The 56,592-nt window shown below is 71.7% G+C and carries 52 protein-coding genes (1 of these 52 only partly in view); 21 read left to right on the top strand and 31 right to left on the bottom strand.

Features of this window, described 5'->3' with window-relative positions; all coding sequences use genetic code 11:
- On the top strand, positions 1-761 hold the 3' end of the coding sequence (locus ACF07B_RS35835) for a cation:proton antiporter (protein WP_392181977.1). Its footprint begins 1,018 nt before the window's first position; 761 of the gene's 1,779 nt are visible here — the last part of the coding sequence; its start codon lies beyond the left edge, outside the window; its stop codon occupies positions 759-761.
- 111 nt (positions 762-872) lie between these two features.
- The gene (locus tag ACF07B_RS35830) at positions 873-1,307 is read left to right on the top strand and encodes a hypothetical protein (RefSeq protein ID WP_362399392.1); all 435 of its coding nucleotides are present in this window, start codon (positions 873-875) and stop codon (positions 1,305-1,307) included.
- A gap of 20 nt (positions 1,308-1,327) precedes the next feature.
- On the opposite strand, the gene ACF07B_RS35825 is transcribed toward ACF07B_RS35830, so the two are convergent.
- Positions 1,328-3,145 (bottom strand): glycoside hydrolase family 15 protein, encoded by a 1,818-nt coding sequence (locus ACF07B_RS35825; RefSeq protein ID WP_392181976.1) that lies wholly within the window; start codon positions 3,143-3,145, stop codon positions 1,328-1,330.
- Positions 3,146-3,329: 184 nt separating this feature from the next.
- On the opposite strand from ACF07B_RS35825, the gene ACF07B_RS35820 reads away from it, so the two are divergent.
- Entirely contained in the window at positions 3,330-4,313 is a 984-nt protein-coding gene (locus ACF07B_RS35820) for an aldo/keto reductase (protein ID WP_392181975.1), read from the top strand.
- Between the two features lie 188 nt (positions 4,314-4,501).
- Here ACF07B_RS35820 and ACF07B_RS35815 read toward each other — a convergent pair whose 3' ends face one another.
- Both ACF07B_RS35815 and ACF07B_RS35810 read right to left on the bottom strand, forming a co-directional pair.
- On the bottom strand, positions 4,502-5,185 hold the full coding sequence (locus ACF07B_RS35815) for a DUF2238 domain-containing protein (RefSeq protein ID WP_384240495.1): 684 nt from the start codon (positions 5,183-5,185) through the stop codon (positions 4,502-4,504).
- 308 nt (positions 5,186-5,493) lie between these two features.
- Positions 5,494-6,522 (bottom strand): hypothetical protein, encoded by a 1,029-nt coding sequence (locus ACF07B_RS35810; RefSeq protein WP_392181974.1) that lies wholly within the window; start codon positions 6,520-6,522, stop codon positions 5,494-5,496.
- A 252-nt stretch (positions 6,523-6,774) separates the two neighbouring features.
- Here ACF07B_RS35810 and tgmA point away from each other — a divergent pair, with 252 nt between their 5' ends.
- Positions 6,775-6,966 carry a putative ATP-grasp-modified RiPP gene (tgmA, locus tag ACF07B_RS35805; protein ID WP_103547447.1) on the top strand — a complete coding sequence of 64 codons (192 nt, stop codon included), beginning with the start codon at positions 6,775-6,777 and terminating at the stop codon, positions 6,964-6,966.
- Positions 6,967-6,980: 14 nt separating this feature from the next.
- A complete protein-coding gene (tgmB, locus tag ACF07B_RS35800) occupies positions 6,981-7,934 on the top strand; it encodes an ATP-grasp ribosomal peptide maturase (protein ID WP_392181973.1) in 954 nt (317 codons plus the stop codon).
- Positions 7,935-7,975: 41 nt separating this feature from the next.
- Here the strand turns inward: tgmB and ACF07B_RS35795 are convergent, their stop codons facing one another.
- On the bottom strand, positions 7,976-9,631 hold the full coding sequence (locus tag ACF07B_RS35795) for a serine/threonine protein kinase (protein WP_392181972.1): 1,656 nt from the start codon (positions 9,629-9,631) through the stop codon (positions 7,976-7,978).
- A 385-nt stretch (positions 9,632-10,016) separates the two neighbouring features.
- Between ACF07B_RS35795 and ACF07B_RS35790 the strand changes: the two genes are divergently transcribed.
- Together ACF07B_RS35790 and ACF07B_RS35785 are read left to right on the top strand one after the other, a co-directional pair.
- Positions 10,017-11,510, top strand: coding sequence for a serine hydrolase domain-containing protein (locus ACF07B_RS35790; RefSeq protein ID WP_392181971.1), 1,494 nt, complete (start codon positions 10,017-10,019; stop codon positions 11,508-11,510).
- 115 nt (positions 11,511-11,625) lie between these two features.
- Positions 11,626-12,093, top strand: coding sequence for a hypothetical protein (locus ACF07B_RS35785; RefSeq protein ID WP_392181970.1), 468 nt, complete (start codon positions 11,626-11,628; stop codon positions 12,091-12,093).
- A 26-nt stretch (positions 12,094-12,119) separates the two neighbouring features.
- Here the strand turns inward: ACF07B_RS35785 and ACF07B_RS35780 are convergent, their stop codons facing one another.
- On the bottom strand, positions 12,120-12,335 hold the full coding sequence (locus ACF07B_RS35780; protein ID WP_329303232.1) for a hypothetical protein: 216 nt from the start codon (positions 12,333-12,335) through the stop codon (positions 12,120-12,122).
- Between the two features lie 136 nt (positions 12,336-12,471).
- On the opposite strand from ACF07B_RS35780, the gene ACF07B_RS35775 reads away from it, so the two are divergent.
- Positions 12,472-12,957, top strand: a complete 486-nt coding sequence (locus tag ACF07B_RS35775) for a VOC family protein (protein WP_384241282.1) — start codon at positions 12,472-12,474, stop codon at positions 12,955-12,957.
- Between the two features lie 37 nt (positions 12,958-12,994).
- Here the strand turns inward: ACF07B_RS35775 and ACF07B_RS35770 are convergent, their stop codons facing one another.
- The 8 genes from ACF07B_RS35770 to ACF07B_RS35735 all read right to left on the bottom strand — a co-directional run bounded on the left by ACF07B_RS35770 (position 12,995) and on the right by ACF07B_RS35735 (position 20,819).
- On the bottom strand, positions 12,995-13,345 hold the full coding sequence (locus ACF07B_RS35770) for a UBP-type zinc finger domain-containing protein (RefSeq protein WP_392181969.1): 351 nt from the start codon (positions 13,343-13,345) through the stop codon (positions 12,995-12,997).
- Positions 13,342-14,796, bottom strand: a complete 1,455-nt coding sequence (locus ACF07B_RS35765) for an ATP-binding protein (RefSeq protein ID WP_392181968.1) — start codon at positions 14,794-14,796, stop codon at positions 13,342-13,344. Before ACF07B_RS35765 ends, ACF07B_RS35770 begins: the two co-directional genes overlap by 4 nt.
- Positions 14,793-16,469, bottom strand: a complete 1,677-nt coding sequence (locus tag ACF07B_RS35760; protein WP_369486213.1) for an FAD-dependent oxidoreductase — start codon at positions 16,467-16,469, stop codon at positions 14,793-14,795. Before ACF07B_RS35760 ends, ACF07B_RS35765 begins: the two co-directional genes overlap by 4 nt.
- 94 nt (positions 16,470-16,563) lie before the next feature.
- Positions 16,564-17,868, bottom strand: coding sequence for a DUF4032 domain-containing protein (locus ACF07B_RS35755; RefSeq protein ID WP_392181967.1), 1,305 nt, complete (start codon positions 17,866-17,868; stop codon positions 16,564-16,566).
- A gap of 191 nt (positions 17,869-18,059) precedes the next feature.
- Positions 18,060-18,905: an N-formylglutamate amidohydrolase gene (locus ACF07B_RS35750; RefSeq protein WP_392181966.1), complete on the bottom strand. Its 846-nt coding sequence runs from the start codon at positions 18,903-18,905 to the stop codon at positions 18,060-18,062.
- Between the two features lie 63 nt (positions 18,906-18,968).
- Positions 18,969-19,421, bottom strand: coding sequence for a cyclic nucleotide-binding domain-containing protein (locus ACF07B_RS35745; protein WP_392181965.1), 453 nt, complete (start codon positions 19,419-19,421; stop codon positions 18,969-18,971).
- A gap of 182 nt (positions 19,422-19,603) precedes the next feature.
- Positions 19,604-20,407 carry a VOC family protein gene (locus ACF07B_RS35740; RefSeq protein ID WP_369486208.1) on the bottom strand — a complete coding sequence of 268 codons (804 nt, stop codon included), beginning with the start codon at positions 20,405-20,407 and terminating at the stop codon, positions 19,604-19,606.
- Between the two features lie 196 nt (positions 20,408-20,603).
- A complete protein-coding gene (locus ACF07B_RS35735; protein WP_261706275.1) occupies positions 20,604-20,819 on the bottom strand; it encodes a DUF4177 domain-containing protein in 216 nt (71 codons plus the stop codon).
- Between the two features lie 229 nt (positions 20,820-21,048).
- Between ACF07B_RS35735 and ACF07B_RS35730 the strand changes: the two genes are divergently transcribed.
- The 4 genes from ACF07B_RS35730 (at position 21,049) to ACF07B_RS35715 (ending at position 25,295) form a co-directional block, all read left to right on the top strand.
- Entirely contained in the window at positions 21,049-21,690 is a 642-nt protein-coding gene (locus ACF07B_RS35730; RefSeq protein ID WP_392181964.1) for a DUF6629 family protein, read from the top strand.
- Between the two features lie 157 nt (positions 21,691-21,847).
- Entirely contained in the window at positions 21,848-22,606 is a 759-nt protein-coding gene (locus ACF07B_RS35725; protein WP_392181963.1) for a L,D-transpeptidase family protein, read from the top strand.
- A 152-nt stretch (positions 22,607-22,758) separates the two neighbouring features.
- Positions 22,759-23,457: a response regulator gene (locus ACF07B_RS35720; protein WP_392181962.1), complete on the top strand. Its 699-nt coding sequence runs from the start codon at positions 22,759-22,761 to the stop codon at positions 23,455-23,457.
- Positions 23,454-25,295 carry a sensor histidine kinase gene (locus ACF07B_RS35715; RefSeq protein WP_392181961.1) on the top strand — a complete coding sequence of 614 codons (1,842 nt, stop codon included), beginning with the start codon at positions 23,454-23,456 and terminating at the stop codon, positions 25,293-25,295. Before ACF07B_RS35720 ends, ACF07B_RS35715 begins: the two co-directional genes overlap by 4 nt.
- 172 nt (positions 25,296-25,467) lie before the next feature.
- On the opposite strand, the gene ACF07B_RS35710 is transcribed toward ACF07B_RS35715, so the two are convergent.
- A complete protein-coding gene (locus tag ACF07B_RS35710; RefSeq protein WP_392181960.1) occupies positions 25,468-27,369 on the bottom strand; it encodes an AMP-dependent synthetase/ligase in 1,902 nt (633 codons plus the stop codon).
- Between the two features lie 294 nt (positions 27,370-27,663).
- On the opposite strand from ACF07B_RS35710, the gene sthA reads away from it, so the two are divergent.
- The 4 genes from sthA (at position 27,664) to ACF07B_RS35690 (ending at position 32,733) form a co-directional block, all read left to right on the top strand.
- Positions 27,664-29,067 (top strand): Si-specific NAD(P)(+) transhydrogenase, encoded by a 1,404-nt coding sequence (gene sthA, locus ACF07B_RS35705; protein WP_369483288.1) that lies wholly within the window; start codon positions 27,664-27,666, stop codon positions 29,065-29,067.
- A gap of 318 nt (positions 29,068-29,385) precedes the next feature.
- Entirely contained in the window at positions 29,386-30,327 is a 942-nt protein-coding gene (locus ACF07B_RS35700; protein ID WP_392181959.1) for an NADP-dependent oxidoreductase, read from the top strand.
- A gap of 181 nt (positions 30,328-30,508) precedes the next feature.
- A complete protein-coding gene (locus ACF07B_RS35695) occupies positions 30,509-31,366 on the top strand; it encodes an AAA family ATPase (RefSeq protein ID WP_369483296.1) in 858 nt (285 codons plus the stop codon).
- Complete coding sequence (locus tag ACF07B_RS35690; protein WP_392181958.1) at positions 31,363-32,733, top strand: VWA domain-containing protein; 1,371 nt, start codon at positions 31,363-31,365, stop codon at positions 32,731-32,733. The genes ACF07B_RS35695 and ACF07B_RS35690 overlap by 4 nt, the downstream gene beginning before the upstream one ends.
- Before the next feature lie 41 nt (positions 32,734-32,774).
- Here the strand turns inward: ACF07B_RS35690 and ACF07B_RS35685 are convergent, their stop codons facing one another.
- The 9 genes from ACF07B_RS35685 to ACF07B_RS35645 all read right to left on the bottom strand — a co-directional run bounded on the left by ACF07B_RS35685 (position 32,775) and on the right by ACF07B_RS35645 (position 42,650).
- Positions 32,775-33,746 (bottom strand): alpha/beta hydrolase, encoded by a 972-nt coding sequence (locus tag ACF07B_RS35685; protein ID WP_392181957.1) that lies wholly within the window; start codon positions 33,744-33,746, stop codon positions 32,775-32,777.
- A 175-nt stretch (positions 33,747-33,921) separates the two neighbouring features.
- Entirely contained in the window at positions 33,922-35,784 is a 1,863-nt protein-coding gene (locus ACF07B_RS35680; protein ID WP_392181956.1) for a M1 family aminopeptidase, read from the bottom strand.
- Between the two features lie 241 nt (positions 35,785-36,025).
- A complete protein-coding gene (locus ACF07B_RS35675) occupies positions 36,026-36,688 on the bottom strand; it encodes a spherulation-specific family 4 protein (RefSeq protein ID WP_369483283.1) in 663 nt (220 codons plus the stop codon).
- Positions 36,685-37,614, bottom strand: coding sequence for an NAD-dependent epimerase/dehydratase family protein (locus ACF07B_RS35670; protein ID WP_392181955.1), 930 nt, complete (start codon positions 37,612-37,614; stop codon positions 36,685-36,687). Before ACF07B_RS35670 ends, ACF07B_RS35675 begins: the two co-directional genes overlap by 4 nt.
- Positions 37,615-37,621: 7 nt before the next feature.
- The gene (locus ACF07B_RS35665) at positions 37,622-38,335 is read right to left on the bottom strand and encodes a sugar phosphate nucleotidyltransferase (protein WP_328444953.1); all 714 of its coding nucleotides are present in this window, start codon (positions 38,333-38,335) and stop codon (positions 37,622-37,624) included.
- A gap of 34 nt (positions 38,336-38,369) precedes the next feature.
- Complete coding sequence (locus tag ACF07B_RS35660) at positions 38,370-39,371, bottom strand: SDR family NAD(P)-dependent oxidoreductase (RefSeq protein ID WP_392181954.1); 1,002 nt, start codon at positions 39,369-39,371, stop codon at positions 38,370-38,372.
- Positions 39,372-39,492: 121 nt separating this feature from the next.
- The gene (locus tag ACF07B_RS35655) at positions 39,493-40,869 is read right to left on the bottom strand and encodes a hypothetical protein (RefSeq protein WP_392181953.1); all 1,377 of its coding nucleotides are present in this window, start codon (positions 40,867-40,869) and stop codon (positions 39,493-39,495) included.
- Complete coding sequence (pelF, locus tag ACF07B_RS35650) at positions 40,866-42,404, bottom strand: GT4 family glycosyltransferase PelF (protein WP_392181952.1); 1,539 nt, start codon at positions 42,402-42,404, stop codon at positions 40,866-40,868. The genes ACF07B_RS35655 and pelF overlap by 4 nt, the downstream gene beginning before the upstream one ends.
- Positions 42,405-42,488: 84 nt before the next feature.
- A complete protein-coding gene (locus ACF07B_RS35645; protein ID WP_392181951.1) occupies positions 42,489-42,650 on the bottom strand; it encodes a hypothetical protein in 162 nt (53 codons plus the stop codon).
- A 605-nt stretch (positions 42,651-43,255) separates the two neighbouring features.
- Here ACF07B_RS35645 and ACF07B_RS35640 point away from each other — a divergent pair.
- Together ACF07B_RS35640 and ACF07B_RS35635 are read left to right on the top strand one after the other, a co-directional pair.
- Positions 43,256-43,603 (top strand): PRC-barrel domain containing protein, encoded by a 348-nt coding sequence (locus ACF07B_RS35640; RefSeq protein ID WP_369483278.1) that lies wholly within the window; start codon positions 43,256-43,258, stop codon positions 43,601-43,603.
- 536 nt (positions 43,604-44,139) lie between these two features.
- Entirely contained in the window at positions 44,140-45,381 is a 1,242-nt protein-coding gene (locus ACF07B_RS35635) for an NAD(P)/FAD-dependent oxidoreductase (protein WP_384239315.1), read from the top strand.
- Positions 45,382-45,503: 122 nt separating this feature from the next.
- On the opposite strand, the gene ACF07B_RS35630 is transcribed toward ACF07B_RS35635, so the two are convergent.
- Both ACF07B_RS35630 and ACF07B_RS35625 read right to left on the bottom strand, forming a co-directional pair.
- A complete protein-coding gene (locus tag ACF07B_RS35630; RefSeq protein ID WP_392181950.1) occupies positions 45,504-47,861 on the bottom strand; it encodes a SpoIIE family protein phosphatase in 2,358 nt (785 codons plus the stop codon).
- 286 nt (positions 47,862-48,147) lie between these two features.
- A complete protein-coding gene (locus ACF07B_RS35625; RefSeq protein ID WP_392181949.1) occupies positions 48,148-48,864 on the bottom strand; it encodes a TetR/AcrR family transcriptional regulator in 717 nt (238 codons plus the stop codon).
- Between the two features lie 91 nt (positions 48,865-48,955).
- On the opposite strand from ACF07B_RS35625, the gene ACF07B_RS35620 reads away from it, so the two are divergent.
- Positions 48,956-49,693 carry a class I SAM-dependent methyltransferase gene (locus ACF07B_RS35620; protein ID WP_392181948.1) on the top strand — a complete coding sequence of 246 codons (738 nt, stop codon included), beginning with the start codon at positions 48,956-48,958 and terminating at the stop codon, positions 49,691-49,693.
- 300 nt (positions 49,694-49,993) lie between these two features.
- Here ACF07B_RS35620 and ACF07B_RS35615 read toward each other — a convergent pair whose 3' ends face one another.
- From ACF07B_RS35615 to ACF07B_RS35605, 3 genes are read right to left on the bottom strand one after another with little or no spacing between them, the layout of a single operon-like run.
- Positions 49,994-50,188, bottom strand: coding sequence for a hypothetical protein (locus tag ACF07B_RS35615; RefSeq protein ID WP_392181947.1), 195 nt, complete (start codon positions 50,186-50,188; stop codon positions 49,994-49,996).
- Positions 50,188-50,613, bottom strand: a complete 426-nt coding sequence (locus ACF07B_RS35610; RefSeq protein ID WP_392181946.1) for a hypothetical protein — start codon at positions 50,611-50,613, stop codon at positions 50,188-50,190. The genes ACF07B_RS35615 and ACF07B_RS35610 overlap by 1 nt, the downstream gene beginning before the upstream one ends.
- A gap of 47 nt (positions 50,614-50,660) precedes the next feature.
- The gene (locus tag ACF07B_RS35605) at positions 50,661-51,671 is read right to left on the bottom strand and encodes a sensor histidine kinase (protein WP_392181945.1); all 1,011 of its coding nucleotides are present in this window, start codon (positions 51,669-51,671) and stop codon (positions 50,661-50,663) included.
- Between the two features lie 26 nt (positions 51,672-51,697).
- Between ACF07B_RS35605 and ACF07B_RS35600 the strand changes: the two genes are divergently transcribed.
- Complete coding sequence (locus tag ACF07B_RS35600) at positions 51,698-51,859, top strand: hypothetical protein (RefSeq protein WP_392181944.1); 162 nt, start codon at positions 51,698-51,700, stop codon at positions 51,857-51,859.
- Between the two features lie 289 nt (positions 51,860-52,148).
- Here the strand turns inward: ACF07B_RS35600 and ACF07B_RS35595 are convergent, their stop codons facing one another.
- From ACF07B_RS35595 to ACF07B_RS35585, 3 genes are all read right to left on the bottom strand, one after another.
- Positions 52,149-52,859: a response regulator transcription factor gene (locus ACF07B_RS35595; RefSeq protein WP_392182067.1), complete on the bottom strand. Its 711-nt coding sequence runs from the start codon at positions 52,857-52,859 to the stop codon at positions 52,149-52,151.
- A gap of 845 nt (positions 52,860-53,704) precedes the next feature.
- The gene (locus ACF07B_RS35590) at positions 53,705-54,553 is read right to left on the bottom strand and encodes a hypothetical protein (protein ID WP_392181943.1); all 849 of its coding nucleotides are present in this window, start codon (positions 54,551-54,553) and stop codon (positions 53,705-53,707) included.
- Positions 54,554-54,716: 163 nt separating this feature from the next.
- On the bottom strand, positions 54,717-55,544 hold the full coding sequence (locus ACF07B_RS35585; RefSeq protein WP_392181942.1) for a helix-turn-helix domain-containing protein: 828 nt from the start codon (positions 55,542-55,544) through the stop codon (positions 54,717-54,719).
- A gap of 128 nt (positions 55,545-55,672) precedes the next feature.
- Here ACF07B_RS35585 and ACF07B_RS35580 point away from each other — a divergent pair, with 128 nt between their 5' ends.
- Positions 55,673-56,254 carry an ATP-binding protein gene (locus tag ACF07B_RS35580; RefSeq protein ID WP_392181941.1) on the top strand — a complete coding sequence of 194 codons (582 nt, stop codon included), beginning with the start codon at positions 55,673-55,675 and terminating at the stop codon, positions 56,252-56,254.
- Positions 56,255-56,592 lie beyond the last annotated feature (338 nt).

Genomic DNA, 56,592 nt, shown 5'->3' with positions numbered 1-56,592 from the left:
CGCGCGGAATCGTCGCCGCGTCCACCGCCTCGACCTTCTCCGCCGCTCTCGTGGCCGACCACGTCGGCGGCGCCCAGAAGATCCTGCCCGCCACCTTCCTGGTGATCGTCGCCACGGTGACGCTGTACGCGCTGAGCGCGCACCCCGTCGCCCGGCGCCTCGGCGTGCTGCGCCCGGCCCGGGCCCGCCCCCTGCTCGTGGGCGGCGACCCCTGGGCGATCGACCTGGGCCGCGCACTGAGCTCCGCCGGACTGGACGTGCTGATGTGGGCCGGACGGGAGGAGCAGCGCGACCTGATCCGGGGCGCCGGACTGCGCCTCGCGCCGGGCGAGCTGCTGGCCGCGGCCACCGGCGAGGGAGCCGAGCTCGAAGGCATCACCGGCGTTCTTCTGCTCACCGAGGAGGACGACTTCAACGCGCTGGCCTCGGAGACCCTGCGCGGCTCCGTCGACGGGTTCGTCCACCGGCTGGGGCCGCCCGGCCGGAGCCATGGGGTGGTGGCCCCCTACACGACCGGTGAGACCTTGTTCGGGGCCGGTCTGAGCAGACCGGAACTGGCCCGCCGCTACGGGGACGGCGCCCGGATCGTCTCCCTTCCGGCCGGGAACGGCATCCCGGACGGACACGCGCTGCTGTTCCTCGTACGCCCCGACGGCCGGCTGGTTCCGGTCACCGACGCCCGTACCCCGCTGCCGGAGGTCCAGGACACCGCGATCCTGCTCGGTCCGGCCCGGACGCGGGGCCCGGTGCGGGTGGACTGAGGGCGCACGGCACGGGAGGGCGCGTCGGTTCGGGGACCCGCCCCGGCCCCCGCGACACCAACGGTCCAGTGCGGATTGCGGTCCGTCCCGCGGATGGATCTCATGGTTCCCATGCAGCGACAAGCTTCTGAGCCAGACGACCTCGTACCGCCGATGGAGCGTTCGCACTGGGTGGCCTTCGCCGGAATCCTGCTGATGGTCAGCGCCCTGTTCAACCTGCTCACCGGCTTCGTGGCGATCTTCAACCACGGCTACTACTCGAAGGTGTACTCCGGGGGCAACCGGTTGCTGATCCTCAACTACACGGCCTGGGGCTGGATCTTCGTCGCCGTCGGCATCGTCATGGCCGTGCTGAGTCTCGGTGTGCTCGTGGGATCCAGGGGAGCGCGGCTGGCGGGCATCTGCCTGGCCGTGTTCGGTCTGGTCGCGCAGATGATCTTCCTGCCGGTCTACCCGTGGTGGTCGCTGTTCACGATGCTCGTGTCCTTGCTGGTCATCTACGGCCTGCTGGCCGAGCCGAAGCATGTGCACGGGGCGCGGGTGTAGCGGGCCGGCCGGCCTCTCGTTCAGCCGCGTTGCCGGTCGAGTGCCTCGTCGAGCGTGGTGGCGGCCATGATCAGAGACAGATGGGTGAACGCCTGGGGGAAGTTGCCCAGTTGTTCGCCGCTGGGGCCCACCTCCTCCGCGAAGAGACCGACGTGGTTGGCGTACGTATGCATCTTCTCGAACGTGTAGCGCGCCTCGGCGAGCCTGCCGGCGCGGGCCAGCGCGTCGACGTACAGGAAGGTGCACAGACTGAAGGTGCCCTCCGAGCCGCGCAGGCCGTCCGGGGAGGCGGCGGGGTCGTAGCGGTGGACGAGGCTGTCGGAGACCAGCGTCCGGCCCATCGCGTCGAGCGTCGACAGCCAGGTCGGGTCCTTCGGGCCCAGGAAGCCGACCCGGGGGATGAGCAGGAGCGAGGCGTCCAGGACGTCGCCGTCGTAGGACTGGACGTACGCCTTCTCCCGCTCGTTCCAGCCGCGCTCCATCACCTGCTCCAGGACGGTGTCCCGCGCCCGGGTCCACCGCGCGGTGTCCGCCGGCCGGCTCCAGTCGCGGGCCAGCCGCAGACCGCGGTTGAACGCGGCCCAGCACATCACGCGGCTGTACGTGAAGTCCTTGCGCCCGCCGCGGGTCTCCCAGATGCCCTCGTCGGGGCGGTCCCAGTTGTCGGCGAGCCAGTCCAGGGCGCGGGAGACGGCCTTCCATCCCGCGTAGTCGGCCTGGACGACGAGCTCCCGCCCCTCCGAGATGCCGTAGAGGGCCTCGCCGTAGATGTCGAGCTGGAGCTGGTCGGCGGCGGCGTTGCCGACCCGTACGGGGAAGGAGCCGCGGTAGCCCTCGAAGTGCTCCAGGATCTCCTCGCCGAGCAGGGGCGTGCCGTCCACCCGGTACATGATCTGGAGGGCCTCGCCTTCCTGGTCCAGGCGTTCCACCAGCCGTTCGCGCAGCCAGTGGGTGAACGCCGTCGCCTCCTCGGTGAACCCGAGGTCGATCAGGGCGCGCAGCGACAGGGATCCGTCCCGTACCCAGGTGTAGCGGTAGTCCCAGTTGCGTTCGCCGCCGATCTGTTCCGGCAGTCCCATGGTGGCCGCCGCGACCGGGGCGCCGGTGGGCGCGTAGGTGAGGAGCTTGAGCGTGATGGCCGAGCGGTGCACCATGTCGGGCCAGCGGCCCCGGTACCGGGAGTTCCGTACCCAGTTCTGCCAGAAATCGAGGGTCCGCGCCAGGTTCTCCTCGGTCTTTGGCACCGTGGGCGGCGGTGGTGCCGTGGCGTCGGGACCGTCCACGGTGAACACGGCCGCCGCCGTCTCGCCGGCCTTCAGGGTGACCGTGCTGCGCACGTCCTGACCGTCCCGCTCCAGGGGGAAGGTGCTCTGGAGGAACGCGCTGATTCCCGGGCCGCGGAAGGCGGCGCCGCCGGGACCGACGGTGAGTTCGTGGCCGGCCCGCCCGTAGTCGAAGCGCGGACGGCACTCCAGGGCGAACTCCATCGTTCCCCGCACCGTCCGCACGGTGCGGAAGAGGCGGTGCCGGGCGGAAGCGGTCCCGGAGCGGTCGGGCGGCATCCAGTCGAGCACCTCGCCCACCCCGTCGGGTGACATGAACCGGGTCACGAGTACCGCCGTGTCCGGGTAGTAGAGCTGCTTCCAGGTGCCTTCCGCGCGGGAGGGCGCCAGCCGGAAGTAGCCGCCGCGGTCGTGGTCGAGCAGCGCGGCGAAGACGCTGGGGGAGTCGAAGCGCGGGGCGGCGAACCAGTCCACGACGCCCTTGGCGGAGACCAGGGCGCAGCACTGGAGATCCCCCACCAGGCCGTGGTCGGCGATGGGCGGATAGCGGTCCATGGTGATCCAATCTCGAGGATCCAGGCATCTTCACTATCCGACATACCGGTCAGGTGTGCTTGTTCGCCAGGGAAGAAGGGGGCGCGAGGCGCGATGCGCCCGCGGAGAACGGCCCTGCCGCCGTACGGGGACGCGCGGAGCGGGGACCTCCGGTCCGGTCCGGGGGAGGTGACAGACTGGCGCCATGGACGAGCGCGCATTCGACAGGTCTGGCCAGCATGCTTCCGTCATCGGTCTCGGCACCTGGCAACTGGGGGCCGACTGGGGCGAGGTGAGTGAGAAGGACGCCTCCGCGGTGCTGGAGACGGCGGCGGAGTCGGGGGTGACCTTCTTCGACACCGCCGATGTGTACGGCGACGGGCGGAGCGAGGAGACCATCGCCGGCTTCCTGCGCGGACGGCCGGATCTGCACGTCATGGTCGCCACCAAGATGGGCCGCCGGGTCGACCAGATCCCGGAGAACTACGTCCTCGACAACTTCCGTGCCTGGAACGACCGTTCCCGCCGCAACCTCGGGGTCGACCGCCTGGACCTGGTGCAGCTCCACTGCCCGCCGACGCCCGTGTACTCCTCGGACGCGGTGTACGACGCCCTCGACACGATGGTCGAGGAGGAGCGGATCGCGGCGTACGGCGTGAGCGTCGAGACGTGCGAGGAGGCGCTGGCCGCCATCGCCCGCCCGAACGTGGCGAGCGTCCAGATCATCCTCAACGCCTTCCGTATGAAGCCCCTGCGCCAGGTTCTGCCGGCGGCCCGGGAGGCGGGCGTCGGCATCATCGCGCGGGTCCCGCTGGCCTCCGGGCTGCTTTCCGGCAAGTACACGAAGGACACCGTCTTCGCCGCCGACGACCACCGGACGTACAACCGCCACGGTGAGGCCTTCGACCAGGGCGAGACCTTCTCCGGGGTCGACTTCGCGACGGGCGTGGAGGCGGCGGCCGAGTTCTCCGCCCTCGCCCCCGAGGGGTACACACCGGCCCAGCTGGCCCTGCGGTGGATCGTCGCGCAGCCGGGCGTGACCACCGTCATTCCTGGAGCCCGGTCACCCGAACAGGCCCGCGCCAACGCGGAGGCCGCGAGGCTGCCGGAGCTGTCCCGGGCGACGCTGGACGCCGTCGACGAGCTGTACGAGCGGCGGATCAAGGAGCAGGTGGAGAGCCGCTGGTGACACCGACGGGGGACCCGGTGCCGCACCAGCTCGCTCGAAGCACCGCGCCACCGGGTCCCGCACGGTCCCGCGCCACCGGGTCCCGCACGGTCCCGCGCCACCGGGTCCCGCACGGTCCCGCGCCACCGGGTCCCGCACGGTCCCGCGCCACCGGGGTCCCGCATCCGTTCCGTGGGCCCGGGGCCCGCTCAGCCCAGGGAGGGCCGCGCCGCCGCGAGCGCGTCGAGCTGGCGGTCGTGCACCCGGCTGAGCACCAGCACCGAGACGGTCGCGCCGATCAGGGCGCAGAACATGTCCCACTGGGTGTCCCACACATCACCCTGGGTCGCCAGGAAGGCGTCCGCGCCGTGCCCGCCGATCACCGCGGCCGCCCACTCGAACATCTCGAAGAGGGCGCTGAAGGCGAGACACGCGCACACGGTCAGGGGCGCCAGCCACCTGCTGCCGCGCAGCGGTGACGTCCTGCTGAGCAGCTCCCGCACCAGGACGGCCGGCACGAAGCCCTGCATGAGGTGTCCGAACCGGTCGTACGGATTGCGGGCGAGCCCGAACGTGTCGCGCACCCAGTCGCCCAACGGCACCTGGGCGTAGGTGTAATGGCCGCCCACCGCGAGCACCAGCGCGTGCGCCGCGAGGAGGCAGTACAGCAGGCTCGTCAGGGGGAACCGCCGCCTGCCGAGGATCACCAGCGGCAGCCCCACGAGCACCCACACGGTCTCCAGCAGCCAGGTCATCGGGTCGCGCGCATGCCACGCGGAGAGCGCCATGCCCGTCACGACCACCGCCAGCAGCGCGGCCGGCAGCGCCTTGCGCGGGGCGTGCTCGGGGCGGGCGGGGTGCGGGGCGGGCGGCGCGAGGGCTGATCCGGGCATGGCGGGCTCCTTCGTCCAGGTGGCCCCATGGTGGTGGAGCGGCGGGCAGGGTGGCATGAGTACGGGTACTCACCCGTGCTCATGTGCATGACGAACATGTCCGTGACGTGCGGATCACGCCGTCTGCTTCGGACCGGACGCGCAGCGGAGCCCGGTCGACCTGATGGACCACCACCGGGGTGAAGCCGACTGACGCAGGGATACGTCGACATGACAGCCCGTCAGGACGATCGCCGTACCCCGTGTCCTTCCGCGGTGACAGCGTGGCCGTGCGCGAACGCCCGTTCCCGCACGGCCACTTGGCCCGCTCAATCCCGCCCGGCCGCCCCGCGCAGTGCCGCGATGGCCGTACCGATCGCCTGCTGGAGTTCCTCCAGACGCTGCACCATGTCGTCCTCGTAGATGTCGTCGGCGTCGTCGAAGGTCAGTTCCTCGAACACCTTCGTGGCCTTCTGGAGGCTGCTGTAGAACTTCGTGCGGCGTTCCTGGACGCGCAGTTCGGGGTCTGCCTCCACCGTCTCGACGACGAGGCTCTTCATCGTGTCGTACGCCTCGGTGGCCCACTCGCCCGCGTCCTCGCCCTCGTCGAGCTCGTCGAGGAGGGACAGGTGCCGTTCGGCCTCGGAGCGCAGCTCCGCCGGAGCGTCCAGCGTCTGTCCGGCCGGCGTCCTGATCTGGCCCTTCTCCGCGATCTGGCGCACATAGCCGATGCGGTCGGCCGCCCTGTTCTCGGTGGCCACCGCCTTCTTCAGCTCGTCCGTGCGGGCGATGTCACGGGCCAACTCGGTCTGGAGCGCGGGGTCTTCCTTCACCCGGTCGAGGAGCGCGGCCCGTGCCGCCTTCGCCGTGGAGGGGTCGGCGAGGATCGCGGCCCGCAGCGCGGTCGGGTTCTCGGCCACCTCCAGGGCCTTGGTGGGACGGATGCCCTCGGCCTCGGCGGCCTCGGTGATGGCGGCGCCGCGCTCCGAGGCGGCACTGGAGCGGGCGGCGTAGTAGGCCGACCAGGCGTCCCCGTCCGGCAGTTCGACGTCCGCGCCGGGCGACAGGGCCTCGAACTGGGGGACCAGGCCGTCGTCGGCGGCCCTGTCCCAGGCCTTGTAGTAGCGCATCACCCGCTCGGGTGAGCAGCCGGCCAGGTCCGCGAACTCCTTCGCGGACACCTTCGGCGTGTCCTCGGCGGACTGACCGCCCGGACGGACGCTGCGTGCCACCTTCAGCGCGAAGGCCCAGCCGCCGTTTCGCGCGTAGGCGCCGAAGTCGTGCGCATCGCGCTCGATGAGGCCGGGAACCCGGGTCTGCGTGGCGTCGTCTTCGGACGAGGTGATGGCTGCGGTCACCGGGAACTCTCCTGGGGTGGTGGGGCGTTGATGTCACGGAGGATGAAGCTATGGCCTAAGGTCTGCGTGGAATCAAGGAGACACGCGGAGGCCGCGACCACAGTGGACACTCCAGTAAATCCGAAATGTGCAAGCCAGAAACGACGCGATGTGATGACCTTCACCCCGATGTGGCAGAAAGTGATGAATTCCTTACGGCCGTGTCACGTACGGGTGTGTATTGGCCATCGCGCGACCGCGGGAGGATTTTTCGTGCGACCGTTCACTCTCAACTACGCCCGGCCCTCAGGGCAGTCGGCCGCAGTACCCCCGTACCACTTCGACGTGTCCCTGCAACTGAACGTGCTGCCCGACGGCCGTCCGGCCGTCAGTGACCGCGCGCTGCTGATGGCGACCGGGACCACGACCTCGACGGCCGGTTCTCAGACGCACTTCGACGACTGACGGATGCCGCGCGCATGACGGTTCTCATACTCACGGCCGAACAGGACGTCACCGCCGACATGGTGGTGGCCAGACTGCATGAGCGGGGCGTGCCCATGGTGCGCCTCGACCCGGCCGACGTGCCCGGCAAAGCGGTGCTGTCAGCCGACTACGCCCATGGTGACTTCGACGGCTATCTGTCGGTCAACGGCCATGTGCTCAGCATGGGAGGCCTGCGTTCCGTGTGGGTGCGCAGGCCGGGCGAGCCCGCGGCCCACGCCGCGGAACCCTCCGCGTGGCTCACCGCCGAGACCAGGCAGGCCCTGTTCGGCATGCTCTACTCCGCCTCGACCCGCTGGATGAACCACCCGCGCCGTGCCGAACAGGCCCGGCACAAGCCCTGGCAGCTCAGGGTCGCGCACAGCAGCGGATTCGCCGTGCCCCCCACCGTCATCACGACCGCTCCCCGGGTGGCGCAGCAGTTCGTCGAGGAGCACGGGGACGTCGTGGTGAAATCAGCCTCGGGTCCGCCGCCGGGTGAGCCTCCGGCGGCCCTGCCCACCACGCTCGTCGGACCCGGCACGGACTTCTCCGGCGTGGCGGCCGGTCCCGCCCTGCTCCAGCGCTACATTCCCCGACGCGCCGACATCCGGCTCACCGGCATCGGCACCCGGCTGTTCGCCGCCCGCAAGGCCGCCGAGCCCGGCCAGGTCGACGGCCGGTTCGGCGAGGCGGACAACGGCTGGGAACCCACCCCGGTGCCCCACCGCATCGCCCGTGCGGTCCACGACTACCTCGCCTTCACCGGACTCGCCTACGCCGCCTTCGACTTCGCCGAGGACGCCGACGGCATCTGGTGGTTCCTGGAGTGCAACCAGGGAGGCCAGTTCGGCTTCATCGAGCTGGAGACCGGACAGCCCATCGCCGACGAGGTCGCCGTGTGGCTGGCGCAGCGAAGGCCAGGCCTCCGTATGCCCGAAGGACACTGACGTGAACGCTCGGTGACGAACCGTCACCAAGGACCGGTCCGTCACTGCGTCCCGGTCCGGAAGGAGTCGAAGAAGACCTTCAGCGCCTGCCGGTTGGCGGCGGTGTCCCAGTCGTCCGCCGGGGTCGTCCAGCGCAGCGAGAAGCCCCGGTTCCCGCCGATGAGGAAGCCGCGGCCGAGGGTGCGCACCCGTACGCCCTGGGACACGGAGTACCACTCCATGTCGGCGCCCTTCATGCCGCGATAGGTCACCGGCCGGATGGCGCCCACCCGTTCGTAGCCGGTGGACACGGCACGCAGGGACGGCTCCAGGTCGCTCCACACGGCGACCGGGTCCGGCCCGAGCCGGGTGCTGTAGGTGACGGCCAGGGTGCGCGGATCGCCGCTCGCCCCGAACGTCACCCGGTAGGCGAGATCGTCGGAGGACTGCGTCTCCACGGGCTTCCAGCCCGACGGCAGGGCGACGGCGAAGCCCTGGGGCGCCCGGTAGAGGGAGAAGCCGGACGGCAGGGTCGCACCGGCGGTCGCCGAGGGGGAGGGGGAGGGCGACGGCTTCGCGGACGCCGTGGGCGTCCCCCGGCCGGCGGGCGCGCCGGCGCCGCTGGGGGTCGCGGTCGCGGACGGAGTGCTCGTGGCGGCCCCTGACGCCGCCGGGCCGGACGCGGAGGTGTCGTCCCCGCCCGGCAGTCCGCCCATCGAGGCGAACACCAGGGCGCCGGCGACGGTGACGGCGAGGGCCGCGCCCAGCAGAACCGGCCGGCCCCCGGGCAGACCTCCCGGGGTGCGCCCCGGACGCCCCTCGTCCCCGGCCTTCGCGCGCCCATCGCGGTGGTCCCCGGGGGGATCGAGGAGATCGGGCAGCGGCTGGGGCGGCGTGACCTCCTCGAAGTTCTGCCGGAGGATGCGCGTCAGCGACTCCCGCACGACAGCCTCGGGCACCCGCTCCACGGGGTCCCAGCGCAGCAGGCCCAGGATGGCGGGAGCGAGCGGGCCCGCACTGCGCGGGGCCCTGACCGGCAGCCGGTCCACCGCCCGGAGCGTGGCCTCCGCCTCACCCCGGTCCCGCACGGCGGGCCGCCCCTCGACCAGCGCGTACATCATCGCGCCCAGTGCCCAGAGGTCGGCCGCGGGCGCGCCGCCCTCGCCGCGGGCCTGTTCGGGGGAGGCGTACGAGGGAGCGGTGACGCGGGGCGCGTCGGCGGACGCCGTCAGGCCGAACCCGGTCACGGTGACCGTGCCGTGCTCGTCGGACCACACCTGGCTCGGGCCGAGTTCGCGGTGCGTGACTCCCTCGCGGTGCGCGGCGGTGAGGACGTCGAGGACGCCGAGCCCGATTGCGGCCGCCCGCACGTGATCGACGGAACCGTGCAGGAGGAGCTCGGACAGCGGGGCACCCGGAGGCCGCTCCGTGACGGTCCACAGGAAGCCCGGCTCCTCCACCACGTCGAGGACCGCGGCCACCCCTCCGTGACAGGCCGGCCCGAGGAGCTTGGCCGTCCGCAGGATCCGGTCGGCGGCGGGCTCCGGCGTCTCCTCGCCGCCGGGTCCGGCGGCACGCGACCGGGTCAGGACGACGGGCCGCCCGAAGGCGGTGTCCTCGCCGTGCCACAGGTCCCGGCCCTCCTCGCGCAGGAAGACGTCGAGCAGCCGGTATCTCCCGGCGATCAACTCGCCCGCGGAGTCATGCGCCTTGGCCATCGTCATCCCTCGTCGTGTACCGGACACTCGTCTTGCCCAGAAGTACGGGGGATGTGACGAAGAGTGTTCAACGGGAGACGGCTGGAGATGAGTGTTTTTACCCGGACGCGCGGTCGTCGCGCGCCCGTACGAACAGTTCAGGCCCCTGTTTCCCTCCGTTCCACCGACCGGTCGCACGGTCGGGACAGCCCTCCGGAGTGCACAGCGAACGTCAACTCGGCTTTGGATATGGGTAGTTGCCGCGTGGCTTGGAACAGGAGGGTGCCGGTGCCGCCGGGACATGGACACCGGCGGGCCGCCCGGGAAAGATGCCAGATGCACACAATGCGTTTCGCTCGTCTGTCCCGTCGTCGCCCGCCGCCCGAGCCACCCGGAGGCCGTCCGTATGAGTGTCCGACCGCTGCCCCAGAGCCCGCCCGCCGAGCAGGGAGTCGACGCCTCGGGCATCACCGCGTTCCTCGACGCCGTCGAGGCCGCCCCGGACATCGAACTCCACAGCCTGATGATCATGCGGCACGGGCACCTCGTCGCCTCCGGCTGGTGGGCGCCGTACACGCCGGAACGTCTTCAGCTGCTGTACTCGCTCAGCAAGAGTTTCACCTCCACGGCCGCCGGATTCGCCGTGGCCGAGGGCCTGCTGGACCTCGACCGGCCCGTGATCTCGTACTTCCCCGAGTTCGCGGCCGACATCACCGATCCGCGCAGCCGCGCGATGCTCGTCCGGCACGTCGCGGCCATGGCCAGCGGCCATCTCGCCGAGACCTGGGCCGACGCGCTCAGGCTCGACCGGACGGAGACGGTACGCGGCTTCCTGCTGATCCCGCCGGACCGCGACCCCGGCACCGTCTTCGCGTACAACCAGTCCGCCACCTACACGCTCGCCACGATCCTCCAGCGCGTGACCGGACTGTCGCTGACCGACTATCTGCGGCCCCGCCTGTTCGACCCGCTGGGCATCGGGGAGACCGACTGGACCCGCGACCGGGCCGGCCGGGAGATCGGCTTCAGCGGACTGCACGCCGCGACCGACGCCGTCGCCCGGCTCGGCCAGCTCTGTCTGAACGAGGGCGTCTGGGAAGGGCGGCGGCTCCTGCCGGCCTCCTGGATCGCGGAGGCCACCCGCGCGCACGTCGCGACCGCGGACGGCACCCCCGAGGGCGCCCGGTCGGACTGGCAGCAGGGCTACGGACTCCAGTTCTGGCGGGGACGGCACGGATACCGCGGCGACGGGGCGTTCGGACAGTTCTGCGTCGTGCTGCCCGAACACGACGCCGTGATCGCGACGACCGCGGCGACCGACCGGATGCAGGAACTGCTGGACCTGATGTGGCGGCATCTGCTGCCCGCGTTCGGGACGGCACCGCTGCCGGTCGCGGGCGAGCGTGACGAGGCGCTGCGCCGACGGCTCGCCGGGCTCGCCCTGCCGCCGGTCGAGGCCGCGGCCGTGCCCACCGAGCCCCGGGGCGTCTGGTCGCGGGCGGGGTTCGTCCCCGCCGGCGGCGTCTGTGAGGCCCAGCGGACCCTGACGGGCGTGGCGGTCACCGAGGACGGCCGGGGCACCCGCGTCACCCTGGCCGAGGGGGACCGGCGACTCGAACTACGGCTCGACGGAACCGGCTGGAGCGTCGATCCCGGCCCGACGCCGATGGCGGTGAGCGGCGGCTGGACCGCGCCGGGCACCCTGCGCGTCGACGTGCTCTTCCTGGAGACCCCGCACCGGCTGACCGTGGAGTGCGTCCTCGCCGATCGCACCTTCACCGCCCGCTGGCACACGACCCCGCTCCACATCCGCTCCCTGGAGTCCCTCCGGGCACCGTCGCGGCAGCCGTCGACCGGACCCCGGAAAACGCCACACCTCGCCACCCCTTCCGCCACGTAGAAATATCCACCACCATGCATATGCCGAGGTCCTGACGGGCGGACGCGGGCCCTTGCGCCCGCGCCTCCCGCGGCCGGCCGAGCGGAGGGAACCGGAGCCGACTCCGGGGTGACGCATGACGAACCTGATGTGGACGCGGAGCGTGGAGTGGCTGGCGGCGGCCGCCACGAATCCGAGGGCGTGCAAACGCCAGTGGGACCAGGGGAGCGGTGGTGTGCTCCTGGAGGCCGGGCGCTACTGGGACGTGCTGAGCGTTCCCGAGCAGCTCGGCCTGCTCGCCCTCGACATCCTGTGGACCGACCCGGTCCAGGTGCCTGGACCCACGCTGGTCGACTGCGCGGCGCAGCGGGTGGGCTTCTTCCTGCCGCCGGACCCCGCGAGCCGGTGGGAGGGGTCGGGCCTCCGCCACCTCGGCAGGGGATCGTGGGTCGCCGTACCGCCGCCGTACCGTTCGGCGGGACCGCTGGAGTGGATCGTGCCACCGGACGGCACGGGCGCCCTGCACCCCGCACTCTCCCTGGAACTGGCGTTGCGCCAGGCCAACGGAACACTCGCCGTCCTGGCACCGCCGGCCGGCGAGTAGACCCGCCACCCGCGGAATCGGGAGCCCTATCCGGTCCCGTAGAAGTGCGCCTGGCCTCCGCGCCACTTCACCCACGCGGGATCGTCCAGCAGATCCTCCGCGTCCGGCAGTCCCGCCCGGCCGAGGAACTCCATGAGATCCTCGTCCGAGAACGCCACGCCGAGGTTCTCGCCCCGCGCGGTCACCTCCCGGCCACTGGTATCCAGGGCCGGATGCACAACCAAAGGAGCCCGTCCGGACATATATCCAGGATCGTCCTTCCGGCCGCGCCGCGCATCCCGGCGGACGGACACGGGCGGACACCGGTCGCCTTTGGGCGGAGAAGTGGTTGTATTCGGTACTGAGTGCGGTACCGGTTCTCTCGGTGAGGAGCTTTCGATGGGCGCGACGGACCCGATCGAAGCGGAGCGTCAGCGGATCAGGGACGCCCATCTGATGCCGGACAGGGCGCGGAGCACGGCCCGCGGCGTGCACCATGTCGCGCTGCTCTCCGCGGACGTGGAGCGGACCGTACGGTTCTACCAGGGCGTCCTGGGGTTCCCGCTCACCGAGATGATCGAGAACCGGGACTACAAGGGCTCGACCCACTTCTTCTTCGATCTCGGCAACGGCAACCTGCTCGCCTTCTTCGACTTCCCCGGCCTCGACCTCGGCCCCTACGCGGAGGTGCTCGGCGGACTGCACCACCTCGCCATCTCGGTCGACCCCGCCACCTGGCGCGAACTGCGCGACCGGCTCGACGCCGCCGGGGTGGAGTACATGGAGGAGAGCGGTACCTCGATCTACTTCCGCGACCCCGACGGCGCCCGGATCGAACTCCTCGCCGATCCGCTCGGCGAGATGTACGGCAACAAGGTCCTCTGAACCCCGGGCCAGGGACTGCGGCCCCGGGCTCAGCCGCTCAGCGCAGGGTCTCGGCCCAGTTGTCCGGAACCCGCCCGGCGGGGCCGGGCGTGGGCTGGTCGAGCGGGTGGCTCACCGGGGGAGCGAGCTCGGGACCGGACTCGTAGAGCTCCGAGGTGTCGTAGTCCCAGAACCAGTTCTCGCCCGGTTCGAAGCTCTGGATGACCGGATGCCCGGTGTCGCGCGCGTGCGCCGTGGCGTGCTTGGCCGGGGAGTCGTCGCAGCAGCCGACGTGACCGCACTGGGCGCAGCGCCGCAGATGGAGCCACCATCCCCCCGCGGCGTCGCACTCGGTGCAGCCGGTGCCGCTCGGCGGTACGGAGGGGTCGATTCCGTTCGGCGTGGTCATGACGGCTCCTCGGAGGATTCCGCGGCGGTTTCCGCGGCGGTCAGGGGCAGGCGTACCTGGAAGCGGGTGTCCCCGGGCACGGACTGCACCAGCAGACTGCCGTGGTGCTTGTTGACGACGATCCGCCAGGAGATGTCCAGACCGAGCCCGGTCCCCTCGCCCACCGGCTTGGTGGTGAAGAACGGGTCGAAGATCCGGTCACGGATCTCCTCGGGCACTCCGGGGCCCGTGTCACGGAACTCGACGAGCACATGGTCGCCGTCGAGAGCGGTGTGCACCGTCAGCGTCCCCTCGCCGGCCATCGCGGAGGCGGCGTTGTCGATGAGGTTCGTCCACACCTGGTTCAGCTCACCCGGATAGGCGGGGATCCGGGGCAGCGTCCGGTCGTACTCCTTGACGACCTTGATGCCGGAGCCCATCTTGCCGGCCAGCATCATCAGGGTGCTGTCGAGCAGATCGTGCACGTCGGCGACCTGGTAGGGCGCGCGGTCCATCTGCGAGTACTGCTTGGCCGCGTCCACGAGATGCGAGATACGGGTGGTGGAGTCCTCGATCTCGTTCATCAGCAGCTCGGTCTCGACCGTGTAGTTCAGCCACCGGACGGCGCCTTCGAGAGTCGGCCCGTCCACGGCGGCCGCGACCTGGTCCAGCCAGTCGGTGTCGAGACCCGCCTGCACGAACGTCGGTGCGAGCTGCCAGCCGCCCGCGATGTCGTGGTCGTCGAGCCAGTCGGCGAGCGCGTCCTCCCGGTCGGAGGCCTCCAGCGGGCTCAGCGGGGTGGCCTTGGCGACCTGTTCGGCGGTCCGCTCCTGGATCTCGACCAGCGTCTCCAGAGCGTCGCGCGCGTACGGCCCCGAGGCGATCATCCCCAGCTTCTGCCGCATGTGGGCCACCCGGTCACGCAGCGCCGAGGTGGCCCGTACGGCCGCCGCGGCCGGGTTGTTGAGCTCGTGCGTGAGCCCGGCCGACAGCGAGCCGAGGGCCAGCAGCCGCTCACGCTGCCCGACGGTGCGCTGGGCGTTCTGGCTGCCGAAGAACATGCCCTCCAGCAGATGGACGGCCATCGGGAACCAGTCCCGCAGGATGGCGGCGAACGTCGCCGCGGGCAGCACGAAGAACCGGGACGTCTCGGTGACCCGCATGGACCCCTTGTACTGAGCGTCGCCCGGGTCGCTGAGATAGGCCTGCATGGCCCCCGCGTACACCCCGCGCTTCGACGTGCGGCTGATCTCCACGTCGTCCGCGCCGACCCGGCGCGACATCACGACCGTGCCCTCCAGGAGCACGTAGAAGCAGGTGGCGGGATCACCCTCGGTGTACACGGGACCGGGGTCGAACTGCTCCGTCCGGCCCTCCCGGCACAGCCGGTCGAGTTGCTCGGAGTCGAGCTTCTCGAACAGGAACAGCGTGCCCAGTTCCGCCGCGTCGCACGGCACCGGCCGCCCGCTCACGACTGCTCCAGATAACGGTGGACGAGCATGACGGCCATGGCTCCCTCTCCGACCGCGGACGCGACCCGCTTCGCCGACTCGGCGCGCGCGTCCCCGGCCACGAACACGCCGGGCACATTGGTTTCCAGGTGGTACGGAGGCCGGTCGAGCTCCCAGCCGCGGGGCGGCTGCCCATCGGGTGTCATGTCCGGGCCCGCCACGATGAATCCGCGGGCGTCCCGCAGGACCGTGCCCTCCAGCCAGTCGGTGAGCGGGGCCGCGCCGATGAACACGAACATCCACTGCGCGTCGACGAGTTCGGTGTGGCCGCTCTCCACGTCGCGAAGGGTCAGCTGCTCCAGATGACCGTCGCCGTGCGCGGACTCCACGACCGTGCCGGTGCGCACCGAGATGTTCGGCGCGTCCGAGATCTGCTCGATCAGGTAGTGCGACATCGAGTTGGACAGCGAGGAGCCGCGCACCAGGATGGTGACGGACTTGGCGCCCCGGGCCAGATACATCGCCGCCTGGCCGGCCGAGTTCGCGCCGCCCACGATGTACACGTCGTGGCCCTGGCAGGCGGCGGCCTCGGTCAGCGCCGAGCCGTAGAAGACGCCGCAGCCCGTCAGCTCGGCCAGACCGGGCGCCTGGAGCTGCCGGTAGGACACACCGGTCGCGAGGATCACCGCGTGCGCGGAGATCGCGGAGCCGTCGGAGAAGCGGATGGTGCGCGAGGCCCCGGTGACCTCCAGCCCGGTCACCTCCCGCGCGGTGAGGATCTCGGCGCCGAACTTGGCCGCCTGCCGCCGCGCCCGGTCGGTGAGCTGTCCGCCGGAGACGCCGTCGGGGAAGCCTAGATAGTTCTCGATGCGTGAACTCTGGCCCGCCTGGCCGCCGGTCGCGGAGCGTTCCACGAGCACGGTACGCAGCCCCTCGGATGCCCCGTACACGGCGGCCCCGAGTCCGGCCGGGCCACCGCCGATCACGACGAGGTCGTAGAACTCCGAGGCGGGGGTCGTGGCCAGGCCCACGTGGGCCGCGATCTCGGGGTCCCCGGGCTCGACGAGCGGGGTGCCGTCCGGGGTGACCACGAGCGGCAGCCGCTCACCGTCCTGCCCGGCGGCGCTCAGCAGACGCTGTCCCTCGGGGGTGTCGGACGAGTACCACCGGTAGGGCACCTGGTTGCGGGCCAGGAACTCCCGGACGCCCGACGAGCGGGCCGACCACCGGTGCCCGACCACCTTGCAGGCACCCACGGGCCGGTAGTCGCTGACCCGCCACGCGTCCAGGAGGTCGTCGACGACCGGATAGAGCTTCTCCTCCGGCGGATCCCAGGGCTTGAGCAGGTAGTGGTCGAGGTCGATCACGTTGATCGCGTCGATGGCCGCGTTGGTGTCCGCGTACGCGGTCAGCAGCACCCGGCGCGCGCCCGGGTACACGTCGAGGGCCTGTTCCAGGAACTCGATGCCGTTCATCTGCGGCATCCGGTAGTCGGCGAGGATCACCGCCACCTGGTCACCGCGCAGCTTCAGCTCGCGCAGGGCCTCCAGCGCGGCGTCCCCGGACTCCGCGCGCACGATCCGGTACCGCTCGCCGTAGCGCCGCCGGAGGTCACGGGCGACGGCTCGCGAGACCCCGGGGTCGTCGTCGACGGTCAGAATGACGGTCCGCGCCGGACTGGCGGCCTGGGTCATACCTCTCCCACCCCGAGCAGGTCAGTTGCGTTCCGGCCGGCGGACGCCGGGGGCGCCTCGGGGCCGGTACAGAGCCAATCGTATGTACGATCGGTCACCTTTGCTCGGGAACCGGGTACGCGCCGGGCGCCTCCGGGTCGTCCGCGGGGGCGGGCAGGGGGTCACGGACCCTCGGCAGGATGTTCGTGACGTAGTCCTTCACGGCCGCGTCCAGGCCGATGTCGTGCTGGGCGCGCTCGGACAGGAACCAGCGGTGTTCGAGGAGCTCGTGGTACAGCTCGGCCGGGTCCATCGAGCCGCGCAGGTCCTGGGGCACGGCCCTGACCGCCGGCCGGAACACGTCCCGCACCCAGCGGTGGGCGAGCACCTCGGGGCGGGCGGGGTGCGGATGCCCTCCGGGCCGGGTGCCGGGGGCGGCGGAGCCCGGCGCGTAGTCGTCCTGGGTGGCCATCCAGCTCTCCAGGTCGTTCAGGAGTCTGCGGGCCTGGTTCTCCTCGGTGTCGAGTCCGGTCAGCCGCAGGAGCTGGCGCTGGTGGTGGCCCGCGTCGACGACCTTGGGCACGAAGGTGACGGTGTCGCCGTTGGAGGAGCTCGCGATCTGCATCTCGGCGACGTCGAAACCGAGGTCGTTCAGGCGCCGTATGCGGCGGTCGATGTAGTGGTACTTGCCCGCCGGGTAGACGGAGGTGCGGGTCAGCTCCTGCCACAGGCCCTGGTAGCGGGCGCAGATCTCCCGGCCGAACTCGATCGGGTCCACCGAGGGGTGCAGGGCGCCGGCCGCCTCCAGGTCGAGCAGTTCGCCGCTGATGTTCACCCGGGCGAGATCGAGGTCGTAGTCCCGCTGGCCGGTGCTGAGCTGCGGATGGAGGTCGCCGGTCTCCGCGTCCACCAGATACGCGGCGTAGGCTCCCGCGTCGCGCCGGAACAGCGTGTTGGACAGCGAGCAGTCGCCCCAGGCGAAGCCGGCCAGGTGCAGCCGCACCAGCAGGACGGCCAGCGCGTCCATCAGCCGGTGCATGGTGGCGGGGCGCATGGTCGTCTCGAACATCGACCGGTAGGGCAGCGATCCGCCCAGATGCCGGGTGATCAGCACCGGCTCCAGGGGCTCTCCGGCCGCGTCCGTGCGGCCGGTGACCACGGCGAGCGGGTCGACCGCGGGTATCCCGAGCCGGTCCAGGCCGAGCAGCAGTTCGTACTCGCGCACCGCGGGCCGTTCGGCGAGTTCCTTGACGGCCACCACCTCGTCGCCGGCGCGCGCGTAGCGCACGACGTGCCGGGAGATGCCGCGCGGCAGCGGCACGAGAACGTGCTCGGGCCACTCCTCCAGGGGGAGCTGCCACGGCAGTTCGAGCAGGAGCGCGGGATGCTCCGGGTTGGTCGCGCTGATCTGAAAAGCCATGGCCGGGCTGCCCTCACCTCACGGTCGAACGCTGTTCCGGCCCCAGCATCCACGAATGATCGGAAAGGCGGAAGACGCGCCTGGCGCCGCCCGGCAGGAACACCTCGGTGGTCTCCCCGCCCAGGCCCCGTTCGTCGGTCGGTGTCTGAGCGTTTGCTTGACGCGACCCTGGGGCGCCCGGTACCTCGTGGCTACCTGCCCGGGGTGTCGACGCTGCGGGTCCACTCGTCCACCGCGTCCACGAGCGCGGTCAGGGCCGCGGCGAGGCGCGCGAATCCCGCGCTCACCGGGCCTCCCGGCTCCTTCATGTAGGTGTCCCGCCGGATCTCCACCATCAGCGCCGTGACCCCCGGCTCGCGTTCGTAGTACCGCAGGGGGACGTACGCGCCGGAGAACGGACTGTCGATCCCGACACCGCCGAGCCCGGCGAACGCCTTCTCCGCGAGCGCGACCAGTTCCGGCGGTGTGTGGAAGGAGTCCGTCCCGAGGCACACCGCCGGCCGGGGTCCGTCACCGTGCAGTTCGTAGGGCAGCCGGGCCGTCGGATACGAGTGCACGTCGATGATCACGGCCCGCCCGGTGGCGGTCAGCCGGTCGGTCACCGCGGCCGTCATCGCCCGCGCGTAGGAGTGGAAGTAGCGGTCGACCAGCGGTCGCGGATCGACGTCCGCGGGCCGCAGCGGCGCCCGGTGCGTCGTCCGTGTGTAGACCGCGCCCATCCCGACCGTGAGCATCTCCTCCCGTTCGTCCGGGAAACGCTCGGGATCCACGACCAGCCGGGACAGCCGGTTGACGAACCGCCACGGCCTCATCCCGGCCGCCTCGGCCGCGGCCGAGGCCAGTTCGGCGGTGTGCGCGTCGGTGATGTGGTCCAACTCGCCGTCCAGCGCCGTGTCGTCCAGGAGGATGCCGGCACGGACCGGCGCGGGGATCTCCCGGGAGGAGTGCGGCACGTGCAGGATCACGGGCGAGTGGACCGCTCCGGGCAGGAGCGCGAAGGAGTCCGAGGTGTCCGCGGAAACGGGGATGTCGTTCATAAGAGATCACTGTGGCAGCCGGGTCTGACAATGGGCAGGACCCCATGACCTCGCCGTGTGTGCTCAGCCACCGGCCCCACGGCGCGCGTAGTGCTCGATGAGCGCCGTCCGGGTCGTTTCGAGACGGTGGGCCAGGATCGCGCCGATCGTCCGCGTCAGCGACAGCTCCAGCGTCGGATCCTGGTCGCACAGCGTGCGTACCTCGGAGGCGTCGAACTCGTAGGCGCGCACCGGGCTGAAGGCCTCGGCACCGAAATCCCAGGTGTGCGGGCGGAACAGCCACGACCAGCCGAGCAGGTCGCCGGGTCCGAGCTGGGCGACGGTGATCCGCCGGTCGGCGATGACGCGCTGGTACAGCGAGACCGTTCCGGAGCGGACCACCCAGAAGCGGTCGGCTGTGCCCCCTTCCTCGAAGATCGGCCCGTCCGCGGGGAAGGACACCTCGCGGGCCACGCTCATCAGCCGATCGCGGTGTTCGGGGGAGAGCGCGTGCAGGAGCCGGAGAGCAGTGGGCATCGCGGACCTCCATCGGGTCGCCGCACGACCGAGGGGGTCGGCGGCGCCTGTCGTACCGGTGGTATCCCGTCATCCTCTATTGGAGCCCGAACGGAGTAATCCGTCGCGTCGTGGGTCGGACGGGTTGGCCGGGGGACGGTCGCGTCCGCCGTGGAGCGGTCGCGAGCGCGTCGTCCGGGGCGTCATCCGGCGGTCCGGGAGGTCACCGAGAAACGGGCCCCGTCGGGGTCGATGATCAGCGCCTCCACCGAGCCGATGCCCTGCTGGTGCGCGGCACCGCCATGGGCGCGCGCCGCGCGGACACAGGCCTCCACGTCGTCGACCGCGAAGTGGATCTGCCAGTGCGGCCGCAGGCTCGGGTCGGGGGCGGCACCGAGCGCGCCGGAGTGGATCCGGGCCACCACGTCACCGAAGCTGCGCAGGACGACCTCGTTCTCCTCGTAGTCGACCTCGCAGCAGCCCGGGACGGAGGAGGCCCAGCCCAGCACCTCGCCGTAGAAGATCGCGGCGTCGAAGGCGTCACGGGTGTGCAGGCGGATGAAGGAGGGGGCCGCGTTGCGCCAGCGTTCCCAGCCGGACACCAGGTCGCCCTCCCAGATCCCGAAGACCGCGCCGTCACGGTCGGCCAGCAGCGCGGCCCTGCCCGGGGGCAGCGAGATGGGGCCCACCGCGGTCGTGCCGCCGCGCTCCTGGCTGCGCGCGACGGTCTCGTCGGCGGAGGCCACGGCGAAGAACGCGGTCCAGGCGACCGCGGTGGTCGCCACGGCGCCGATCTCGGAGATCCCCGCGACGGGAACCCCGGCGACACTGGCGATGCGGTACTGCTCGCCCAGCCTGGTGCCCGGGGCCCACCTCCAGCCCAGGACCGCGCTGTAGAAGTTCTGGGCGGCCCTCAGGTCGCGACTGGTGAGACTGACCCAGCACGGCGCGCCGAAGACCGCCTTGCTGGTGACGATACCGGTGTCGAGAGTTCCGTCGCTCTTCATCGCCGCCCGTCCTGACGCGATCGGCCGACAGCGGTCTCGCGGGGTGCGGGGCCCTCATGGGGTTCCCCGACGTGAGTTCAGCCGTGAGAGGCCCTCCGTGCCGGAAGGCCTCCGACGGCGTCAGTGGCACCTGCGGATCCGCTGTCCCATCACCCACAGCATCTCCCGCTTCGGCGCCGCGCGCACCACGCGAGGGTCAGCCGCGCGGCCGCTCCAGGGTGAGCAGCAGGCCCTCCACGGCGCCGGGGCCTATGCGGCCCTTGACGTCCGCGGCCGTGATCGCCTTGAGCGCCCACCCGTCCTCGGCATGCTTGTTCAGGACCTTTTCCAGCTTGTCGCTGTCCAGGGCGTCGCCGATCAGCGACTCACGGAACGTGACGACCTTGTATTCGAAGGTGTACGGGGTGCTCATGGTTGCGGAGCTCTCCTGCGTGTTGGACGGCATGGCCTGGCCCACCCAATCACTCTTCGCGGCCGTGGCACAGGGGCGAACCGGACCGTAGGGATACCTTTGTTGAAACTTCATGAAGTGCCGTGCCCGGGAGGCGTCCTGACGGTCGGCCGGAAGAGGAGCCGGGCCGGGGCGTCGTAGCGTTGACGCGGGTCGACGGAAACGGTGCCGGCGGGATTCAGGGGGTTCGATGTGCTGGAGTGCGACGGCCGATCTGGCGGCCGGTACCGCGGTGGCCGCGATCGGCGTCGCCTGTGTGGTCCGGGCCCGGCGCAGGACCGACCTCCCGCTGGCCGCGCTGCCGTTGCTGCTCGGCGCCCACCAGATCGTCGAGGCCCGGGTCTGGGACGCCGGTGGCGGCACGGGGCCCGCCACCGTGGCCTGGGCCGTGATCGCCCTCCCGCTGCTGGCGGTGTGGGTGCCGGCGGGCGTCCTGTGCGCGGCGCCGCGCCACGCCCGGCGGCGGCTGCTGATCCCGCTCGCCGCGGGCGTCGCGACCGCGGCCGCGCTCGCGCACTCCCTGGCCGTCCGTCCCGTCCGGGCGGAGATCCGCGGCCACACCATGGGGTATGTCGTCGACCTGCCCGGGCCCGGACTGCTCATCGCGGGCTACCTCGTCGCCACCGTCGGCGCGCTGCTGGTCTCCGGCGACCGCGGGCTGGTGCTGCTGGGCGTCCTGACCGGGGCGGGCGCGGTGATCTGCTGGTCGCTGTGGGAGCTGGAGTTCGTCTCCACCTGGTGCGCGTGCGCCGCGGTCGTCTCCGTGACCCTGCTGGGCTGGGTGAACGCGCGTGATCCCGTTGCCCCGCCGGAGCGGGTGGATCACGCGTGACGGAACAGGGCCCGCCCGGGGGCGAACTCGGTCCCGGCCGGCGCCGCGTGGACTCAGGATGATCCGGCGGAGCACCGGTGATCCGCCGCATCCTGGGTACGCGGCGAACCGTGGATGACCTGACGAGTTCCTCATATGTGTCGGCCAGGGTCGACGCATGATCAACTCCGCACACCGTGTCCGGGCGGCGCTCCTCGCCGCTTCCCTTCTGCTCGCCGGCTGCGGCGGAGCCCCGGCCGAGAGGCTCGGCCCCGGGGCCGGCGGCTCGCCGGAGCGTCACGGCGAGGCGACACCGGCGCCCGCGCCCGCCGCCTCGCGCACGGCGGCACCGGGGCGACTGCCGGGACTCGGCCCCAGGACCCTGGCCGCGATCCCGTCGCGGACCCGTCAGGCCGTCGTGGTGACCGGCCGGGGCAAGGACTCCTCGCGGTCCACCGTGGTGCTGTACGAGCGCACGGAGGCGGGCTGGGAGGCCGGCCCGAGCCGGCCCGCGCACAACGCCCTCAAGGGCTGGGCCGACCACCATCGCGCCGGTGACCTGCGTTCCCCCATAGGCGTCTTCACCCTGACGGACGCGGGCGGGCTGCTGCCCGATCCCGGGACCCGGCTCCCGTACGACCGCTCGGGCGCCTTCACCTCACCCGGCACCGGCTTCGAGGGCGAGCCGCTGGCCGGCTCCTTCGACTACGTGGTCGCCGTCAACTACAACCGCAGACCCGGCACCACACCCCTGGACTGGACCCGGCCGCTGGGCGCGGGCCGCGGCGGGGGCATCTGGCTGCACGTGGACCACGGAGGCCCCACACACGGATGCGTCGGTCTGCGCGAGGACGACCTGGTGGAGCTGATGCGGGCTCTGGACCCCGCCCGGCACCCCGTGGTCGTCATGGGGGACGCCGCCTCCCTGGCACACTGACGCCCCCGGGAGCGCCGAGGGCTGTCCCGCGGCCCCTCGCCCCGCCCCGGACCCCGGCCGCAGTGTCCTTCGCGGATGTCAGGAAGGTGTCAGGGTGTGGGAAGCCCCTCTCACCGCCCGCCGCCCGGCCGCCAGGACCTAGCATCGGCCGCGTGTGCGCATATGTGCTGGTCGCGGAGGACGACGAGAAGCAGGCGGAGCTGATACGCCGTTCGCTGCTGAGTGAAGGGCATACGGCGGCCGTGGTCCACGACGGCGCGGCCGCCCTCGACGAGGTGCGGCGCAACCGGCCCGACCTCGTCGTCCTGGACCTGATGCTCCCGGTGGTCGACGGCTTCGGCGTGTGCCGGGCGCTGCGGGAGAACGACGACATCCCCGTCCTGATGCTGACCGCCCGCTCCACCGAGGACGACGTGCTCCTCGGCCTGGAGCTCGGCGCGGACGACTACATGACCAAGCCGTACAGTCCGCGCGAGCTCATGGCCCGTATCCGTACGGTGCTCAGACGCGGCGGACGGCCCGCGGGCGAGGCGCAGGCCGATCCGGTCGTCCGGGTCGGGGGCATCGCGGTGGACCCGCGGCGGCACACGGTCCTGTGCGACGGCTCGCCGGTGGACTGCACCCCGGGCGAGTACGAGATCCTGCTCGCGATGGCCGCAGAACCCGAACGGGTCTTCTCCCGGCGGCAGTTGCTGCATCACACCCGGGGCATCGACCGGGCCTCGACCGAGCGGGCCATCGACGTGCACATCATGAACCTGCGCAAGAAGATCGAGGCGGACCCGCGCAGACCGGCCCGTCTGGTCACCGTGTTCGGCGTCGGGTACAAGCTCAGGGGCGAGAGGGCGTGAGCCGTGCCGTGCCCCTGCGCAAGAGCCTGCTGGTCAGACTGCTGATCACGTCCGTGCTCATCGCCGTGTGCTCGGTGGCCGCGACCGCCTGGCTCGCGGTGCAGACCACCACCCGGGCCATCCAGGAGGAGCAGGGTCAGGTGCTCGCCGAGGACATGGACATCCTCCGGCAGCTCAGCGGATACGCGGCCACCCACCACGACTGGTCCGGTGTCGCCGGCACGCTGCGTACGATCTCGCAGCGGACGGGCCGGCGCATCGCGCTGACCGCGGGAGACCGCGTCCCGTTCGCCGACTCCGCTGCCCGCGGGACCTCCCTCCCGCCCCGGGCCGCCGCCACCGTCGACCCGCTGCGCACCGACACCTACACGGAACCCGGGGCACAGCTCACCGGTGTCGACCCACGTGTCGTCGGGCCGTACCGGCTGACCACGACCGAGCGTCTGGCGGTGGACAAGCTGGCCATGGTGCGTCAACTCTGCTTCTCCCGCAACGGCATACGGACCCGCGCGGAGCGGATGCCCAGTGGCCGGACCGTGCTGAAGGGCGTGGACGGGACCGTCGACCCCGGCTATGTGCCGGCCGAATGCGCCGACGGCAGGCTCAACACCCCCACCCCGACCGAGCGGAAGGCCCTGGACGCCCTGTCGGGGCTCACCCGGACGTGTCTGGACCGGCACAAGGTGCACCTCGACCCCTACGTGTCGCTGCCGCTGGAGGCCGCGAGCGGCGTGACCCCGGTCCCCTACCTGATGGGCAAGCGAATCGTCGACCAGGACGGGCCACTGGCCCGGACGGCGAACGCCTGCGTGGCCGAGGCCCGGCTCCGTCAGCTCGACCCCTACGTCGCCCCGGCCGCCGAACTCTTCCTCGGCACCGGGGACAGGCCCGTCCCCCGCTTCGACATGTCGGCCGCCAACAAGGCCAAGGTGTTCGGCGTCGCCGGACTCGTCCTCGCCCTCACCGTGGCCGTGACCGCGCTGGTCGCCACCCGGCTCGTACGCCCCCTGCGCGCGCTGACCCAGGCCGCGCGGCAGTCCCCGGAGCGGCACGTGCGCGTGCCCGTCACCACCCGGGACGAGACCGGCATCCTCGCCCTCGCCTTCAACGAACTGACCGAGCGCCGCGAGCGGATGGAGGCCCAGCGCAAGGCGATGGTCAGCGACATCGCGCACGAACTGCGCACACCTCTCACCAACATCCGCGGCTGGCTGGAGGTGGCCCGCGACGGCCTCGTGGACCCCGACCCGGAACTGCTCTCCTCCCTGCACGAGGAGGCCGTGGTGCTCCAGCGTGTCATCGACGACCTCCAGGACCTCGCGGCCGCCGACGCGGGCACGCTGCGGCTGCGCCGCGAGGAGGTGCGCGCCGACGAACTCCTCGAGCAGGTCGCCGCGGCACATCAGGTCGGTGCGCGGGCCGCCGGCATCCGGCTGGTGACCGAGGTGGCCGGGACGCCCTGGCTGGACGCGGACCCCGTACGGATGCGGCAGGCGCTCGGCAATCTGGTGTCCAACGCGACCCGGCACACCCCGGCCGGCGGCACGGTCACGCTCTTCGCGCGCCGCGAGGAGGACGAGGTCGTGTTCGAGGTGGCCGACACCGGCGGCGGTATCGCTCCCGAAGATCTGGCCAGCGTCTTCGACCGGTTCTGGCGGGCGGAGAAGTCCCGCAGCCGGCGTACCGGCGGCAGCGGTCTGGGCCTCGCCATCGTCCGTCAACTGGTCGTCGCCCACGCCGGAACCGTCTTTGTCACCAGTGAGGTGGGCGCCGGCTCGGTCTTCACCCTGCGGCTGCCCAGCCCCCGGCCACCGGACTCGGCCACCGGCTCGGACTGAGGAACCGGGGACGCCTCAACCGGTCGCCCGGACTTCGTTCACCCGGGAACTCGGGTGCCTGGATTCCGGTCACCCGGCTCCGCGCGCCCGGATTCCGGTCACGGGAGTTCCGGTCGCCCCGATTCCGGTCACCTTGATCGGCGCGTCTCGACTCCGGTCGCGGGGGTTCCGGTCACCGGAACACGTTGTCGGAGTCGTCCAGGATCGACGGGTCGCCGATCATCGCCTCCCGCGGAACCCGCGACGAGGTCTGGTACATCGCCTCGATCTCGGCCGCGTACCGCTGGGCGATCGCGTCCCGGCGCAGTTTCAGCGAAGGCGTCAGCAGCCCGTTGGACAGGTCGAAGGGTTCCGGGAGGACACGGAAGACCCGGATGGACTCGGAGCGGGAGACGGTGCTGTTGGCCGCCGCGACCGCGCGCCTGACCTCCTCACGCAGCTCGTTCTCCTCCCGCGCGTCCCGGGCGGGTGTCTCCCCCTTGGCCCGGGCGGCCCGCCAGTGCGTCACGAACTCCGGGTCCAGGGTGATCAGAGCGCCCACACAGGGCCTGTTGTCGCCCACGACGGCCGCCTGATGGATGAGCGGATGGACCCGCAGGCGCTCCTCCAGAGCCGCGGGGGCCACGCTCTTGCCCCCGCTGGTGATGATGATGTCCTTCTTGCGCCCGGTGATGGTCAGATAGCCGTCGGAGTCCACCCGGCCGAGGTCCCCGGTCGCCAGCCAGCCGTTGCGGAACGAGGCCGCCGTCGCCGCGGAGTCGTTGATGTAGCCCTGGAACACGGAGGGCCCCCACACGAGGATCTCCCCGTCGTCGGACACCTGGATCTCCGTGCCCGGCAGGGGGCGTCCGACCGTGCCGAACTTCTCCCGGCCGACCGGCTGGGCGGTGATCCCTCCGCTGGTCTCGGTGAGCCCGTAGCCGTCGTGGATGAAGATCCCGATTCCCGCGAAGAACAGGGCGAGTTCACGGTTCAGCGGGGAGCCGCCCGAGACCGCGCCGCACACCCGCCCGCCGAGCGCGGCGCGCAGCCTCTTGTACACCGTCTTCTCGTAGAGGGAGTGCTGGAGCCGCAGATCGAAACCCGGACCCGGCCCCGTGCCCAGCCGCTGCTGCTCCTCGGCCAGGGCGTAGTCCCGTGCCGTGCGCACCGCCCGCTCGAACAGCACACCGCGACCGGCTCGTTGGGACGCCCGCACGAAGTTCTTGTAGATCCTCTCGAACACGGACGGGACCGCGTACAGATAGGTCGGCCGGAACGAGAGCATCGCCTCGGAGAGGGTCTCCTCCCGCAGATCCGGTTCGTGGCCCATCAGAAGGCCGCCGCGCAGACAGATCCCCTGGATCATCAGCCCGTAGGCGTGGGAGAAGGGCAGGAAGGCGAGCACGGCCGGCTGCGTGTCCGGCGGAGCCGCCGTCTGCCGCCAGCCTTCGAGCAGCGTGTCGCAGGGGCTCGCCAGGCTGCGGTGCGACAGAGCGCAGCCCTTGGGCTGTCCCGTCGTGCCGGATGTGTACGCGATGACCGCGGTGGAGTCGGCCAGCACGATCCGGCGCAGCGAGTCGACCGCGGTCGCGGGTATCGCCCGGCCGCGCTCCACCAGCTGGGCCACCGCTCCGGCGTCCAACTGCCAGACGTGGCGCAGGAACGGGAGCGTGGCGCACGCCGAGCCGACCGTCATGATGCCCTGCTCGTCCTCGACCACCACGCCCACGCAGTGCGCGTCCTGAAGGATCCACGCGACCTGTTCGTGTGACGACGTCGGGTAGACCGGCACGATCTCGGCGCCCACCGACCACAGGGCGTAGCTGAGCACCGTCCACTCGTACCGGGTACGGGCCATGATGGCCACACGGTCGCCCGGCCGGATGCCGGACCGGACGAACCCCCTTGCCACGTCGACCACTTCGTCCCACAGCTCGGCCGCCGTCACCTGGATCCAGCCACCCGAGCGGTCTTCGGCGCGGCGCGCGACCTGCGGCAGATCAGGGGTGTTGAGCGCGGTTTGCCGGAGGCTGTCGGCGAGTCCCCCCTTGGTGGGCGCGGCCGGCGGTGCGGAAAGGTGGGACTGATGCATTCGCCGCTCCGGGATTCTCCTCGACGCGACCTCACCCCCGGAGGCGCCGATGCCAAGGATTCCCGAATGTAGCCCACCCGGACGCGGCCCGTGCCCCTATTCCGGCATGCGTTCGCCCGCCGCTGAGTCCCCGTTCCCCGGCGTGCCCGTTCGTCCGGCCGAAACCCGTCGGTCGTCGCCCGGACACCGCCCCGGCGGTGGTGGCACCGCGAGCCGGCGCTTCATCCGTCACTCGGGCGACGGATCCCCCGTCCGCCCTATCGGGAAGCGGTCCCGGGCTGACAGACTCCGCTGGTGCGCGACTTCGACATGCTCGTCATCGGATCCGGCCCGGGTGGACAGAAAGCCGCCATCGCTGCGGCGAAGCTCGGCCGTCGGGTCGCCGTCATCGACCGCCCCGACATGGTCGGCGGGGTCTCCATCCATACCGGAACCATCCCCTCCAAGACGCTGCGTGAGGCGGTCCTGTATCTCAGCGGCCTCAGCCAGCGGGATCTGTACGGCCAGAGCTACCGGTTGAAGGAGGACATCACCGTCGCCGATCTGACCGCTCGCACCGAGCACGTGGTCAATCGCGAGGTGGACGTCATCCGCAGCCAGCTCTCGCGCAACCATGTGTCCCTGTTCGCCGGCGTCGGCCGCTTCGTGGACGACCACACGGTCGCCCTGACCGAAGCGAACGGCAACGAGAAGCGGTTGAGCGCCGACCACATCGTCATCGCCACCGGCACGCGTCCCGCGCGGCCCGGCACCGTCGAGTTCGACGGGCGGACGATCATGGACTCGGACAACGTCCTGAACCTGGAGCAGGTGCCGCGCTCCATGGTCATCGTCGGCGCCGGGGTGATCGGCATGGAGTACGCCTCCATGTTCGCCGCCCTCGGCTCCAAGATCACGGTGGTCGAGAAGCGGCCCGCGATGCTCGACTTCTGTGACGTCGAGGTGATCGAGTCGCTGAAGTACCACCTGCGCGACCTCGCCGTCACCTTCCGGTTCGGGGAGACCGTCGCCGCCGTGGAGCGCCACGCCCGGGGCACGCTCACGGTCCTGGAGAGCGGCAAGAAGATACCCGCCGACGCGGTCATGTACTCGGCGGGGCGGCAGGGCCTCACCGACGAACTCGACCTCGGCAAAGCGGGGTTGTCCGCCGATCCGCGCGGCCGGATCACCGTCGACGAGCACTACCGCACCGAGGTGCCGCACATCTACGCCGTGGGTGATGTCATCGGCTTCCCGGCACTCGCGGCCACCTCGATGGAACAGGGCCGTACGGCGGCTTACCACGCCTGCGGTGAACCGGTGAACCGGATGCACGACCTTCAGCCCATCGGCATCTACACCATCCCGGAGATCAGTTTCATCGGCCGGACCGAGGACCAACTCACCGAGGACTGCGTGCCGTTCGAGGTGGGCATCTCCCGCTACCGTGAACTGGCCCGGGGGCAGATCATCGGCGACTCGCACGGCATGCTCAAGCTGCTGGTCTCGCCCGAGGACCGTACGCTCCTCGGCGTCCACTGCTTCGGCACCGGCGCGACCGAGCTCATCCACATCGGCCAGTCCGTGATGGGCTGCGGCGGAACGGTCGACTACCTGGTCGACGCCGTCTTCAACTACCCGACGCTCGCCGAGTCCTACAAGGTCGCCGCGCTGGACGCGACCAACAAGATCCGCCAGATCGACCGCCTCCGGGACTGACCGCCGTACGGGACTTCGCGAAGGTTCGCGAAGGTACTGCGCGACACGGTCCGGGCATGGCACCGTGGACCCAGGGTCTGGCCCGTCGCTCCCCCCGTGGTGACGGGCCAGACCTCTTTGCCTTCCGCCGGCCGCCGTATGCCCGCGGTCGGCCGCCCTCGGCCGAAGGCCGTCCGCGGCAACCCGGGGCGCGAGCCCGGCAGGAAAGCCGCCGGTCCCGGAACTATCGTGAGGAACGGCCGGTCCGTGCCGGAGCGCGAGGACCCGATGGGGACCGACTCGACGGAGGCCTGTGCCGTCCCGACGAGGAGGAACCGGATGAACGCCACGATGCGCGCGGTACGCGGACATCGGCGCGGAGGGCCGGAGGAGCTGGTCCACGAGGTCGCGCCGAAGCCGGTCCCCGGTCCCGGGGACGTGCTGGTCGAGGTGCGGGCGGCGTCGGTCACCCCGGGCGAGCTCGACTGGGACGCGACCTGGACCGACAGCTTCGACGGCGGCAGCCCGCGCCTGCCGGTCGTACCGTCCAAGGAGGTCTCCGGGGTGGTGGCCGAGCTCGGCCACGGCGTCACGGAGTTCAGGCCGGGCGAGGCGGTCTACGGCCTGATTCCCTTCACCCGGGACGGAGCGGCGGCCGAGTACGTGACCGTTCCCGCGGCGGCGCTCGCCGCGAAGCCCGGCTCGCTCGACCACGAGCGGACGGCGGCGCTGCCGCTCGCGGGCCTGACCGCGTGGCAGGGCCTGGTCACCCATGCCGGCATCACGCCGGGACAGCGTGTGCTGGTGCACGGCGGCGCGGGCGGGGTGGGTTCGTTCGCCGTCCAGGTCGCGGCCGCGCTGGGGGCCGAGGTGACGGCCACCGCCTCGGCCGGGGACGCGGACTTCGTGCGCGGCCTGGGCGCCGGGACCGTGATCGACTACGCCGGGCAGCGCTTCGAGACCGAGGTGAAGGACGCGGACATCGTCTTCGACACCGTCGGAGGGGACACACAGGCCCGGTCCTGGGAGGTGCTGCGTCCGGGCGGAGTCCTGGTCAGTGTCGTCGAGCCGCCGGTGCCGCCGAAGGGCGCGGACGCCCGCGCGGTGTTCTTCGTGGTCGAGCCGGACCGCGCCGGTCTGGAGGAGCTGACGGCCCTCGTCGAGGCGGGACGGCTGATCCCGCAGGTCGACCGGATCCTGCCCCTGGAGAGCGCCCCGGGGGCCTACGCGGCCCTCGAACGCGAGCACCGGCGGGGCAAGATCGTCCTGCGGGTGTCCTAGGCCCTGTCGGGATCGTACGGAGGTCGTCCCGGCCCCGGCCTGCTCCCGGAGCCCTGGGGCCAGGGGTCCCACCCCAGCCGCGTACCACCGCCTCGTGGGGGCCGTCACACGTGACAGCGGGGGTGAACAAGCGCTTAGATAGTGGGCCCGACCTCGTTCGCGCGTGCTGGAGGCCCCGTTGCTGTTCACATCCGTCGACGACGTCGGCGCACGCCTCGCCGAAGCGGGCTATCTGGCGTCGCCCGCCGTCGCGACCACGGTCTTCCTGGCCGACCGGCTCGGCAAACCCCTCCTGGTGGAGGGGCCCGCCGGTGTCGGCAAGACCGAACTCGCCAAGGCCGTCGCCCAGGTCGCCGGAGCCCGGCTCGTCCGCCTCCAGTGCTACGAAGGCGTCGACGAGTCAAGGGCGTTGTACGAGTGGAACCACGCCAAGCAACTGCTGCGCATCACCGCCGGCCGGGACGAGACGTGGGACGAGACCCGCACGGACATCTTCTCCGAGGAGTTCCTGCTGCCGCGCCCGCTGCTGACCGCCATCCGCGGCGACGACCCGAAGGTCCTGCTGATCGACGAGACCGACAAGGCCGACATCGAGGTCGAGGGCCTGCTGCTCGAAGTGCTCAGCGACTTCCAGGTCACCGTCCCCGAGCTGGGCACGATCAAGGCGACCAGCCGCCCCTTCGTGGTGCTCACCTCGAACGCCAGCCGTGAGCTGTCCGAGGCCCTGCGCCGCCGCTGCCTCTTCCTCCACATCGGCTTCCCCGACGAGGAGCTGGAGCGCCGGATCGTACGGCTGAAGGTGCCCGGACTCGACGAGGCGCTCACCGAGTCCGTCGTGCGCGTCGTCGGGGCGCTGCGCGAGATGGACCTGCGGAAGGTCCCCTCCGTCGCCGAGACCATCGACTGGGCCCGCACCCTGCTCGCACTGGGCGCCGACACCCTCGACGAGAACGTCGTACGCGACAGCCTCGGCGTGATCCTCAAGCACCAGGACGACGTACTGAAGGCGGCGGCCAAGCTCGACCTGGGCGCCGTGTGAACGCCGCCGCCCCGGCCGACGGTGCCGCGGACCGGCTGACCGGACTCGTCGGCGCACTGCGCTCGCACGGCGTGCGGATCGGCACCGGCGAGACCGTGGACGCCGCGCTGGCGGTGGCGGCGCTGGGCTTCGACGACCGTGACCGGCTGCGCGAGGGGCTGGCCGCCACCCTCCTCCACAACCCCGGACAGCGCCGCGTGTTCGACCCCGTCTTCGACGTGTACTTCCCGCGGGGCGTCGGCGGGCCGGAGGGCGCCGGGCCCGCGGACCGGGACGAACTGCGGGAGCGTCTGGCGGCCGCTCTGGCCGCCGACGACCAGGCACTCACGGGGCAGTTGGCGATCGAGGCCGTCGACGGATTCGGCGGCTACGGCCGTACGACGGCGAGCGACGGCTGGTCGTCGTACCAGACGCTCGACCGGTTGCGGCCGCAGACGCTGCTGGCCCGCGTGCGGGACACCGTCCGCGCCCGGGGAGGCGCGCAGGGATTCACCGACCGGCTGCTGGAGGACGAGATCCGCCGGCGTATCGAGGTGTTCCGCGCACAGGTCGCGACGGAGGCACGGCGCCGGGTCGCCGAGCGGCGCGACCGCGACGAGATCGCCCGGCGAGCGGTGGCCCCTACCGCCGACCGCGTCGACTTCCTGTTCGCCGGACGCGACCGGCTCGCCGAACTGCGCAAGGCCGTCCAGCCGCTCGCGCGCAAACTGGCCACCCGCCTCGCCGCGCGCCGCCGCCGGGCCCGGCGCGGCACCATCGACCTGCGGCGGACCCTGCGAGGATCGCTGTCCACGGGCGGGGTGCCGATGCGTCCCGTGCTGCGCAGACGCCGTCCCGTGCGACCCGAACTGGTGCTGCTGTGCGATGTGTCGGGGTCGGTGTCGGGGTTCTCGGACTTCACGATGCTGCTCGTGCAGGCGCTGCACGACCAGTTCAGCAAGGTGCGGGTGTTCGCCTTCGTCAACCGGGTCGACGAGGTGACCGGTCTGATCGGGCCCGGCTCCGCCGACCCCGGGGGGCTGAGCGCCCGGATCCGCGCGCAGGCGGCGATCACGGGCTGGCACGGCAGCAGCGACTACGGCGTCGCCCTCGGCGAGTTCGCCGAGCGGTACACCGGCGCGGTCGGCTCCCGGACGACGGTCTTCGTCCTCGGCGACGCGCGGACGAACATGAGCGATCCCAACCTGCCCGCCGTCCGGCAGCTCACCCGGCAGGCCCGCCGTGTCTACTGGCTCAACCCCGAGGCGCGCTCACAGTGGGGCACGGGTGACTCGGCCGCCCTCGCCTACGCCGAACTCGTGGAGACGCACGAGTGCCGCAACGCCCAGCAGCTCAGCGCCCTGATCGGCCGGCTGCTGCCCGTCTGAACGGCCGCGGGCGCGACGGGTGTCAGACAGGCCCTGGGCCGTCACCGGGCCAGGAGCCTGCGCAGCCAGGCGAGCCGGGCCGCGCGGGCGGTCCGGGCGAGCACGGTGTGCGGGGCGAAGGCGTCGAAGCCGTGGAAGCCGCCGGGCCACACATGCAGCTCGGCCTCCCCGCCGGCCCGCCAGATCCGGGAGGCGTAGTCGACGACCTCGTCCCGGAAGGTCTCCGCGGAGCCGACGTCGAGGAAGGCCGGGGGCAGCCCGGACAGATCCGAGGCCCGCGCCGGAGCGGCGTAGGCGGGCACGTCCGGTCCGCCGCGCGCCTCGCCCAGCACGGCGGTCCACGCGGTCTCGTTGGCCGTACGGTCCCAGGCGCCGACGCCCGCCATCTGGTACGCGGACGGCGTGTCGTTGCGGTCGTCGAGCATCGGATACATCAGGACCTGGCCGAGCGGCCGCGGCCCCTCGCGGTCCCGGGCGAGCAGGGTGAGCGCCGCGGTGAGGCCCCCGCCCGCGCTGGCGCCCGCGACGACGATCCGCTCCGGATCGCCGCCCAGCTCCCCGGCGTGCCGCGCCGTCCAGAGCAGACCGGCGTAGACGTCCTCCACCCCGGCCGGATACGGGTGTTCGGGTGCCAGCCGGTACTCCACGGACACCACGACCGCGTCCAGTTCCCTCGCCCACTCCAGGACGACCTCCACCCCGGCCCGGCTGTTGCCGAGAACCATTCCGCCGCCGTGGGAGTGGTAGATCACCGGGCGCGGTCCGTTCCCGGGCGGCGCCATGGGCCGGACGACGAACAGCGAGATGTCGGGAGCGCCCTCGGGCCCCGGTGCCGTCAGCTCCGTGGTCGTGAAGGCGCCGCCGTCGGTGAGGTCGTACGCGGGCACGGCGGACTCCGCCAGAGCGCGCAGGGCGGCGATGTCCGCCAGGGTCGGCCCGGACGGCTCGGACGGTCCGACCGACGCGAGGGCGATCCCCAGTTCGGGATCGAACGGGGGCGGTACCAGCTGCATGACATCTCCTCGCGCCGAGCCCGGCGGCTCCCTGATCCATGATCGGGCGCCGTGCTCCCGGACCGGGAGCCGCCGTACGGCGGAACCTGCCCCCGACCCGGCCGGCCATGCCCGCCGCGGTGACGCCCGGAGGCCTCACCGCGACGAACAGGAGAACCGGCCGGCCGGGAGCGGGTCAGCCGTCGATGCGGTGCGTCGTCCAGAACGACGTCAGGTCCGTGGTCGTGGCGGCCTGGGCGGCCGCCTTGAACTCGGCCGTGGTCGAGACGCCGTACCAGTGCGAAGTGGCGTAGCTCTTCAGCAGGTTGGCCATGGCCGTGTCGCCGAGCACGCGCCGCAGGTCGTGCAGCGCGCACTTGCCGTAGCCGTAGACGACGGTGGAGTAGCGGGACGAGTGCGTGTCCCAGTACGCCATCGAGTTGGTGATCTTCTCGGCGGTCGAGGCCCAGGAGACGCTGCTCCAGCAGCTCGTTCCGGTCTTGCCCTGGGCCAGGTCGGTGGCGTAGTCCGTGAACGACTCGTCGAGCCACGGGCTGGTGTACTCGTCGTCACCGACGATCCCGTAGAACCACTGGTGACCGATCTCGTGGGTGAGCGCCGTGGTGCTGACCAGGTCGAGGACGAAGCCGGGGTACTCCATGCCGCCGAACCAGTAGTTGTTGTCGATCACCGCGTCCAGCTCGCCGTACGGGTACGCGCCGAAGCGGGCGGCGTGGGCGTCCACAGCGGACTTGGCGGTGGAGAGCATCGACTGGGAGTCGGAGGAGCTGATGCCCGAGACGGAGTAGATGTTGATCGCGGTCCCGGCGGGGGAGGTGCCGGAGATCTTGGTGAACGGCCCGGCGGCCCAGGCGAAGTCGCGGACCTTGGAGGCCGTGGCCGTGGTGACCGTACGGCCGCTCGATCCGGCGGTGTCGACCGAGGTGCCGGTGGCCGGGACGAGGAGGCTCGTCGGGTGGTCCAGGGTCACCTTGAAGTCGGCGGCCAGGGAGTAGAAGGACTCGCCGTTGTTCGTGTAGGGGTCCAGGTGCCAGCCGGCGCCGTCCTTGACCGCCAGGACGGGCAGGGCGTTGCCGATGTTGACGAAGGCGCCGTCGTAGCCGAAGCGGTCGGCGCCGCTGGGCACGGTGATGGCCAGGTCGAAGCCGATCGTCGCGCTCTGGCCCTGGGCCACCGGTGACGCCAGGCTGATCTGGAGGGCCGTGCAGCCGACCGAGAGGGCGCCGGCGGTGCCGCCGCTGACGTTGCTCACGGTGATGGGCGTCGCGGAGCAGGTGCCGTGGTAGTTGTCCCACAGCCTCAGGTACACCTCGCTGAGCGCGGTGGAGGAGGCGTTGGTGAAGGTCACGCTCTCGTGACCGGTCCAGCCGGTGCCGCTGGTGTTGCTGGTCAGGCTGACCGTGTACCCGGGGGCGGCGGGCGTGCGGGTGGAGTCGGCCGGCGGGGTCGTGCCACCCGAGGTGTTGAGGGCGATGTCGTCGAGGACGAAGCTCGTCTGGAGGCTGGAGTCCTCGGTGCCGGTGAACGCGACGGTCACGGTCTGACCCGCGAACGCCGAGACGTCGAACGTCTTCTGGGCGTACCCGGACGCCTTGTTGAGGTTCGAGTACGTCGCCAGGGTCGTGCTGCCGATCTTCGCCGTCAGCTTGTCGTAGGCCGTCGACGAGGTCGTCTCCGCCGTGTCGATGTGCAGCCAGAACGTGAGGCTGGCACTGCTGCACCCGGACGGGATCGTGACGCTCTGCGAGAGCGTGTCCGTGTGGGTGCTGCCGACGCCGTCCAGCCAGGCGAAGGTGGTGCCGCCGTGGGCGGTCTGGCCGGTCCGGCTGGTGATCACGGTCGTCGAGGACTGGGTCCAGGACGAAGTGCCGCTCTCGAAGCCGCCGTTGGTCACCACCTGGGCGGGTGTGCAGGCGGCCGCGGCGGCCGGTGCGGTGTCCGGCGAGGCTGCCGCGGGGGTGCCGGGGAGCGAGACTGCGGCCAGGGCGGCGACGACGAGAACGCGTGCCGCCAGGGCCTTGAGGGGGGTCGGTCTCACACGAAACTCCTTTGAGGCGGCCGGGATTCCGGCCTGCTCGGTGGCCGCCCGGGACGACTGGGGTGCGCCGCTGGGTGGCCGCGGGCCGCGCGCGGGTGCGCGCGGTCGCTTGGTGAGATTTCCGTGCCGTCACCCTGGGGTCAGGGCGACGGCATCGGAAAGCCTCGCAGATTTGACCGAGACATGCCATCGAACCGGGGAAGGAGTGGTGAGCAGGGGGCGGGCGGGGAAAGAGAGGCGTTCAGGAACCCGGCCGGCTCAGGGCCGGGGTCAACCGCGACCAGGGGTTGGGGAGTTCGCCCGTCACGGGTCCGGCCACCGCCGCACCCCGGTCCCGCGCGGTGCGAACGGCCAGCGGGACGAGCGCCTCGGGGACGCCGTAGACCAGATGACAGAACAGCTCGGGCGGGTGCCGCACGGTCCACGCCGGTCTGCTGAACGTCGCGACATAGGTGGACCAGTGGCCCTCGAACGTGACGAGCAGATCGGCGCAGCGGGCGTACCCCGGCGCCGGGTGGACGCCCATGTTCAGCACGACCGGACCCGCGCCGAGCCCGCGCAGAGTCCGCACCAGGCGCTCGCAGCCGGGAAGAGCCTTGGCGGTCGGCGCCACCCGGTCGAGGAAGCAGCCTTGTGTGCCGTACCAGTCCCGGTGCCGCAGGACCTCGTCCGCGATGAGATCCGGATCGCGCGCGCCGTAGTCGGTGTCGACATAGCCGAGCAGCCGGGCACCGGCCGAGCACAGCGCGTCGGCCGCCGCGGCGAACGCGGGGTCCGGGCCCTTGCCCGGTCCGTCGGCCGGGTTGATGACGACCCCGTACGTCCGGTCGGCGGTCTCGGTCAGCCGCTGCCAGGCGCCCGGGTCGTGGCCCGGGTGGACGTACAGCGGAATCAGCAGGCTCATGGGGTTGGTTCGCCTTCGCCCCGCGGGGTGGGACCGGACCCCGTCGTGGCCGTCCAGAGCGCGGCCAGCGAGTCGTCGAGCGTCAGCTCCGGCCGCCAGCCGAGTGCCTCCCCGGCGGCGGTGATGTCGGAGCACTGCCACGACACCTCGCCCGAGCGGGCGGAGCCGCCGCCGTTCTCCTCGATGCGCCCCCGGAACCCGGCGACACGCGCCAGGCCGCACACCAGGTCACGCACCGGCACGGCCTTTCCGCCCCCGATGTTGAGGACCCGCGGCAGCGGCCCGGGGGTGGTCGCCGCGACGGCGGCCGCCCGGGCCGCGTCGCGCACGTCCACGAAGTCGCGGTACGCCGAGAGATCGCCCAGCCGGATGACCGCGTCCGGGTCCGTCCCGGCCTCACGGAGCAGTCCCGCGATCCGGCCCGGAAGCCCCGTGGACGGCGCCCCGGGACCCACGGGGTTGCCCACCCGCAGCACCACCGCGTCCAGGCCGGAGGTGGTGACGGTGACCGTGCCCGCGAGTTTGGTGGCCCCGTACGGGGTGAGCGGAGAGGTGGCCGCGGACTCGGTCACGGCGGTGTCCCGGACGCCGGGACCGTATTCGGCGGCCGAGCCCAGATGGACCAGCCGGGCGCTCGGCGCCGCCTCGCGCAGCGCCGCGCAAAGGGCCGCGGGACCACGGGAGTTGACCTCGGAGAGGGTCACGGCGTCGCCGCCGGTGGCGCCGGCGCAGTTGATGACGGCGTCGGGCGCGGCCGAGGCCAGGGCCGGGACCAGTCGTTCGCGGCGGGCGGTGGCCAGGTCGATGCCGAACTCGGCGGCGGGCGAACGCCCGCCGCCGAGCACCCGTACACCCGACAGGGTGCGCAGGTGCTCGACGACATGGCCGCCCAGATAGCCGGTGAAGCCCAGGACGAGAATGCGCATGCGGTGGTCAGGCTCCCTTGAGCAACAGCGACTTGCGCGTGGTGAATTCGGCGTTGGCCCGGTCGTAGTCGTCCGGGCGGCCGATGTCGAGCCAGTACCCGTCGAACGCGTAGGCGTGCGGCTCGTTGCCGTCCCGCAGCAGGTCGAGGACCAACTCGTCGAAGCCCAGGGGCAGTCCCGGTGTGTAGCCGTCGAGCGTGGAGCGCGACAGACCGTAGACGCCCATGGAGACGCGGTAGTCCATGCTCGGCTTCTCGGTGAAGGCGACCACCTTGCGGTCGTCGGTGGTCAGCACACCGAAGTCGATACGCACCTTGCGCGCGTACGTCGCGATGGTCAGCGGCGCGCCCGAGTCGCGGTGCCGCAGCAGGACGTCGCCGAAGTCGAGATCGGTGAGCACGTCGCCGTTCATCACGAGGAACGACTCGGGCAGCCGGTCACGCATGGTCAGCAGTGGCCCCATGGTGCCGAGCGGGCTCTCCTCGGTGGAGTAGTCGATGTCCAGGCCCCATTGGGACCCCTCGCCGACGTAGGCACGGATGATCTCGCCCAGGTGGCCCACGGCGATGGTGCAGCTCGTGAAGCCGGACGTGGCGAGCTGGCGGAGCACGATCTCCAGGATGGCGTGCTGGTCGCCGATGGGAACGAGCGGTTTGGGCAGGGCGGTGGTGTAGGGCCGTAGCCGGACGCCCTTGCCTCCCGCCAGGATTACTGCGTGCATGAGGTTCTTCCTTCGTGGGACGTGCCGGTCGGGGTCAGATGTTGTAGATGCCGGTTTTGTAGCGGGCCAGGTTCCCCGGTTCGCGGAAGAACTCGACGGTCCGCGCGAGCCCTTGTTCCAGGTCGTGAGCGGGGCTCCAGCCGGTCGCCTCGGCCAGCCGGGTCGCGTCGGCGACCAGCCGCATCACCTCGGAGTTGGCCGGCCGCACGCGCCCCGCGTCCTCGCGCACGTCGAGAGCGGTGTCCATCACCTTGCCGATCAGCGCCACCAGGTCGCCGACCGAGATCTCCCCGCCCGTACCGGCGTTGAAGGTCCTGCCCACGACCCGGTCCGCGGGCGCCGTGCCCACGGAGAGGAACGCCTGCGCGGTGTCCTCGACGAAGGTGAAGTCGCGCGTGGGCCGCAGATCGCCGAGGGTGATGGTGCGTTCGCCCGCGGCCACCTGGCCGATGACGGTGGGGATGACCGCGCGCATCGACTGACGCGGGCCGAAGGTGTTGAACGGCCGCAAGGTCACCACCGGCGTGCCGAAACTCGCGTGGTAGCTGTCGGCCAGCCGGTCCCCGCCCGCCTTCGAAGCGGCGTACGGGGACTGGGTGTTGATGGGGTGGTCCTCGGTGATGGGCACGGTCCGGGCGGTGCCGTAGGTCTCGCTGGTGGAGGTGTGCACGAGCCGGGGGGTGCCGAGGGCGCGCACCGCCTCCAGCACGTTGAGCGTGCCGGTGACATTGGTGTCCACATAGCTGTGCGGTGCCTGGTAGGAGTACGGGATCGCGATGAGGGCGGCCAAGTGGTAGACGGTGTCGGCGCCTTCGGCCAGAGCACGGACCGAACCCGGATCCCGGACGTCGCCCAGGACGATCTCCACCTGGTCCAGGACGTCGGGGCGCAGGGTCTCCAGCCAGCCGTACGAGGAGAAGGAGTTGTACTGCGCCATCGCCCTCACCCGGTGCCCGGAGGCGACCAGTGCCTCGGTGAGGTGGGAGCCGATGAAACCCTCGGCCCCGGTGACGGCGGCGAGTGGTTGGGTGGTCAACTCGTGGGTCCTTCCGGTTGGTTGTTCAGGTGATGGGAGGTGATGAGAGGTGATGGGTGATGCGGAGGAAGGCACGGTGGCCCACCGGAGCCGTCCGGAAGGGCTGTGCCGGGTGGGTGGTTCAGGCGTGCGGGGCCGGCCGTCCCAGCAGCCGCACGGCACACACCGCCAGACACAGGCAGGCCGTGCCGCAGGACAGGGTCAGCGCCAGGGCGCCCGGCAGCGAACGGAGCATGGTGGCCGAGGCGGCGCCGCAGGCCGCCGCCAGGCAGACCGCGGCCGGCTGCCAGGCCGCCCCGAAGGCCTGGAGCAGCAACGCGGTCCACAACGTGGCCGCGAGCAGCAGCAACGGGACCGGCTCCGCGCCGACGAGCAGGGCCGCGGGCAGCAGCGGGAGCACGTAGAGCAGCAGACAGAGACCGAGGACGCCGGTCGAACGCAGCAGGAAGGCGGGCGGGGTCGCGGTCGCCCGCAGCGCCGACACCGACATCCCGCGATACCGGTACAGCAGCCACTCCGCCGGACCCATGCTCACGGTCAGCACGACCACGGCGTACGGGTGCTGCCGGCCCTCCAGCAGCACCAGCACCCCGGCGGACAGTCCGAACACGCCGTACGGCAGCGACCGCAGCAGCGACGGACGGTCCGCGCCCGGGACCGGTGAGGCACCGGCCGTGGACCGCAGCGCCCAGCCGGCCGCCGCGGCCGAACCGAGCACGGACAGCAGCGCCAGGGCGACGCGCCCCGCGGTCCCGGGGTCCCACCAGGGCAGCGCCGCCGCACCGGCGATCAGCGGGGTGAGCGCGGCCAGCAGCAGCCGCTCCCCGCCCAGGACGAGCAGCACCCCGGCCGCCGCGAGATACACCGACTGTGCCGCGGCGACCCCGATCGCGGTGCCGGACCCGGCGACCAGCGCCCCGGCCCCCGTCGCGGCGAGCGCGCCGAGCGGCGCCCCCTTGAGCAGTGTCCGGCCCGCTTCGCGGCGGCCCGTGGCCATCCGCACATGGGCACGGTGCCCGAGCGCCTGGCCCCACGCCCAGGAGACGAGGCCGGCCACCACCAGGACGTCGAGATCCCGGCCCGCGTGCCACAGCCGCCCGGTCAGCAGATAGGCGAGGCCCGGCAGAGCGAACAGGGCCCCGCGCAAACCGCAGCGCACCGGGTCCGGACGCCATGGATCGGCCGGTCGCGGTGGCTCGGGAAAGGTGCGCGGCACCCGCTCGTACAGCGCGGAGGCGAGCGAGAAGAGGTCCGGATGCCCGTACCGTTCCTGGATGATCTCGGCGGTCAGTCCCTCCGACTCCAGCAGGGCCGCCACCTCGTACGGGTGGACCGCCGGGCCGATGCCCTCGGCCAGTTCGGCGGCGAGCCGGTCGACGGCCTCGCCGTCCGGGCCGCGGCCGGGTGCGGCCCGGACGGGCGTACGGGCGTCGGCGAGCCGCAGGGACAGCGTGTCGCCCCCCGTGCCGCCGGGTTCCAGCGCCATGGGTCCGCTCATCCGGCGAGGCTCCTCGACGTGGACGCGGCGGCCCGGCCACCGGGCACCGCGAGCGGGGCGCCGGCCGTCGCGGAGACGCCCGGGACGAGCCCGCCGAGCGCCGACAGTTCCCCGTAGATGGTCCGGAACGTGTCGACCGTCTGCCGCAGGGTGAACTGATCGATCACGCGCAGCCTGGCCGCCTCGCCCATCGAGGCGCGCCGTCCGGTGTCGCCGAGCAGTTCCAGCGCGGCGGCGGCCATGGCGGCCGGATCGCGCGGCGGGACGACGAGACCGCTGTCGCCGACGGCCTCGCTCACCCCGCCCACGTCCGTGGACACGGTCGCCCGCCCGCAGGACATGGCCTCGATCAGGGTGAACGGGAATCCCTCGCTGATGCTGGAGAGCATCACGACGCTGCCCGCGGCGTAGGCGTCCTTGATGTCGTCCACACGGCCCTCGAAGGTGACCGCTTCCGCCTGCCCCAGCTCGGCGGCCAGGGCCTCGCAGCGTTCGCGGTAGGCCTCGCCCCCGCGCGGGGTGCCGCCGAACAACCGCAGTCGCGCGTCCGGGAGTCGGTCCCGCACGAGAGCGAACGCCCGGATCAGGGTCTCCAGATCCTTGATCGGGTCGACGCGCCCGGCCCAGCTCAGCGTCGGCAGCTGTGGCTCGGGACCGGCCGGCGGGAACGCTGCGGGGTCCACGCCGTTGTAGACCGTACGGATCGACTCGGGCGCGGCACCGCCCCGCTCCTCCCACAGCCGGTTGTAGCGGTTGCCCGGGGTGATCAGGGCCGCGCGCCGGTACGTCTCCTCGGCGAGCAGCCGGAAGAAGCCCAGCACGACCGCCTTGACCGGCCAGCGGTACGGGGCGGTGCGGTAGCCGAGGTAGCGCTCGCGCAGATAGACGCCGTGTTCGGTCAACAGCAGCGGGACGCCGTGCCGTTCGAGCGCGGCCAGACCCGGCAGCACGGCGACGCCGCCGCTGACCGCGTGCGCCACCCCGTGCTCGGGCAGGGGTGCGGTGAGCGGGCGCAGCGCGTGCTCCAGCAGAGCGGTCGCGGTGATGGCGTCGTGCAGGGTCGGCCGGGCCTCGCGGACGGCCAGCCCCGGGCGGTTCCACACCGCGGTCAGGACGCCGATCGCCCGGTCGCCGCGCAGGAAGGGACTCAGCGTCCCCTCCGCCGCGGCCCGCGCCATCGCGTACAGGGCGGTGGAGAACCCGTCCTCGGCGCCCGGATCGACCAGAGCGGTCAGGAACTGCTCGTAGACGCGGGCGAGTTGCCTGCGGCACCGCCCGCGCGGAGGGCGGCCTTCGGGTGAGGGCCCCCACATGGGGACCGTGACGATGTCCGTGACCTGCGCGGGGATGTCCCACACGATCGGTTCACGTCCGGTGCCGGTCACGGCGATGACGTCGAAGTCGAAGTCGGGCATCCCGTCGACGAGTTGGTCGCACCAGACACTGACGCCGCCGTGACTGTGCGGGTAGGTGCCTTCGGTGAGCAGGGTGACGCGCGTCGTGCTGAGGCTGCGCGCGCCGCGGGGAACGTGCATGGATGTGCTCCACGGCCGAGGTTGGGGTGGTCGGGCCCGTCCCGTCCGCTGAGGCGCGGACGGGACCTTCGGTCGGTGCGCGGCTCAGTTGTCCGGGCTGTAGGGGACCTGCTCGGGTACACCCGTCGGCAGGTCGTGGCTGTCGAGTACGTGCGCGGTGTCCGCGTGCGCCGTGCCGGCCGATGGGCCGGACGAGGCGATGAGCGCACCTGCGGCGGGCGCGGTCGCGCGAATGGTCCGCTTCATGCGGTGAAGTCCCCTCCCCGGGCAGGGGTGATCACCGCTCCCATGGAGCCGGCCACCCCCTGGCGCGACGCCACAGCCCCCCTCAGACGTGGTCGTCGACGCGTTCGTCGGGTCACATAGTGGTGTCTCTGTGGAGCTTTCGTGTGCTTGCTGCCAGACATGACGGAAAAGCGCGTCCATCGAACGGGTGATCATTGGGCGCGGTGATGACGGTGCGATCGTCACCTTGGGCGTTCGGCTGACTACTCAGTGAAACGTTCCTGTGCTTGTGCGGCCCGGAGTCGACCGCATCCGGAACGTCCCGGTCCGACCGGTTGGGGTGGCCGTGGTCCAGGCCGCGACGAGTTTCGGCTGAGTCGTCGGTTTCAGGCCACTCGAAACCGCGTCTGTGAAGAACCTGTGGGCCGAGATGAAGGTGCCGGCGGCGACGGGAATCCGGGGAATCGCGGTGAGCGGGTGTCAACGGCCCGGAAGGGGACACCCGTCGACTCCGGCGGAAATCGCGCCGGGACATGGTGACCGCGATCCGGTCACCGAAGGACGGGCCTGCGGATTCCTTTTCGGGATCGCGGCGCGCGTCCGTGGACGAGTTGGAGGACTTCTTCGTGAACGAGAACCTTTGGGGTTACGGCCCGACCAGCGGGCACACGCCCGACGCCGATCTCTCCGGCTACCGGGTGGAGGCCGCCGACGGCCACATCGGCAAGGTCGACAAGCACTCCGACGAGGTCGGTTCTCAGTACATCGTCGTCGACACCGGCGTCTGGATCTTCGGCAAGGAGGTCCTGCTGCCCGCCGGAACGATCACGGCGGTCAGTCACGAGGACAAGACGATCCATGTCTCCCGGACCAAGGACGAGATCAAGGCGGCACCGGAGTTCGACAAGGAGAAGCACCTCGGCGATCCGCACTACCGCGACCAGCTCGGCGGCCACTACGGCTCCGGACACTGACGCGACACCGGCCGCCGGTGCCCCCCTCTGCGGGGCGGCGCCGGCGGCCTTTCGCTGTCTCCGGGCGCCTTGGAGAAGGGGAGACCCCGGCTGGACGGGGGAGACCAGCCGGGGCCGCTTGTGTGCGGAGGCCGCTCCGCTCCACATTGGGGTGAACATCGGTCGATAACCATCTATTCCGCCCGGGGTGACCGGAGTGTTCGGAGTCCCTGAAGTGTCTGCGGTGTCTGCGGTGTCTGTGGTGCCTGGAGTGCCTGCGGGACCCGGAGTGCCTGAAGCGCCCGGAGCGCACGGCGTCTCCGGAGTTCCCGGTGTGCCCGGTGTTCGCGGTGTCGCAAAGGGGCGCGTCGCGTGACGCGGTCCTTCGGACACGTGGGGCGGTCCACCGGCGTGGCCCCGCATCCGCCGGGCGGGCCCGGCGGGAAGATCGGTTCAGGAGGGCGCGTGTGACGGCGCGGGGCCGCCGTCCTGTGCCCGGACCACCTCCGCGTGCCCGTCGGCGCGCGGACGGACCGGCTGCTCGGAGGATGGTGCCCATGACCGCGAAGCGCGGTGTGCCCGATGTCCTGATCGTCGGAGGCGGGCTCGCCGGTCTGGCGTGCGCCCGCGATCTCGCCGGGTACGGCTTCGGGGTCCGGCTTCTGGAGGCCTCGGACGGCGTGGGCGGCCGGATGCGCTCCGACCCGCACGAAGGCTTTGTCGTCGACCGCGGCTTCCAGGTCTTCAACACGTCCTATCCACAGGTCCGGCGCCGGCTCGCCCTGCGCGAGCTGCGGCTGCGGCCCTTCACACCCGGCGTCCTCGTCCACACCGAGGACGGGCCGCTGCGCTTCGAGGACCCGACCCGTGGCCGGCGGCGCCTGGGCGACCTGCGCCCGGGGCGCCTCGCGGGAACCCGTGACCTGATCGCGCTGGCCGCCCTGTCCGGCCGGGACATGCTCGCCCCCGCCGGCTGGCTCAAACGCGGAGAGGACCGTACGACCCGCACCGCGCTGGCCGCGGCCGGATTCTCCGAGGAGTTCGTGGAGCGGTTCTTCCGCCCCTTCCTGTCCGGGGTCTTCCTGGAGGACCAGCTGGAGACCTCCGGCCGGGTGTTCCATCTCGTCTGGCGCAGCATGCTGCGCGGCACCCTGTGTCTGCCCGGCGCCGGCATCGGGGCGGTGCCTCGCCTGCTGGCCGAGGCGCTGCCGCCTGACGCCGTACGTCTCGGCACGCCGGTCACGCGGCTCACGGACGACGGGGTCGAGGTGGACGCCGGGGGCGAACTCGCCGCGCGGGCCGTGGTCGTGGCCACGGGGCCGGGACCGGCCGCCCGGCTGCTGCCGGGGCTGGACCTCCCCGACTACCGCGTCGTGACGACGTACTACCACGCCGCGACCCGTTCACCGCTGGCCGAACCCGTCCTGCTGACGGACACCAGAAGGCGTTTCCTCAACACCTGCGTCCTGAGCGAAGCGGTCCGCGGCTACGCCCCGCCCGGGATGTCGCTGATCGCCACCTCGGTCCTCGGGCACGACCAGGAGGGCCGGGAGACCTGGCTGCGCGACGCGCTCGCCGAGGTGTATGGCACCGACACCTCGCGGTGGGACCTGCTGACCGTCCGTACCGTTCCCGACGCCCTGCCGGCGATGCCACCCCCGCAGCCGCTCAGCCGGAGCACCCGCGTGGCTCCCGGCCGCTATGTGTGCGGGGACCACCGGGCCACGGGGTCGGTCCAGGGCGCGCTGGCGTCGGGAGCCCGCGCGGCCCGCGAGGTCGCGGCAGACCTGGCACGGTAGCCGCCGGACGCCGGACGCCGGACGCCGGACGCCGGACGCCGGACGCCGGACGCCGCGTCCGCGGCTCGTTCCGGACGGTTGACTGTCCGGCCCGGAGGAGCCCCGCCCGGGGAGCCCGGATCCTAGGGCAGCATCTGTTCCGTCCAGATCGTCTTGCCCGGCGCCGAGTAGCGGATGCCCCAGTTGTGGCTCATCTGCGCGCAGATGAACAGGCCCCGGCCGCCTTCGTCGGCCGTGCGGGCGTGACGCAGGCGCGGAGCCGCTCCGCCGGCGTCGCTGACCTCGCAGGTGATCGTGCCGTCCTTGATGAGCCGCAACCGGATCGGCGGCGCTCCGTACCGCAGGGCGTTGGTCACCAGCTCGCTGACGATCAGCTCGGTGGCGAAGGCGGTCTCCTCGTCCACCCGCCACCCGCGGAGCAGCTCCTGGGTGTGGTGCCGTGCCGTCGCCGGCGCCGTGGGCACGAAGTCGAGGGACCAGGTGGCGACGCGGTCCGGCGGAAAGGCCCGGGTGCGGGCCAGCAGCAGAAGGACGTCGTGGTGGCCCGTAGTGTCGCGCAGCCGGTACAGAACCTCGTCCCGTACGTCGCCGAGGGGGCGGTCCAGACGGGTCAGCGCGACGCTCAGCGCGTCCTTCGCCCGGTCGCCGTCGGGGGCCTCGGGAACCGGGAACGACGTCGTGCGCAACCCGAGCACGCTGCCGTCCCGCACGGGGACGGAGGCGGTGGCGAAGGGAGGTCCGTCCCGGCTGCCCAGAAGGGGGCCCGTCGGGATCTGCGGGATGTGCACCACGCCGCCGGGGTGGGCCACGACGGGCGCGGGATGGCCGGCGGACGCCATGACGCAGGTTTCCTGGAGCGGGTCGTGGATCGCGTAGACACAGCCGGCCCTGAGCGGCTGCTGGTGCAGCGGATCGCTCGCCGGCAGGGACTCCCGCTCATGGGCGAGCCGTACGACCGCGTCGTTGAGGCGGGCGAGCAGTTCGTCGGGATCCAGGTCGAGCGCGGCGAGCGTGTGGATCACCGTCCGGATCTGGCCCATGGCGGTGGCGGCGTCGATGCCGCTTCCGGAGACCTCCCCGATGACCAGGGCCGTACGGGCGCCGGGCAGACCGAACGCGTCGTACCAGGTGCCCGCTCCCGCGTCGGCCGGAATGTGCAGCGGCGCGAATTCCACGGCTGTCTGTGACGGGGGTTCCGGCGGCAGGAGATGGCGTTGCAACGCCGCCGCGATCGTGTGCTCGCGGGTGTAGCGGCGCGCGTTGTCGAGGCTCAGCGCGGTGTGCGCGGCCAGTTCCTCGGCGATGGCGAGATCGTTCTCGTCGAAGGCGTCGTGCTGTCGTACGCGGTAGAGGCTCAGCAGCCCGAGTACCGCGCCCCGCAGCGTCAACGGGGCGGTGAGCAGCACGCGGGCGCCGGAGGCGCGGATGGCGCGGGCCCGCTCCGGGTCGGCGTCCAGCCAGGGGGTGCCGCTGTCCAGCGTGACGGTTCGTGGCCTGAGATCGCTGAGCACCTGGGAGTACGGGGTCGGCGACGGCACGGCCCGCACGTCGCCGACGGGATGGGCCTGCGCCCTGTGGGAGGGGCCCTCGATACGGAAGGCCGCTCGGCGCAGCGGGATCTCGCGCCCGAGGGGGCTGAGCGGAGGATCCTCGCCCCGCACCACCGCGTCGACCACCTCGACCACCGCGATGTCGGCGAAGCCGGGCACCAGCGCGTCCACCAGCTCCTGGCAGGTCGTGACGACGTCCAGGCTCCGGCCCACCCGTTCTCGTACGGAACCGAGTGCCTCCAGCCGCCTCCTGCTCCGCAGGGCCTCCGTCACCTCGGTCATGGAGACGACCACGCCGCGCGCGTTCCCCAGCGGGAACGCGGAGACGTTCACGAAGCGCTCCCGTGACGAGCCGTCCACCGGTTCGAGCTGGACGGCGCGGTCGCTGACGGACGTGCCCTCCGTGAGCACGCCCCGCAGGACGTCCTCGAACTCCTCGGGGCGGGCGGGACGGCACACCTCGGCGACCGGCCGGTCGAGAGCTTTGTCCGCCGTGACGCCGGTCAGCGCGCAGGCCGCCTCGTTGACGCTGAGGACGCGCAGCGCGGGGTCCAGGACGAAGAACGCCTCGTGCGTGTTCGCGTGCAGGATGTCGAAGACCGCGGTCGGTGTGTCGTGGAGGGGGGCATCGTCGTCGCCGGCCTCGAAGACGCCCCACGCGACCGCGCCGTCCGAGAGCGGCATCACCCGGACGCGCAGGTCGACCGGGTTTCCGTCGACGTCATGGATGACCAGGGGTCCGGATCCTGGTTTCGTGCCGTGGCCGGAGTCACCGCCGGCGAAGGGCCCGGTGTCGGGGGCGACCATCGCGAGGGCCGTTCGCCCCACGGCCTCGGAGTCCGAGCGCAGCCAGATCTCGCGCGCTCTGTGGCTCCACCGGACGACGACGCCCGCGCCGTCGACGACCATCAGCGGAGTGGCGGCAGTCACCGGAGATCACCTCTGCTGTGTGGCCGGCTGAGCACCCCCGTGCCCGGGGACGACGTCGACGGCCGATTCACCGGGGAAGGCCGTGTCGCGTACTTTGTCTTGATTCTTCCCTATGGTCCACAAAGCCATCATTCTACGGGGCGGCCGAGCCGCGCGCCGATGCGGAACCGCACATCGATGCGGCCGGGCATGTCCCCCAGAGCTTCCGTGCGGGCGGGGACGCTCAGCCGTCAGCCGTCAGCCGTCAGCCGTCAGCCGTCAGCCGTCAGCCGTCAGCCGTCAGCCGTCAGCCGTCGGACGGCAAGTCGCCGGACGGCAAGTCGCCGGACGGCGCATCGTCGGCCGGGGGCTCGGGGGCGTGTTCGGCGCCCGGGGGCAGCAGCGACCGCAGGGCCATGTCCGTCAACCGGGCCTCCTGGGCGGCCCGGTCCGGCATGACCGCGGTGCGGAGCGGGCGTCCGGCGAGGAGCGAGATCAGCCACCAGGCGGCGGTGTCCGCGCTGACGTCCTCGCGGATGTCGCCCTCGCTCTGACCGCGGCGCAGCAGGCCCGCGAGGGCTTCGGCGAAATTCCGGTGGATGTTCCGCGCGGCCTCGCCGAGGGCCGGATCGTGGGCCAGGGCCGCCGCGTCGGCGAAGAGGAAGCCATGGGCGCCGCGTTGGTGGAAGCGGTCCATGTGGGCCGGGTCCAGGAAGGCGGCCAGGACGTCGGGCACGGGGCGCCCGGTGTCCGCGGCCTCGGTCAGGAGGGCGGTGACCGCCGAGGTCACGTGGTCGAGGGCCGCCTGGTAGAGGGCGGACTTGGACCCGAAGTTCTGGAAGACCACCGGTTCCGTGACCCCGACGCGCCGGGCGATGTCGGAGACCTTGCCCCGTTCGTAGCCGGTCTCGGAGAAGACCTCGGTGGCCGCGGCCAGGATCGAGGCGCGCCGCTCGGCGGCCGGCATCCGGGTGCGGGTACGGGCCTTGTCCCGGTGGGCGGGGGCCTTGTCGGTGTCGGTCACACCCGCCATCGTAGGCCCCTTGCGAGTTTCCTTAGTCACGACTAAGTTAGTAACGTACTTAGTCGCAACTAAGTTAAAGGGAGTGACCGGTATGTCCATCGGACGCCTCATGCAAGGAAAGCCGCACGCGGACACTCCAGGAGTGACGATCGGGGCCCCGCGCGCCTACGAACTGTGCGGCGCGTTCTGTTTCGCGGGCCGCCGGAACCGGGCCTTTTCCCGGCTGGCCGCGCTGAGCGGGGCCGCGACCGGGGACCGCGTGCTCGACGTGGGCTGCGGGACCGGCTACCTGACCCGGCGGATGGCCGCCGTCGTCGGGCCGGAGGGAACGGTGACCGGCGTGGACCCGTCGTCCTCGGTGCTCGCCTACGCCCGACGCAGGAACAGGGCCGGACAGGGCGCCGTGTGCACCTACCGGGAAGGGGTCGCGGAGGACCTCGCCCACCCGGACGGCTCGTTCGACACCGTCGTCACCAGCCTGATGCTGCACCACCTGCCGGAGGAACTCCGGCCGGCCGCCCTCAAGGAGATGTGGCGTGTCCTGCGGCCGGGCGGGCGCCTGCTGGTCGTCGAGTTCCGGCCGCCGCGCAGCGCCGTCGGTCGCCATCTGGTGCACGGCGGCCTGGGCCACGCGATGTCCCACAACCGGACCGACCTGCTGGACGGGCTCGTCACCGGCGCGGGCTTCGGGATCCGGGGGAGCGGGGACGTCCGCCCGTGGCTGACCTACGTCCAGGCCGTACGGCCCACGTCCGAGGAGTCCACGGGGCGGCCGGGTCGGGAACGCGCGGAGCAGCGGGGCCGGGAGCCCATGGAGCGGCCGGGTTAGGAGCCCGGAGCCGTCGCCGCAGGACCGGGCGACCGGCCCCGCCGCCGGACACCCGGCCAGGCTGCCCGGCAGCCGGCCCGGACCGTCTGACCCGGCTGCCGGACCTCCTGACCCGGCCGCCGGACCGTCTGGCCCGGCCGCCGGGACGCCCGGCCCGGTGGCGCCGACTCCCGCACAGCGTCCCGCCGCCGCCGCCGACGACGCCTCGCCGGTGCCGAGCCGGCCAGGACCACCCCGCCCGGCCGCCCGGCCGCCCGGCCGCCCGGCCGCCCGGCCGCGCGGACGCCGCCTGCCGCGGCGTCAGTCGTGGGCCATGTCCGACTCGGCGGAACTCGCCGCGGACTCCGCGCCGTCGACCAGCTTCTGCAGACGGGCGACGTCCGTGGACGCCGGGCCGGGCGACGCGGGGACGTTCCCGGTGTCACCGGTGCCGCCGCACGCGGTCAGCAGCAGCGTGGCCACGACGAGAGCCGCTGCCAGACGCGCCGCGCGCATCAGGAGCCGGCCCCGTCGTCGTGGCTCGTGCACCACTTCTCGACGTCCGCCAGATCCTTCTGGCGGCTCTCCAGGGTCGGGACGAGCGAGCGCCGGAAGGTCAGCCGGTTGTCGAGATAGGTCGCGATCTCCTTGTTCCCGGCGGACTTGGCGTTGGCCACCCGCTGTTCCAGCCTGGCGAGGGAACCGCGCCGCGAGGCGTCCCCGTCCAGCCGGTCGAGGATGCGGTCGATCCTCCGGTCGATCTTCGGCGCCCGCTTGCAGAGCGCCTTCGCGCCGTCACCCGTCGGCGCGCCCGTCGGCCGCGTCCCCGTGCCGTCGGCCGACGCGGCGCCCGCGGCGGCGAGCAGCGCGCCGACCGCCATCAACGAGACGACGGTCGTCCTGGTCCTCGGCGCCGCCGGCTTCCTCGTGGTCCTCGACATGCTGAACTCCTCTTCCCTCCGGGGCGGTTGCCCGCACGTCCGGCACGCTAGGAGTCGTCCTTGTGGAATTCTTGTGGCCGGTCACCGGCGGTCCTGATCACCCAGTTGCGCTGCGCGGGGAGCGTCGCCTCGCCGCCGGCCCCGCCGCCCGGCATCGGGAGCACGACCTCGATGCGGGTCCCCGTTCCGGCCGGCGTCTCCAGGACGCGGACACGGCCCCGGTGCAGGTCGATCTGCTGGGCGACCAGGGTGAGCCCGAGGCCCGATCCCGGACTGTCCGGGCGGCGCTCGAAGCGTTCGAAGACCGCGGCGCGACGCTCGGGCGCGATCCCCGGTCCCCGGTCGTCGACGAACAGGACGGCGAGGTCGTCGCCCGCGCGCAACGTGACATCGACGCGCGCGGGGCGTCCGTCGGCGCATCCGCCGTGCACCAGCGCGTTGGTGAGGAGATTGTCCAGGACCGTGCGCAGCCCGGGCTCCCAGCCGTGGACCCGTGGCCCCGGCGGACAGTCGGCGGTGATGTGCGCGAGCGGATGCCGCCGTCGCTGCTCCCGCACGCTCACCTCGACGACCTCCGCGAGATCCACCGGTCCGAAGGCCTCCGCCTCGACCAGGTCTCCGCGGCCGAGCTCGCGCAGCATGACCAACAGCCCCAGCAGCCGGGCGTGTTCGCGGCGCAGGTCGTCGAGGACCTCGTCGCGGTCGGGAGCGGGCAGGGCCGGATGCCCGGTGAGGATCTCCAGGTTGGTCTGCATGCTCATCAGCGGAGTGCGCAGCTCGTGCGCGGCCGCCGAGGCGAACGAACGGGCGGTGGCGAGTGCTTCCTCGGTCCTCGCGGCCTGTTCGTCGTAGCGGCTCAGCACCGTCTGGAGGGTGTGCGCCAGATCGTCGACCTCGGCGATCCGGGCCGGAGTGTGGTCGAGCCGGGCGGCGCTGGTCCGCGGATCCAGACCGCTCGCGCTGTCCCGCAGCCGCCGCAGCGGACGGCTCGCGCGTCCCGCCACCGCACCGGCCAGCAGCCCCGACAGCGGCGCGGCGAGCAGCGCCACCGTCACCACGTCGCCTGCGCACCAGGCGCAGTTGGGTGTCCGCGGCGGTGTCCGGCGCGAAGAGCCAGAGCGTGCCGCGCACCCCGGGACGCGTACCGGAGACCCGCTGGGACAGGACCCGCCAGGAATTCCCGCCGGCCCGCAGCGTGACCGGCACCGGCGCGCTCGCGGGAAGCGCCGCCCCCTGGTCCGGCTGAGGACCGCCCGTGTACGTCTCCGACGGGCCGATCAGCCGCACGCCGACGTCCAGAGCGGAGGTGAACAGCCGCCTCTCGCGGGCCCGTTCGACCGCCGCCGACCGGTCCGCGGCGCTCGCGCGCAGCAGTCCGCGGGCGTCCTTCGCCACGGCCGCCGCGCTCCGCCGCAGGTGGGCGTCCTGCTGGTCGTGCAGATCCGCCGCGACCAGCCGCAGCAGCAGCCAGCCGGTGGCCAGTACCAGGACCGGTACGGCCGCTCCGACGGCCAGGGCGATGCGGGTGGACAGTCTCATCGTCCGGCCTCCGGCCCGTCGTCGCGCAGCACGAACCCCACGCCCCGCACGGTGTGGATGATCCGGGCCCGGTCGGGTGCCTCCAGCTTGCGGCGCAGATAGCTCACGAACGTGTCCACCGCGTCGGTGCGCACCTCGAAGTCGTACCCCCAGACGCGGTCCAGGAGCTGATCCCGGCTGAGCACGATGCCCGCGTTGCGCGCCAGGACGTGCAACAGCTCGAACTCCCGCCGGGTGAGCTCCAGTAGCCGTCCGTCCAGGCGGACCGTGCGGGCTGTCGGATCCAGCGAGAGCCCGCCCACCCGTACGGTGTCGGTGTCCCTCGGCGGCCGGCGCCGCAGCAGTGCCTGAAGCCTGAGCACCAACTCCTGGAGGGCGAACGGCTTCACCAGGTAGTCGTCCCCGCCGGCCTGGAGCCCCGCGATCCGGTCGCCGGTCTCATCGAGCGCGGAGAGCATCAGGACGGGTACGTCGTTGTCCTCCGCGCGCAGCGTCCGGCACACGTCGATCCCGCTGAGACCGGGCATGGAGATGTCCAGCACGATCGCGTCCGGTGGCGTCCGCCGGGCCAGGTCCAGCGCCGGCCGGCCGCCGTCGGCGAGGTCCACGGTGAATCCGCCCAGCCGCAGCCCACGTTCGAGTGACCGTCGTATCGCCGCCTCGTCAAAACCTTGCCCCGGGTTTCCCCCTTTTCCTCGTCCGTGCAGGTCAGCAGCTGTGGTGCTACCTCGGCTGTGTTGATCATTCACGGGGTTGCACCGTTCTTCCGGACCCAGACTGGACCCAGGGAAGCCCCGTCAGCATGCCGTCCCGGCTGCAGCCGGGACGGCTTCCAGGTGAATCGCCGGGCACGAAAGCGCCTCCAACGCAGACCCCTTGCGACGCAGAAAGGCCCTACCCCTTCAGGGGTAGGGCCTCTTGCGGTTGTCTTACCGACCCCCGCCGGGGTCGCTGCGAAAAGACTAGCGGCTTAGGCTCAGTTACGGACCAGTGGTTGGGTGCCATTACCAATCGGATCGGGACGTCAGTCGGCGTGCACTTGCCCCTAGTGTGTGGGTAGAGAGCCTGGATGTCGGCGACGCAGCTGCACGCTTCACCTCCGCTCGAGCGGAGGTGATCCGGCCAAGGGGGCGAAGGCCACCCAGGAGGAGATGTGCTCTCCGCGCGAGCGGAGGCGATCCGCCGTTGTCCAGCGCGGTGCGTGAGGCGTGCTGGTGCTCTCCGTGCGAGCGGAGGTGATCCGACCCTCGCGTCTGTAACCGTCACCGTCGACGAGTGCTCTCCGCGCGAGCAGAGGTGATCCGCGAGCAGGTCCCGAACCCGCTGTAGAGCGAGATGTGTTCCGATTGCCCGTGTCGGGTGGTGCGGACCAGTCCCTTCTTCCTGTGGCGGGAGTCTTGCAAAGCTCGACACCCTGCCCACCGACATCGATGACGACCGCTTCGACGGCCGCCGCTGAACTGGTGAGGGCAGACGTGCGACCGGAAACGGTCCCAAGAGGAAACGGCCCATGAGGATATGGCCCCGGTGGCGCGCCTGGGGACCTGCCGATCTACAGGCTGTCCTTCTCCACGCGCAGCGGCTCGTCAGCGACCAGGCGGGCAGCGATGTCCTGTGCTTGCGGGAACGCAGAGGACGTCAGCCGCAGCCTGGCGTGAGTCATCACCGTGGCAACGCGCTCTGCCAGTTCCTTGTGTTCTGCGTCCGGAACACTGCTGAGGTTGAGGGAGAGCCAGACCCGCATGTCGTCGCCCTGCGAGATGAGGACCGGGCCCTGCGGGGGAGTACAGGGAATCGTCGCGTTGGTGAGCGCCTGGACGACTTGGCTCCGTAGCTCGGCCGTGCTCCGCTGGTCGACCGCGCGTGTCGCGGCGTAGATCGCGGCGCACAGTGCGTTGGCGGCGGGGACTGCCGCGCTGACGGAGATGGTGAACGGTCCCATGGTGACGGTGTCGGTGACCGGGTCGTAGCCGAAGCTCCAGAAGTCGCGGGCTACATCACGCGGGTCAGCGGCCTTGCGGGCGTCTGCCTGCGGCCCGCCGCCCTTACCGCGGGCCCAGTCCTCGAAGTGAGTGAGGCCGTCGCGGACGTGCTTGATGTTCGGCAGGGCGTCAAGGAAGACCTGCTCGGCGGCATCGAGTGCGGTGATCACCGCAGGGTCCATGCCGAGGCCCGTGAGGGCGATCCGTTCGAGCTTGACCGCGGCGAGGAGCTGGCGCAGGGCGACGACCAGTGTTCGTGCGTCGATCTGTCGCGAGCTGAACCAGCCGACTTGGACGTCGTCACCGTGCATGCGTGCCACGGTCAAGGCGATCGTGGCACGCAGCCAGCTCGATTCCGATACCGCGATTGCGTACGGATTGTCCGCTGGGGACCAATCATCCGGCAGGTTGCTGTTCATGACGGAATCTTCGACCCCGGAGCGTTTGGCTGCTCGGAATTTCCAGACCGAGGCGCTGGGAACTGCGGAGGTCCGACGTAAAGCGTGTTGCAGAAGGTCGTGTCTGGGCAGGTCAGAGGCCGGTTTGTGGTGTCTCTGGTCATGCGGTGAGGGCGAGTGCTGATCAGCATGGTAGCCACAGCTTCGTCTCAATACCCGGCCTTGGTCCGTCTGTTGTGGCGTTGGGTCGGTGTCGGCCCCGCCACGTAAGGCCGGTGGGGCGCAATAGTGCGTCGAAGTCACCGGGCTCACGGAATTGCACAATGCCACCCAGAGGCCCCAACGCCGCATCAGCCAACGTCTGCCCCATTGTGACTTGTCGTCGGGATGGTGGTCCGCACGGCGCGCTGTTCGTCATGCTTGGGCGGGAGCTTGAGCGTGCTCGGGAGTGGTGGAGGTTGTTGTGCGGATGCGGATAGGGGAGGGCACCTACGGCGACGAGTGGTGGCCCTCCTGCAGTAGTACGGCCAGAATCCGCTCGGCCTCGACAGCGTTCCCGATGTGCAGTTCCCGGCGCGTGCCGGTCAGCGGCGTGATCGGTGAGAGCCTCTACTCCGGCTGAATCGAGCTTGGCTCCTCGCTTCAGGGCGTGCGCGAGGCGCCCCCACGGCTCGGCGGCGGCAGCCATACCGAGTGCGGCACCGCCAATCAGCGTCCTGCGGTTCATGTCGTCCAGGTCCTCCCCATCACGGCGGCCTCCCTTCCTCCGCCGGGCGTGGGCGGCTGCTGCTTCCCGCTGTATCTGTTCAGGGCGTAAGCCGCAGGCCGTCGCAATATGCGCAACCGTGTGGTTGGTGGGGATGTTTCTTCCGTTTTCGTACCGACTGATCTCGCGGCGGGTCATCGTGTCCCGGCCGGAGGCCGCGTTGATCGCCTCTACTTGTTCTTCCTGTGTGCGTCCGGCCTTTTTGCGTAGGCGGACGAGCAGCTCAGCGAACGGATCTGCTGGCATGAGTGTGACCTCTGTTGGTGGACTGAACCCAATCATGGCGTCAGATCCCCCGCGCGTTTCCCCCTTGACGAGTTTCCCCCCTCTGGTTTCCCCTGTCAGGCCGCTTGAGGGCGCGGTGCGATAGGCCCATGACGTTCCGTGAGGCACCCACCTTCGAGGACAGCCGACAGGGTTGCGACCAGCGCACCCCGGCCGGATCAGAACGGGTGGCCATCCGCAGCTTCGAGGTGGCCCTCGCTCCAGCCGACGCACGCGTCTGGCTCATGCGACGTATCACCTTGGCGCATCTGCGCCTCTGGGACCTGATGGCGTTGGACGACACGGCCACGCTTGCCGTCTCGGCACTGGTCACCAACGCGGTGCGGCACTGCCACGGCAACACGATTCGGCTGCGGGTCGTGAGCTTGGGTGAAGAACTACGCATCGAGGTGAGGGACGGAAATCCCACTCCGGCCCGGCAACAGGATGTGGACGCCGACGCCGAGAGCGGTCGCGGGCTGCTGCTTGTCGCTGCTCTGGCGAAAGTGTGGGGCTTAAGCCGCGACGGCACGATGACGTGGTGCTCCCTCCCCTTGCCGGCAGAGGAGCGTGCCAACGAAGCGTTGACTCCCACGCCGGTTCCAAGGAGAGGCCGATCAGATCGCGGTGATCAGCGATCGGTGTCCGCACCGACGGCCGACCCGCCCCCTCTGGCCGGCGGGACCCCCTGAACAGCCGTCGGGCTGCAGCTGCCTACCTCCCCAAAGTGTGTGCCCGCTGTAGCCCGACGGCCCCCGTACCCCCCATCGTGAGGCTGCCGTGTCCCCCCTTCCCCTTTCAGACAGGCAGAGCATCCATGCAGTTCTCTCCACTCCCACGCGGCGGGAGTGCACGCTTCATGTACTACGGAGTCTTCCGCTTCGCGGAGGAGCATGGGAGGTGTTGAAAACCCTTGAGGACCAGGTCAGCGCCTTAGAGGTCCTAACAAAGGCGTTGGACGTGTCGGTGGGTGATCAGGCAGGTAGCGAGGCCGAGGAAAGCTTCGTGGATGTCATCGCGTCGTTCCCAG

The sequence above is a fragment of the Streptomyces sp. NPDC015532 genome, from assembly GCF_043078065.1.
GTDB lineage: Bacteria > Actinomycetota > Actinomycetes > Streptomycetales > Streptomycetaceae > Streptomyces.
Note: the sequence above shows the minus strand (reverse complement) of the source record. Positions and strands in the feature narration are given on the sequence as shown.

Excerpts from the sequence above, each read along its gene's own strand:
- ACF07B_RS35725 (WP_392181963.1), top strand. The coding sequence starts at position 21,848 with ATGATCAACTCCGCACACCGTGTCCGGGCGGCGCTCCTCGCCGCTTCC.
- ACF07B_RS35590 (WP_392181943.1), bottom strand. The coding sequence starts at position 54,553 with ATGAACAGCAACCTGCCGGATGATTGGTCCCCAGCGGACAATCCGTAC.
- ACF07B_RS35645 (WP_392181951.1), bottom strand. The coding sequence starts at position 42,650 with ATGAAGCGGACCATTCGCGCGACCGCGCCCGCCGCAGGTGCGCTCATC.
- ACF07B_RS35795 (WP_392181972.1), bottom strand. The coding sequence starts at position 9,631 with ATGGCCAAGGCGCATGACTCCGCGGGCGAGTTGATCGCCGGGAGATAC.
- ACF07B_RS35770 (WP_392181969.1), bottom strand. The coding sequence starts at position 13,345 with ATGACCACGCCGAACGGAATCGACCCCTCCGTACCGCCGAGCGGCACC.
- ACF07B_RS35655 (WP_392181953.1), bottom strand. The coding sequence starts at position 40,869 with ATGAGCGGACCCATGGCGCTGGAACCCGGCGGCACGGGGGGCGACACG.
- ACF07B_RS35585 (WP_392181942.1), bottom strand. The coding sequence starts at position 55,544 with ATGCCAGCAGATCCGTTCGCTGAGCTGCTCGTCCGCCTACGCAAAAAG.
- ACF07B_RS35740 (WP_369486208.1), bottom strand. The coding sequence starts at position 20,407 with ATGAAGAGCGACGGAACTCTCGACACCGGTATCGTCACCAGCAAGGCG.
- ACF07B_RS35685 (WP_392181957.1), bottom strand. The coding sequence starts at position 33,746 with ATGCAGCTGGTACCGCCCCCGTTCGATCCCGAACTGGGGATCGCCCTC.
- ACF07B_RS35790 (WP_392181971.1), top strand. The coding sequence starts at position 10,017 with ATGAGTGTCCGACCGCTGCCCCAGAGCCCGCCCGCCGAGCAGGGAGTC.
- ACF07B_RS35580 (WP_392181941.1), top strand. The coding sequence starts at position 55,673 with ATGACGTTCCGTGAGGCACCCACCTTCGAGGACAGCCGACAGGGTTGC.
- tgmB (WP_392181973.1), top strand. The coding sequence starts at position 6,981 with ATGACGGTTCTCATACTCACGGCCGAACAGGACGTCACCGCCGACATG.
- ACF07B_RS35750 (WP_392181966.1), bottom strand. The coding sequence starts at position 18,905 with ATGAACGACATCCCCGTTTCCGCGGACACCTCGGACTCCTTCGCGCTC.
- ACF07B_RS35745 (WP_392181965.1), bottom strand. The coding sequence starts at position 19,421 with ATGCCCACTGCTCTCCGGCTCCTGCACGCGCTCTCCCCCGAACACCGC.
- ACF07B_RS35665 (WP_328444953.1), bottom strand. The coding sequence starts at position 38,335 with ATGCACGCAGTAATCCTGGCGGGAGGCAAGGGCGTCCGGCTACGGCCC.
- ACF07B_RS35710 (WP_392181960.1), bottom strand. The coding sequence starts at position 27,369 with ATGCATCAGTCCCACCTTTCCGCACCGCCGGCCGCGCCCACCAAGGGG.
- ACF07B_RS35615 (WP_392181947.1), bottom strand. The coding sequence starts at position 50,188 with ATGCGCGCGGCGCGTCTGGCAGCGGCTCTCGTCGTGGCCACGCTGCTG.
- ACF07B_RS35820 (WP_392181975.1), top strand. The coding sequence starts at position 3,330 with ATGGACGAGCGCGCATTCGACAGGTCTGGCCAGCATGCTTCCGTCATC.
- ACF07B_RS35760 (WP_369486213.1), bottom strand. The coding sequence starts at position 16,469 with ATGACCCAGGCCGCCAGTCCGGCGCGGACCGTCATTCTGACCGTCGAC.
- ACF07B_RS35825 (WP_392181976.1), bottom strand. The coding sequence starts at position 3,145 with ATGGACCGCTATCCGCCCATCGCCGACCACGGCCTGGTGGGGGATCTC.
- ACF07B_RS35755 (WP_392181967.1), bottom strand. The coding sequence starts at position 17,868 with ATGGCTTTTCAGATCAGCGCGACCAACCCGGAGCATCCCGCGCTCCTG.
- ACF07B_RS35610 (WP_392181946.1), bottom strand. The coding sequence starts at position 50,613 with ATGTCGAGGACCACGAGGAAGCCGGCGGCGCCGAGGACCAGGACGACC.
- ACF07B_RS35815 (WP_384240495.1), bottom strand. The coding sequence starts at position 5,185 with ATGCCCGGATCAGCCCTCGCGCCGCCCGCCCCGCACCCCGCCCGCCCC.
- ACF07B_RS35635 (WP_384239315.1), top strand. The coding sequence starts at position 44,140 with ATGACCGCGAAGCGCGGTGTGCCCGATGTCCTGATCGTCGGAGGCGGG.
- ACF07B_RS35620 (WP_392181948.1), top strand. The coding sequence starts at position 48,956 with ATGTCCATCGGACGCCTCATGCAAGGAAAGCCGCACGCGGACACTCCA.
- ACF07B_RS35675 (WP_369483283.1), bottom strand. The coding sequence starts at position 36,688 with ATGAGCCTGCTGATTCCGCTGTACGTCCACCCGGGCCACGACCCGGGC.
- pelF (WP_392181952.1), bottom strand. The coding sequence starts at position 42,404 with ATGCACGTTCCCCGCGGCGCGCGCAGCCTCAGCACGACGCGCGTCACC.
- ACF07B_RS35775 (WP_384241282.1), top strand. The coding sequence starts at position 12,472 with ATGGGCGCGACGGACCCGATCGAAGCGGAGCGTCAGCGGATCAGGGAC.
- ACF07B_RS35670 (WP_392181955.1), bottom strand. The coding sequence starts at position 37,614 with ATGCGCATTCTCGTCCTGGGCTTCACCGGCTATCTGGGCGGCCATGTC.
- ACF07B_RS35780 (WP_329303232.1), bottom strand. The coding sequence starts at position 12,335 with ATGTCCGGACGGGCTCCTTTGGTTGTGCATCCGGCCCTGGATACCAGT.
- ACF07B_RS35735 (WP_261706275.1), bottom strand. The coding sequence starts at position 20,819 with ATGAGCACCCCGTACACCTTCGAATACAAGGTCGTCACGTTCCGTGAG.
- ACF07B_RS35730 (WP_392181964.1), top strand. The coding sequence starts at position 21,049 with ATGTGCTGGAGTGCGACGGCCGATCTGGCGGCCGGTACCGCGGTGGCC.
- ACF07B_RS35700 (WP_392181959.1), top strand. The coding sequence starts at position 29,386 with ATGAACGCCACGATGCGCGCGGTACGCGGACATCGGCGCGGAGGGCCG.
- ACF07B_RS35785 (WP_392181970.1), top strand. The coding sequence starts at position 11,626 with ATGACGAACCTGATGTGGACGCGGAGCGTGGAGTGGCTGGCGGCGGCC.
- ACF07B_RS35830 (WP_362399392.1), top strand. The coding sequence starts at position 873 with ATGCAGCGACAAGCTTCTGAGCCAGACGACCTCGTACCGCCGATGGAG.